The organism is Methylobacterium sp. yr668, assembly GCF_900116245.1.
In the GTDB taxonomy this organism is placed as follows: domain Bacteria; phylum Pseudomonadota; class Alphaproteobacteria; order Rhizobiales; family Beijerinckiaceae; genus Methylobacterium.
In genome coordinates, this window is sequence record NZ_FOZY01000018.1 from 57,672 (window position 1) to 111,854 (window position 54,183).

59 protein-coding genes and 1 pseudogene (2 of these 60 running past the window's edge) are annotated in these 54,183 nt (G+C 71.3%); 32 read left to right on the plus strand and 28 right to left on the minus strand.

Going from position 1 to position 54,183, the window contains the following annotated elements:
* Together BM419_RS20830 and BM419_RS20835 are read right to left on the minus strand one after the other, a co-directional pair.
* Window positions 1–283: the 5' end (the start) of an aldehyde dehydrogenase gene (locus BM419_RS20830; protein WP_056524199.1), read on the minus strand. It extends 1,241 nt beyond the left edge of the window; 283 of the gene's 1,524 nt are visible here — the first part of the coding sequence; the start codon lies at window positions 281–283; its stop codon lies beyond the left edge, outside the window.
* 95 nt (window positions 284–378) lie between these two features.
* Window positions 379–1,011 carry a GntR family transcriptional regulator gene (locus BM419_RS20835; protein WP_020096173.1) on the minus strand — a complete coding sequence of 211 codons (633 nt, stop codon included), beginning with the start codon at window positions 1,009–1,011 and terminating at the stop codon, window positions 379–381.
* A 126-nt stretch (window positions 1,012–1,137) separates the two neighbouring features.
* Here BM419_RS20835 and BM419_RS20840 point away from each other — a divergent pair, with 126 nt between their 5' ends.
* Both BM419_RS20840 and BM419_RS20845 read left to right on the plus strand, forming a co-directional pair.
* Window positions 1,138–1,923 (plus strand): alpha/beta fold hydrolase, encoded by a 786-nt coding sequence (locus BM419_RS20840; RefSeq protein ID WP_091927582.1) that lies wholly within the window; start codon window positions 1,138–1,140, stop codon window positions 1,921–1,923.
* A 96-nt stretch (window positions 1,924–2,019) separates the two neighbouring features.
* Window positions 2,020–2,259 (plus strand): Lrp/AsnC ligand binding domain-containing protein, encoded by a 240-nt coding sequence (locus BM419_RS20845; protein ID WP_012329666.1) that lies wholly within the window; start codon window positions 2,020–2,022, stop codon window positions 2,257–2,259.
* A 60-nt stretch (window positions 2,260–2,319) separates the two neighbouring features.
* On the opposite strand, the gene BM419_RS20850 is transcribed toward BM419_RS20845, so the two are convergent.
* Window positions 2,320–2,928 carry a helix-turn-helix domain-containing protein gene (locus tag BM419_RS20850; RefSeq protein WP_020096176.1) on the minus strand — a complete coding sequence of 203 codons (609 nt, stop codon included), beginning with the start codon at window positions 2,926–2,928 and terminating at the stop codon, window positions 2,320–2,322.
* Between the two features lie 257 nt (window positions 2,929–3,185).
* On the opposite strand from BM419_RS20850, the gene BM419_RS20855 reads away from it, so the two are divergent.
* The 5 genes from BM419_RS20855 (at window position 3,186) to BM419_RS20875 (ending at window position 7,333) form a co-directional block, all read left to right on the plus strand.
* Window positions 3,186–4,460: an MFS transporter gene (locus BM419_RS20855; RefSeq protein WP_165923165.1), complete on the plus strand. Its 1,275-nt coding sequence runs from the start codon at window positions 3,186–3,188 to the stop codon at window positions 4,458–4,460.
* 93 nt (window positions 4,461–4,553) lie between these two features.
* Window positions 4,554–4,943: a Rid family detoxifying hydrolase gene (locus tag BM419_RS20860; protein ID WP_042670561.1), complete on the plus strand. Its 390-nt coding sequence runs from the start codon at window positions 4,554–4,556 to the stop codon at window positions 4,941–4,943.
* A 20-nt stretch (window positions 4,944–4,963) separates the two neighbouring features.
* Entirely contained in the window at window positions 4,964–5,533 is a 570-nt protein-coding gene (locus BM419_RS20865) for an MOSC domain-containing protein (protein WP_026605417.1), read from the plus strand.
* Between the two features lie 14 nt (window positions 5,534–5,547).
* Window positions 5,548–6,495, plus strand: coding sequence for a PDR/VanB family oxidoreductase (locus tag BM419_RS20870; protein ID WP_091927584.1), 948 nt, complete (start codon window positions 5,548–5,550; stop codon window positions 6,493–6,495).
* Window positions 6,496–6,724: 229 nt separating this feature from the next.
* A complete protein-coding gene (locus tag BM419_RS20875; RefSeq protein ID WP_091927585.1) occupies window positions 6,725–7,333 on the plus strand; it encodes a helix-hairpin-helix domain-containing protein in 609 nt (202 codons plus the stop codon).
* Between the two features lie 69 nt (window positions 7,334–7,402).
* Here the strand turns inward: BM419_RS20875 and BM419_RS20880 are convergent, their stop codons facing one another.
* Both BM419_RS20880 and BM419_RS20885 read right to left on the minus strand, forming a co-directional pair.
* Entirely contained in the window at window positions 7,403–7,816 is a 414-nt protein-coding gene (locus tag BM419_RS20880; protein ID WP_091927586.1) for a thioesterase family protein, read from the minus strand.
* A 200-nt stretch (window positions 7,817–8,016) separates the two neighbouring features.
* Window positions 8,017–8,796, minus strand: coding sequence for an alpha/beta fold hydrolase (locus tag BM419_RS20885; RefSeq protein WP_091927587.1), 780 nt, complete (start codon window positions 8,794–8,796; stop codon window positions 8,017–8,019).
* A 271-nt stretch (window positions 8,797–9,067) separates the two neighbouring features.
* On the opposite strand from BM419_RS20885, the gene BM419_RS20890 reads away from it, so the two are divergent.
* From BM419_RS20890 to BM419_RS20900, 3 genes are all read left to right on the plus strand, one after another.
* Entirely contained in the window at window positions 9,068–10,216 is a 1,149-nt protein-coding gene (locus tag BM419_RS20890) for an NHL repeat-containing protein (protein ID WP_091927588.1), read from the plus strand.
* Window positions 10,217–10,365: 149 nt separating this feature from the next.
* Window positions 10,366–11,394, plus strand: a complete 1,029-nt coding sequence (locus BM419_RS20895) for an amidohydrolase family protein (RefSeq protein ID WP_091927605.1) — start codon at window positions 10,366–10,368, stop codon at window positions 11,392–11,394.
* A gap of 168 nt (window positions 11,395–11,562) precedes the next feature.
* Window positions 11,563–12,018: a hypothetical protein gene (locus tag BM419_RS20900; protein WP_139257095.1), complete on the plus strand. Its 456-nt coding sequence runs from the start codon at window positions 11,563–11,565 to the stop codon at window positions 12,016–12,018.
* A 126-nt stretch (window positions 12,019–12,144) separates the two neighbouring features.
* Here the strand turns inward: BM419_RS20900 and repB are convergent, their stop codons facing one another.
* The 5 genes from repB to BM419_RS20925 form a co-directional block, all read right to left on the minus strand.
* Window positions 12,145–13,221, minus strand: a complete 1,077-nt coding sequence (gene repB, locus BM419_RS20905; RefSeq protein ID WP_091927590.1) for a plasmid partitioning protein RepB — start codon at window positions 13,219–13,221, stop codon at window positions 12,145–12,147.
* A 4-nt stretch (window positions 13,222–13,225) separates the two neighbouring features.
* Complete coding sequence (gene repA, locus BM419_RS20910; protein ID WP_020096188.1) at window positions 13,226–14,401, minus strand: plasmid partitioning protein RepA; 1,176 nt, start codon at window positions 14,399–14,401, stop codon at window positions 13,226–13,228.
* A gap of 121 nt (window positions 14,402–14,522) precedes the next feature.
* Window positions 14,523–15,860 carry a plasmid replication protein RepC gene (repC, locus tag BM419_RS20915; RefSeq protein WP_091927591.1) on the minus strand — a complete coding sequence of 446 codons (1,338 nt, stop codon included), beginning with the start codon at window positions 15,858–15,860 and terminating at the stop codon, window positions 14,523–14,525.
* A gap of 191 nt (window positions 15,861–16,051) precedes the next feature.
* The gene (locus tag BM419_RS20920) at window positions 16,052–17,143 is read right to left on the minus strand and encodes a replication protein RepA (RefSeq protein ID WP_091927592.1); all 1,092 of its coding nucleotides are present in this window, start codon (window positions 17,141–17,143) and stop codon (window positions 16,052–16,054) included.
* Window positions 17,144–18,568: 1,425 nt separating this feature from the next.
* Window positions 18,569–18,967, minus strand: coding sequence for a RidA family protein (locus BM419_RS20925; RefSeq protein WP_091927593.1), 399 nt, complete (start codon window positions 18,965–18,967; stop codon window positions 18,569–18,571).
* 141 nt (window positions 18,968–19,108) lie between these two features.
* Between BM419_RS20925 and BM419_RS20930 the strand changes: the two genes are divergently transcribed.
* Entirely contained in the window at window positions 19,109–19,696 is a 588-nt protein-coding gene (locus tag BM419_RS20930; protein WP_056524163.1) for a TetR/AcrR family transcriptional regulator, read from the plus strand.
* A 348-nt stretch (window positions 19,697–20,044) separates the two neighbouring features.
* On the opposite strand, the gene BM419_RS20935 is transcribed toward BM419_RS20930, so the two are convergent.
* Window positions 20,045–20,350, minus strand: coding sequence for a hypothetical protein (locus BM419_RS20935; RefSeq protein WP_091927594.1), 306 nt, complete (start codon window positions 20,348–20,350; stop codon window positions 20,045–20,047).
* Window positions 20,351–20,552: 202 nt separating this feature from the next.
* Entirely contained in the window at window positions 20,553–22,034 is a 1,482-nt protein-coding gene (locus BM419_RS20940; protein ID WP_348273196.1) for a carbohydrate porin, read from the minus strand.
* A gap of 170 nt (window positions 22,035–22,204) precedes the next feature.
* On the opposite strand from BM419_RS20940, the gene BM419_RS20945 reads away from it, so the two are divergent.
* The 4 genes from BM419_RS20945 to BM419_RS20960 all read left to right on the plus strand — a co-directional run bounded on the left by BM419_RS20945 (window position 22,205) and on the right by BM419_RS20960 (window position 23,416).
* On the plus strand, window positions 22,205–22,525 hold the full coding sequence (locus tag BM419_RS20945; RefSeq protein WP_026605361.1) for a PsiF family protein: 321 nt from the start codon (window positions 22,205–22,207) through the stop codon (window positions 22,523–22,525).
* Window positions 22,526–22,766: 241 nt separating this feature from the next.
* Window positions 22,767–22,991, plus strand: coding sequence for a hypothetical protein (locus BM419_RS20950; RefSeq protein ID WP_091927596.1), 225 nt, complete (start codon window positions 22,767–22,769; stop codon window positions 22,989–22,991).
* Window positions 22,992–23,004: 13 nt separating this feature from the next.
* A complete protein-coding gene (locus tag BM419_RS20955) occupies window positions 23,005–23,214 on the plus strand; it encodes a hypothetical protein (protein ID WP_020095938.1) in 210 nt (69 codons plus the stop codon).
* Window positions 23,198–23,416: a hypothetical protein gene (locus tag BM419_RS20960; protein WP_020095937.1), complete on the plus strand. Its 219-nt coding sequence runs from the start codon at window positions 23,198–23,200 to the stop codon at window positions 23,414–23,416. The genes BM419_RS20955 and BM419_RS20960 overlap by 17 nt, the downstream gene beginning before the upstream one ends.
* A gap of 56 nt (window positions 23,417–23,472) precedes the next feature.
* On the opposite strand, the gene BM419_RS20965 is transcribed toward BM419_RS20960, so the two are convergent.
* Complete coding sequence (locus BM419_RS20965; RefSeq protein ID WP_139257096.1) at window positions 23,473–23,895, minus strand: hypothetical protein; 423 nt, start codon at window positions 23,893–23,895, stop codon at window positions 23,473–23,475.
* A 582-nt stretch (window positions 23,896–24,477) separates the two neighbouring features.
* Between BM419_RS20965 and BM419_RS20970 the strand changes: the two genes are divergently transcribed.
* From BM419_RS20970 to BM419_RS20980, 3 genes are all read left to right on the plus strand, one after another.
* On the plus strand, window positions 24,478–25,524 hold the full coding sequence (locus BM419_RS20970; RefSeq protein WP_091927598.1) for an ABC transporter ATP-binding protein: 1,047 nt from the start codon (window positions 24,478–24,480) through the stop codon (window positions 25,522–25,524).
* Between the two features lie 81 nt (window positions 25,525–25,605).
* Entirely contained in the window at window positions 25,606–26,631 is a 1,026-nt protein-coding gene (locus BM419_RS20975; protein ID WP_091927599.1) for an extracellular solute-binding protein, read from the plus strand.
* A gap of 16 nt (window positions 26,632–26,647) precedes the next feature.
* On the plus strand, window positions 26,648–28,309 hold the full coding sequence (locus BM419_RS20980) for an ABC transporter permease (RefSeq protein WP_091682162.1): 1,662 nt from the start codon (window positions 26,648–26,650) through the stop codon (window positions 28,307–28,309).
* Between the two features lie 118 nt (window positions 28,310–28,427).
* Here BM419_RS20980 and BM419_RS20985 read toward each other — a convergent pair whose 3' ends face one another.
* Window positions 28,428–29,213 (minus strand): SDR family NAD(P)-dependent oxidoreductase, encoded by a 786-nt coding sequence (locus tag BM419_RS20985; protein WP_020095932.1) that lies wholly within the window; start codon window positions 29,211–29,213, stop codon window positions 28,428–28,430.
* A 114-nt stretch (window positions 29,214–29,327) separates the two neighbouring features.
* Between BM419_RS20985 and BM419_RS20990 the strand changes: the two genes are divergently transcribed.
* Entirely contained in the window at window positions 29,328–30,224 is an 897-nt protein-coding gene (locus BM419_RS20990) for a LysR family transcriptional regulator (RefSeq protein ID WP_091682163.1), read from the plus strand.
* A gap of 357 nt (window positions 30,225–30,581) precedes the next feature.
* The gene (locus tag BM419_RS20995) at window positions 30,582–30,854 is read left to right on the plus strand and encodes an usg protein (RefSeq protein ID WP_020095930.1); all 273 of its coding nucleotides are present in this window, start codon (window positions 30,582–30,584) and stop codon (window positions 30,852–30,854) included.
* 114 nt (window positions 30,855–30,968) lie between these two features.
* Here BM419_RS20995 and BM419_RS21000 read toward each other — a convergent pair whose 3' ends face one another.
* The 3 genes from BM419_RS21000 to BM419_RS21010 form a co-directional block, all read right to left on the minus strand.
* Window positions 30,969–32,537, minus strand: coding sequence for a GMC family oxidoreductase (locus tag BM419_RS21000; protein ID WP_091927600.1), 1,569 nt, complete (start codon window positions 32,535–32,537; stop codon window positions 30,969–30,971).
* 108 nt (window positions 32,538–32,645) lie between these two features.
* On the minus strand, window positions 32,646–33,182 hold the full coding sequence (locus BM419_RS21005) for a gluconate 2-dehydrogenase subunit 3 family protein (RefSeq protein WP_244527024.1): 537 nt from the start codon (window positions 33,180–33,182) through the stop codon (window positions 32,646–32,648).
* A gap of 68 nt (window positions 33,183–33,250) precedes the next feature.
* Entirely contained in the window at window positions 33,251–33,556 is a 306-nt protein-coding gene (locus BM419_RS21010; protein ID WP_348273197.1) for a hypothetical protein, read from the minus strand.
* 253 nt (window positions 33,557–33,809) lie between these two features.
* On the opposite strand from BM419_RS21010, the pseudogene BM419_RS32935 reads away from it, so the two are divergent.
* Both BM419_RS32935 and BM419_RS21020 read left to right on the plus strand, forming a co-directional pair.
* Window positions 33,810–34,049 (plus strand): annotated as a pseudogene (locus BM419_RS32935) (ribbon-helix-helix domain-containing protein); the annotation flags it as partial.
* A 279-nt stretch (window positions 34,050–34,328) separates the two neighbouring features.
* A complete protein-coding gene (locus BM419_RS21020) occupies window positions 34,329–35,174 on the plus strand; it encodes an aspartate dehydrogenase (protein WP_056524129.1) in 846 nt (281 codons plus the stop codon).
* A 151-nt stretch (window positions 35,175–35,325) separates the two neighbouring features.
* Here the strand turns inward: BM419_RS21020 and BM419_RS21025 are convergent, their stop codons facing one another.
* From BM419_RS21025 to BM419_RS21035, 3 genes are all read right to left on the minus strand, one after another.
* Window positions 35,326–36,675, minus strand: a complete 1,350-nt coding sequence (locus tag BM419_RS21025; RefSeq protein WP_056524126.1) for a dicarboxylate/amino acid:cation symporter — start codon at window positions 36,673–36,675, stop codon at window positions 35,326–35,328.
* Between the two features lie 82 nt (window positions 36,676–36,757).
* On the minus strand, window positions 36,758–38,209 hold the full coding sequence (aspA, locus tag BM419_RS21030) for an aspartate ammonia-lyase (RefSeq protein ID WP_020095924.1): 1,452 nt from the start codon (window positions 38,207–38,209) through the stop codon (window positions 36,758–36,760).
* A gap of 227 nt (window positions 38,210–38,436) precedes the next feature.
* Window positions 38,437–39,336, minus strand: coding sequence for a LysR family transcriptional regulator (locus tag BM419_RS21035; RefSeq protein ID WP_020095923.1), 900 nt, complete (start codon window positions 39,334–39,336; stop codon window positions 38,437–38,439).
* An 853-nt stretch (window positions 39,337–40,189) separates the two neighbouring features.
* Here BM419_RS21035 and BM419_RS21040 point away from each other — a divergent pair.
* From BM419_RS21040 to BM419_RS21050, 3 genes are all read left to right on the plus strand, one after another.
* On the plus strand, window positions 40,190–40,516 hold the full coding sequence (locus tag BM419_RS21040) for a hypothetical protein (RefSeq protein ID WP_139257097.1): 327 nt from the start codon (window positions 40,190–40,192) through the stop codon (window positions 40,514–40,516).
* Window positions 40,517–40,733: 217 nt separating this feature from the next.
* Complete coding sequence (locus BM419_RS21045) at window positions 40,734–42,305, plus strand: ABC transporter substrate-binding protein (protein ID WP_056524301.1); 1,572 nt, start codon at window positions 40,734–40,736, stop codon at window positions 42,303–42,305.
* A 221-nt stretch (window positions 42,306–42,526) separates the two neighbouring features.
* Window positions 42,527–43,708, plus strand: a complete 1,182-nt coding sequence (locus tag BM419_RS21050; RefSeq protein ID WP_056524120.1) for a serine hydrolase domain-containing protein — start codon at window positions 42,527–42,529, stop codon at window positions 43,706–43,708.
* Between the two features lie 57 nt (window positions 43,709–43,765).
* Here the strand turns inward: BM419_RS21050 and BM419_RS21055 are convergent, their stop codons facing one another.
* From BM419_RS21055 to BM419_RS21065, 3 genes are all read right to left on the minus strand, one after another.
* On the minus strand, window positions 43,766–45,730 hold the full coding sequence (locus BM419_RS21055) for an alpha/beta hydrolase domain-containing protein (RefSeq protein ID WP_056524117.1): 1,965 nt from the start codon (window positions 45,728–45,730) through the stop codon (window positions 43,766–43,768).
* A gap of 167 nt (window positions 45,731–45,897) precedes the next feature.
* Complete coding sequence (locus BM419_RS21060; RefSeq protein WP_244540819.1) at window positions 45,898–46,320, minus strand: hypothetical protein; 423 nt, start codon at window positions 46,318–46,320, stop codon at window positions 45,898–45,900.
* Between the two features lie 187 nt (window positions 46,321–46,507).
* Entirely contained in the window at window positions 46,508–46,762 is a 255-nt protein-coding gene (locus tag BM419_RS21065) for a hypothetical protein (RefSeq protein ID WP_026605357.1), read from the minus strand.
* Between the two features lie 333 nt (window positions 46,763–47,095).
* Here BM419_RS21065 and BM419_RS32500 point away from each other — a divergent pair, with 333 nt between their 5' ends.
* From BM419_RS32500 to BM419_RS21085, 6 genes are all read left to right on the plus strand, one after another.
* Window positions 47,096–47,272, plus strand: a complete 177-nt coding sequence (locus BM419_RS32500) for a hypothetical protein (RefSeq protein ID WP_158684253.1) — start codon at window positions 47,096–47,098, stop codon at window positions 47,270–47,272.
* A 10-nt stretch (window positions 47,273–47,282) separates the two neighbouring features.
* Window positions 47,283–47,420, plus strand: a complete 138-nt coding sequence (locus BM419_RS32505) for a hypothetical protein (protein ID WP_157861912.1) — start codon at window positions 47,283–47,285, stop codon at window positions 47,418–47,420.
* A 536-nt stretch (window positions 47,421–47,956) separates the two neighbouring features.
* Window positions 47,957–48,088 (plus strand): hypothetical protein, encoded by a 132-nt coding sequence (locus tag BM419_RS33270; RefSeq protein WP_020095914.1) that lies wholly within the window; start codon window positions 47,957–47,959, stop codon window positions 48,086–48,088.
* 37 nt (window positions 48,089–48,125) lie between these two features.
* Entirely contained in the window at window positions 48,126–48,524 is a 399-nt protein-coding gene (locus BM419_RS21075; protein ID WP_091927601.1) for a DoxX family protein, read from the plus strand.
* 333 nt (window positions 48,525–48,857) lie between these two features.
* Window positions 48,858–49,118: a hypothetical protein gene (locus BM419_RS21080; protein ID WP_056524291.1), complete on the plus strand. Its 261-nt coding sequence runs from the start codon at window positions 48,858–48,860 to the stop codon at window positions 49,116–49,118.
* A gap of 213 nt (window positions 49,119–49,331) precedes the next feature.
* Entirely contained in the window at window positions 49,332–49,544 is a 213-nt protein-coding gene (locus BM419_RS21085; RefSeq protein ID WP_056524108.1) for a hypothetical protein, read from the plus strand.
* Between the two features lie 71 nt (window positions 49,545–49,615).
* On the opposite strand, the gene BM419_RS21090 is transcribed toward BM419_RS21085, so the two are convergent.
* The 5 genes from BM419_RS21090 to BM419_RS21105 form a co-directional block, all read right to left on the minus strand.
* The gene (locus tag BM419_RS21090; protein ID WP_020095910.1) at window positions 49,616–50,020 is read right to left on the minus strand and encodes a response regulator; all 405 of its coding nucleotides are present in this window, start codon (window positions 50,018–50,020) and stop codon (window positions 49,616–49,618) included.
* Between the two features lie 313 nt (window positions 50,021–50,333).
* On the minus strand, window positions 50,334–50,510 hold the full coding sequence (locus tag BM419_RS32510) for a hypothetical protein (protein ID WP_020095909.1): 177 nt from the start codon (window positions 50,508–50,510) through the stop codon (window positions 50,334–50,336).
* A 158-nt stretch (window positions 50,511–50,668) separates the two neighbouring features.
* Window positions 50,669–51,799: a replication initiation protein RepC gene (repC, locus tag BM419_RS21095; RefSeq protein WP_091927602.1), complete on the minus strand. Its 1,131-nt coding sequence runs from the start codon at window positions 51,797–51,799 to the stop codon at window positions 50,669–50,671.
* Window positions 51,800–51,980: 181 nt separating this feature from the next.
* The gene (locus BM419_RS21100; protein ID WP_020095907.1) at window positions 51,981–52,205 is read right to left on the minus strand and encodes a hypothetical protein; all 225 of its coding nucleotides are present in this window, start codon (window positions 52,203–52,205) and stop codon (window positions 51,981–51,983) included.
* Between the two features lie 734 nt (window positions 52,206–52,939).
* The gene (locus BM419_RS21105) at window positions 52,940–53,629 is read right to left on the minus strand and encodes a sigma-70 family RNA polymerase sigma factor (protein WP_244492314.1); all 690 of its coding nucleotides are present in this window, start codon (window positions 53,627–53,629) and stop codon (window positions 52,940–52,942) included.
* Between the two features lie 333 nt (window positions 53,630–53,962).
* On the opposite strand from BM419_RS21105, the gene BM419_RS21110 reads away from it, so the two are divergent.
* Window positions 53,963–54,183, plus strand: partial view of a hypothetical protein gene (locus tag BM419_RS21110; RefSeq protein ID WP_244492311.1) — the 5' portion only. The gene runs 139 nt beyond the window's last position; 221 of the gene's 360 nt are visible here — the first part of the coding sequence; the start codon lies at window positions 53,963–53,965; its stop codon lies off the right edge, out of view.

Sequence of the window (54,183 nt, forward strand, 5' to 3'; positions counted from 1 at the left end):
AGAGCGTGTCGAGGTTGGCCTCGAACGCGTCGGCGAGCCGGTTCACCAGCCGGGCGCGCGCCCGGATGTCCATCCCGCCCCATTCCCGGCCCTCGAAGGCCGCCCGGGCCGCGCGCATCGCCCGGTCGACGTCGGCCGGCCCCGAATTGGGGATCCGCGCGATCACCGCGCCGGTGGCGGGATTGCGCACGTCGATCAGCGTCCCGTCGCCGGCCTCGACCTCGCGCCCGTCGATGAAGTTGCCCCGTGTCTCGACGGTCGGTTCCGGCGCGTGCAGGGTCATGGCGTCTCTCCCGTGTCGGGTCCGTAGTCGGGCCGGGTCGGGCCCGGTGTCGTGTTCGACCGCGTCCCTCGGCTCCGCGCCGGGCGCGGGCTCGTTCAGAGGACGATCGCGCTGCGTTCCAGGGCGGTCAGGATGCGGCGCTCGGCCTGGGCGACGTGCGCGCGCACGAGGCGGCGCGCCCCGCGCCCGTCGCGCCGCTGCACGGCGTCGATGATGGCGGCGTGCTCGTCCACCAGCTGCGCCGGGTCGCGCCCGCGGATGCCGTCGAGGCTGACCCGGACCAGCCGGTCCGCCTGCTCGACGAGGTCGCGCACGGTCGCGGCCATGCGGCGGTTCCCCGACGCCTCGGCGAGGGCGATGTGGAAGGCGCGGTTCTCCGCGATGAAGTCGGCGCCGTCCGCGACGGCGCGGAACGCGTCGAGGGACGCCAGGACGGAAGCGGGCGCGCCGGCCGCGGCCTCGGCCGCGCAGGCCGGCTCCAGAGCGAGGCGCATGCGCAGCAGATCGCGCGCGTCCGCCACCGAAATCGCGTTGATCTGATATCCCTGACGCGCGTGAACCGTGACGAGCCGCTCGCGCTCCAGGCGCAGCAGCGCCTCCCGGACCGGCTGCCGGCTCACGGCGTAGCGCTGGGCCAGTTCCTGCTCGCGCACCTCCGCGCCGGGGCGCAGGACGCAGGCCAGGATGTCGGCGCGGATCGCCGCGTAGATGTTGTCTCGGAGCAGCACGCACGGCCTCGTTCGATCGACACATGCTGCCATTTGTGAAATATCACGTCAACCGGATTGCGAGCGAACGCGTCGGATGCGACAGCGTCGTGGAGCCGCCGGCAGAGGCGGCGGGGGAGGTTTCGGATGCAGGCGATGTTCGCGGATGGCCAGGTCGCGGTGACCGCTTCCGGCGAGGGCCCGCCCCTCGTCCTGCTGCACTCGCTGCTCGCCGACCGGACGAGCTTCGACCGGGTCACCCCGGCGCTCGGCCGCGACTTCCGGCTCCTCGTCCCCGACCTGCCCGGGTTCGGCGCCTCCGCGCCCGCGCCGGGCGGCCTCGAGGCCGTCGCCGACCGGGTCGGCGCGGCATTGCGCGCGGCGACCGGGGGCCGGCCGGCGGCCGGGCTGGGCAACGGCTACGGCGGCTTCGTGCTGCTGCTCTGCGCCCTGCGCCACCCCGACCTCTTCGACCGGCTCGTCTTCGCCGATTGCGGCGCCTGCTTCCCGGAGCCCGGCCGGGCCGCGTTCCGCGGCATGGCCGGCGCGGCGGCCGAGAAGGGGCTCGCGGCGCTCGCCGACACGGCCATGCGCCGGCTGTTCGCGCCCGCGTTCCAGGCTGCGCACCCGGACCTGATGGCCGAGCGCCGGGCCGCCTTCCTGCGCACGGACGTCGACGTGTTCCGGGCGGCCTGCGCGGCCCTGGCCGGCCTCGACCTGCGCGCGCGCCTCTCCGAGATCCGCGCGCCTGCGCTGGTGCTCGTCGGGGAGGAGGACGAGGCGACCCCGCCGGCCATGGCGCGCGAGCTCGCGGCCGGGCTGCCGGACGCGCGGTTCGTGACGCTGCCGGACTGCGCCCACGTCCCGCAGCTCCAGGCCCCCGAGCTGTTCGCTCGCGAGGTCCTGGCGTTTCTCCGGCCGGGTGCCGCCTGAGCGGACGCGCGGAACGGTGCTAGGTTCGGCCGCTCCGGCGGGGTCGGCGGCCCCGATCCGCGCGGCCGCGGCGGCGCGCCATCCAGCGAGACGGACATGAAGACATTTTTCGTGCAGATCAAATGCGAGATCGGCAAGACTTACGCCGTGTCCGACGCGCTCGTCGCGATGGAGATCGCGTCCGAGATCTACTCCACGGCCGGACGGTTCGACATCATGGCCAAGTTCCACGTGGACAACGGCGTCGATATCGGGCTGTTCGTGAACGACTTCCTCCTGCGCCTCGACGGCGTGAAGGATTCCGAGACGATCATCGCCTTCAAGGCCTTCCACTGACGCGCCCGACCGGGACCGGCGGCCGGCCCCGCGCGCCGCGGACGTCCGGGGCGGCCCGGCTCAGCGGACGCGCGACGGGTCGATCACCAGGAAGTACTCGCACGCCTCCGTGCCGACGTTGGTGAAGGCGTGCCCGGCATCGGCCTCGAAATACAGGCTGTCGCCGGTCTCCATGATGACCGCGCGCTCGCCGATCACCGCCCGCAGGCGGCCGCGCAGGACGTAGATGTACTCGGACACGCCGCGGCGATGGGCGGTGAACTCGCCGGTGCTGGCGCCGGGCGGCAGCGTGTTGAGCACCCAGTCGATGCCGCGCCCGGGCAGGACCGGCGAGATGCAGCGCCGCAGGTAGCCGGACGCCTCGTCGCGCAGGATCGGCTGGCGGCTCGCCGGGATGACCAGGATTTCGCGCTCCGTCGCGGGCGCCATCAGCCGCGAGAAGGTGACGCCGAGCGCCTCCGCGAGGCGGGACAGCACCACCGTCGACGGCACGGCCTCGGAGCGCTCGATCTTGGAGATCATCGAGCGGCTGACGCCCGAGCGCGCCGCCAGCGTCTCCAGCGACAGGCCCTGCTCCCTGCGCCGCCGCCGGATCTCCTCGGCGATGTGGATCTGCGGGGACGTCTCCGTCGCTGCCGGGTCCGCCCCGATGATCGTCCTCGCCGTCATGCCCCGTCTTCCGCGCCCGCGTCCGGGCCGCGCGACCGGGGCGCGGCACCGAGAGAGTCGCCCCCGCCTAGCGCAGGGGCTGCCGAAATGCACCTTGCGCCGCACCTTGCGCCGAAGCGCACTCCGGAACGCGCGTCGCCCGGCTGGCACGCCGCTTGCCTCCACAAGAATGGATTTTTATCCATCACAGTGGAGGATGTGCCGTGGCCGATACCGCGTTGCCCCTTGAGGCGTCCCCCGTTCTCGATGCCGGCCCGGTGCCGGTCGCCGACCGGCGCCAGATCGTCTGGTCGAGCGTCATCGGCACGACGGTCGAATGGTACGACTTCCTGATCTACGGGACGGCCACGGCGCTCGTGTTCAACAAGCTGTTCTTCCCGAGCTTCGACCCGCTGGTCGGCACCATCGCGGCGTTCGGCTCCTACGCGGTGGGCTTCCTGGCGCGCCCCCTCGGCGGCATCATCTTCGGGCATTTCGGCGACAAGATCGGCCGCAAGGCGATGCTGTCCCTGACCATCATCATCATGGGCCTCGGCACGTTCCTGATCGGGTGCCTGCCGACCTACGCGCAGATCGGCATCTGGGCCCCGATCCTGCTCGTGGCGCTGCGCCTGGTCCAGGGCATCGGGATCGGCGGCGAGTGGGGCGGCGCGGTCCTGATGGTGGTGGAGAGCGTCCCGGCGGAGCGGCGCGGCTTCTTCGGCAGCATCGTCCAGCTCGGCTACCCCCTCGGCGTCATCGCGTCGATCGGGGCCTTCGCGCTGTGCGGCTTCCTGCCGGAGGCGGACTTCCTCGCCTGGGGCTGGCGGATCCCGTTCCTGGCCAGCGCGCTGCTGGTCGGCCTCGGGCTGTTCATCCGCCTGCGCCTGCACGAGACCCCCGCGTTCCAGCGGGTGAAGCGGCGGTCCGCGGTGGCGCGCCTGCCGGTCATGGAGATCCTCACCGAGCACCCGCGCACCTTCCTGAAAGCGGTAGGCCTCAAGGTCTCCGAGATCGCCTACGTCAGCGTCGTGACCGTGTTCTCGATCTCCTACGTGACCGGCCAGCTCGGGCTGTCGCGCAGCATCATCCTGAACGGCATCCTGGTGGCGGCGGTGATCGAGCTCTTCACCCTGCCGGCCTTCGGCTGGCTGTCGGACCGCTACGGCCGCCGGACCCTGTTCGTCGCCGCCTGCCTGTTCTCGATCGCCTTCGCGTTCCCGCTGTTCACCCTGCTCGACACGCGCGACCCGACGATCATCACCCTGACCGTCGCGGTGGCCCTGAGCTTCGGCCAGGGGATCATGTTCGGCACCGGCGCCGCCTGGATGTCCGAGCTCTTCGACGCGCGCCTGCGCTACAGCGGCGCCTCGCTGGGCTTCCAGGTGGGCGCGGCCCTCAGCGGCGGCTTCACCCCGCTGATCGCCGCGGCCCTGCTGGGCTGGAGTTCCGGCGCGACCTGGCCGATCTCCGTCTACCTGATCGCCCTCGCCTGCATCACCCTGACGGCGACGCTCCTCGCCCCGGAGACGGCGCGCAAGCCGATCGACTGACCGGATGAGCCGCCGCCCCGGACGCGCGCGGCGGCTTCCCATACAGTGGATTATCGTCCACTATCTGAAACATACCGACGCGAGATCCACTGCATGACGAAGCACACCATCCGCACCGAGAAGGCCGCGCCGGCGGTCGGGCCCTACGCACAGGGGATCCGGGCCGGCGGCCTGGTCTTCGCCTCCGGACAGCTGCCGATCGATCCCGCCACCGGCGCGTTCCCGGACGGGATCGAGGCGCAGACCCGGCGGTCCCTTGCCAACCTCGCCGCCGTGCTCGAGGCGGGCGGCGCCAGCCTCGCGAGCGTCGTGAAGACGACCGTGTTCCTCAAGGACATGGCGGAGTTCGCCGCGATGAACGCGGTCTACGCCGAGCACTTCCCGGGCGAGGCCCCGGCCCGCTCCACGGTCGAGGTCGCGCGCCTGCCGCGCGACGCCCGGGTCGAGATCGAGGCGATCGCGCTCGCCACGGAGGCCGCATGACAACCGAGGCGACCAGCACGATGACCGGCGAGACCGCACCCCGCATGGTCGAGGCCTTCGCGCACGCGGCCGGATCGGCCGCCGTCCGGGTTCCGGGCGGCGCCGCCGGCTGGGTCGGCAGCCTGACCCACATCCACATCGCCCCCGCGGCGAGCTACGAGATGGAGGAGGTGTCCGAGGCCGTGTGCGTGGCCGGCCGCGGGATCGAGGGCGACCGCTACTTCCTCGGCACCGGCACCTACTCGCCCAAGCCCGACGTGCGCGAGGTCACGCTGATCGAGCAGGAGGCCCTCGACGCCCTCAACCGCAACGACCCGCCGCTGCAGGAGGGGCCGCTGCGCCTCCTGCCGGGGGACCATCGGCGCAACCTCACGGTGCGCGGCGTGCCGCTCAACCACTTGGTCGGCCGGCGCTTCCGGGTCGGCGCGGTGATCCTGCGGGGCGGGCGCCTCAACTTCCCCTGCCGCTATCTCGAGGAGCTGCTCGGAATGCCGGTCTACCTGCCGCTCTACAACCGCTCGGGCCTGAACTGCGGGATCGAGAGCGGCGGCGTGATCCGGCCCGGCGACGCGATCGCGCTGCTGGACTGACGGAGCTGCGCGCGATGACGGCCCGCCTGATCATGAAGCTGCGCGTCGCCGACGCGGTCGCGACGACGCCGGAGGTGCTGCACCTCGGTCTGGTCCATCCCGCGCGCCCGGAACTCCCCGCCTGGACGGCCGGCGCCCACGTCGACCTGCGCCTGCCGGACGGGCGGGTGCGACAGTACTCGCTGTGCGGCGACCCGGCCGACCGGGGCCGCTACGAGATCGCGATCAAGCGGGAGGCGGCCGGCCGGGGCGGCTCGGCCTGGGCGCACGAGACGCTCGCGCCCGGGGCGTTCGCCCACGTCTCGGCGCCCCGCAACAACTTCCCCCTCGACCCCGAGGCGCGCCGCCACCTGCTCGTGGCCGGCGGGATCGGGGTGACGCCCCTGCTCGCCATGGCGCGCGCGCTCGCCGCGTCGGGAGCGGAGTTCGCGTTCCACCTCTGCGCCCCCTCCCCCGAGGCGGCGCCGCTGCTGGCAGCGGTGCGGGCGGTCTGCGGGCCGCGCCTCCGGTGCTGGTTCGGGTCCGAGGGGCGGCGCTTCGACCCCGACGCCCTCGGCCCGGCCGAGACCGGGACCCACGCCTACGCCTGCGGGCCGCGGCGCCTCATGGACGCGGTCCAGGAGGGCCTGGTCGCGCGGGGCTGGCCCGCCGAGCGGGTGCACAGCGAGCATTTCGAGCCGCTGCGCGACGAGGGCTTCGTACCGGAGCCGTTCGAGGCGCGCATCGCCTCCACCGGGCAGGTGCTCCACGTGCCCGCCGACCGGTCGCTGCTCGACGTGCTGCGCGGCGCGGGGCTCGACCTGCCCTCCTCCTGCGAGCTCGGCGTCTGCGGCGCCTGCGAGTGCGGCTATCGCGACGGCGCGGTCCTCCACCGCGACGCGGTCCTGCCGCTCGCCAAGCGCCGGAGCCGCATGATGCCCTGCGTCTCGCGTGCGCGGGACGCCGTGACGCTCGAACTCTGACGGCCGGACCCGCGCTGCGGCGTTATCAGACGTGCGGCCCCGCGCGGGCGACGACGCCGGCCGCCTCGCCGCGCGGCCCGCGCGACCGTGAGCTGCGCCAGCGCGCCGCACGATTCGGATCAGCGAACCTCACGCGGCGGATGGCGATGCCGCTCGGGCTGGGTTAGCCCGCCTCGACAGTGCCATCGCCGTGGGGCAGTGCCCCGCCCGCCAAGAGGAGGTTGTGAGAATGAGCCGATCCACGCTGTCCATCAGCGCCGGTCTGGCGGCGGCCGCAGTCGTCCTGGCGGGCCTCTGGATCTCCTACGGGCCCCGGCCTCACGCGAGCCGCGACAAGCAGGCGTCCACGGCGATTCCCGTGTCCAAGCAGGACCGATCCGGGATCGACCCGCAGGGCGAGGCCATCCGGTCCGTCTATCCGGGGCCGAACGCCGGATCCGCCCAGCGCGTCGCCCCGGCACCGCGGAACGCGACAGCCGCCCCCCCGTCGTCCCTGGCGGCAACCCCGCCCGCATCGCCGCCCGCATCGCCAGATGGCCCCGCGGCGAGCGGGGTGGCGAAGCCGGCGGCGCCGCCGCAGCAGGCCGAGGGCGCGCCGGGCTCCGGCCAGCCGCCGGCCTCTCTGGGCCAGGGCGTCGACCTCAACACGGCGTCCGTCGAGGAGCTGAACGCCCTCGGGGCCGGCATGATCGGGCGCCGGATCGTCGCGTTCCGGCCCTACGGCTCCCCGGAGGATCTCGTGACCCGGCGTGTCCTGAAGAAGGCCGATTACGAGGCGATCAGGGCTGCCGTCGCGGTGCGGCAGACCGAGTCCGCTGGCGCGGGCCGCCCGGATTGAGGGTCGAGGCCCGTCGGCACCGAGCCGGGCTCGCCGGTCCCACGGGTGCCAGGGGCCACGGCCCGGACGCTACGCGCGCTTCGACGGGGCGGGCTGTTTGGCGGCGAGACGTTTGCCGAGCCGCTCGATGTCGACGATCATCCGCTCGTGCGTCCCGGCCCCGATCTGCTCCGACTCGTCCCAGGCCGCGACGCGGAACTGGATCTGGCGTCCGGCGACGCCGACCACCTCGGCCTCCGCCCGGACGCGGTGCCCGACCGGGGTCGCCGCCATGTGGGTCACGTCCACCTTGGTCCCGACGGCGCTCTCGCCGGGATCGAGGTACTGGCGGACGGCGTTCAGCGCCGCGTTCTCCATGATCAGGACCATCATCGGCGTGGCGAAGACCGGCGGAAGGATGTTGTCCTTGAACTGGCTGGCCAGATGTGACGGCCCGACCAGCATGGCGAAGCTCCCCTTCGCCCCCAACGGGATGTCCTGCATGCGCGCGCTCCAGATCCGTTTCGGCCCGATGACCGATAGGTAGGGCCGAGGGACCGCGTCCGGACATCCCGGGACCTTCGCCGCACGCAGCCCAGCCCCCTCCCCGCCGCCCGGCCAGGCACGGGAACCCCGGCACGAGAACCCCGGACCGGGAACCCCCGGAAGGGAGGGACGAGCGCTCGCAAGCGAGTCGCGTCCGGTCAGCGCCGACGGCGGGGCTGGCCGGCCGCCTCGAGGATGAGGTCCGCGATATCCGGAGCGCGCGAGATCAGGGACAGGTGGCTCGCCCGGAGCTCGACGGTCCGCGCGTTCATGCGCTTGGCCATGAACCGTTCGAGGTCCGGGTCGATGGTCCGATCCTCGGTCGACACCGCGTAGAAGCTCGGCTTCGAGCGCCAGGCGGCCTGGGTGGTCCGTCCCGTCAGCAGGGCCTTGCGGAACGGCTGCTGGACCGCGAACAGCACCCGCGCCTTCTCCACCGGCAGGTCGCCCGCGAAATCCCGCAGGAACGCCGCCTCGCTCAGGCGCCCCTCGTCGCCGTCGAACACGATGCCGGCCGAGGCGGGCGGGGTCGGGTAGGCCTTCGCCAGCGCCGCGTAATCCTCGTTCGCGTCCGGCGCCCGCGCCGCCACGTAGACCAGCGCCGAGACCTTCGGGTCGATCCCGGCCTCGGTCACGATCATGCCGGAGAACGAGTGGCCGACGAGGACGGTCGGTCCCTCCTGGCGGGCCAGCACGCGCTGCGCCGAGGCCACCGCTTCCGCGAGGGTGGTCAGCGGGTTCTGCACGGAGGTGACGGAGAGGCCGGCCGCCTGCAGGTGCGGGATCACCTCCGACCAGCACGACCCGTCGGCGAACAGCCCGTGGACCAGCACGACGTTGCGCGCCCGCGGCAGGTCCTGGGCGGTGGCCGGTCCGGGCAGCAGCGCGGCGGCCGCGCCGGCGGCAAGGGTGCGGGTCAGCGTTCTGCGCGTCATCATGGGGGCGCCTCCATCCGGACTCGTCGATGTGGGACGTACCGCCCCTGTTCGCCGTCGGCGCGGGAAGGATACAGCCTCGGGCCGCCCAGGGCGCATCTCGGCGCGCATCTCGGTGCGACCCGGCGGCGGCCGGGACCGCGCGCGGACGGGAACATCCGCGCGCAAGCGTCGCGGGATGTTACCCGGATATGCTGCGCGATGCTGGACGAGGGCGGCCTTTCAGCCTCTCATGGCGGCACGAATTGAGTAAAAATCGGGAGAGGAAACCGAGATGCTGCAACGCGTGCTGCGTCGGCTGACGGCTGCGGCCTCGCTGACAGTGCTGACATTCGCCGTTCCGGCCTTCGCCGAGGAGCCGCTGCGCTTCGAGGTCGATCCGGCCTGGCCGCAGCGCCTGCCGAACGACTGGATCATGGGTCAGGCGGCGGGCGTCGCGGTCGACGCGCAGGACAATGTCTGGGTGATCCAGCGGCCGCGCACCCTCACCGACGACGAGAAGGCCGCGAGCCTCGATCCGCCCCGCACCCGCTGCTGCAAGCCGGCGCCCCCGGTGCTCGTCTTCGACCAGGCCGGGCGCCTGGTGAAGTCCTGGGGCGGCCCGGGCGAGGGCTATCAGTGGCCCCAGAACGAGCACGGCATCCACATCGACCACAAGGGCTTCGTCTGGCTCGCCGGCAACGGCGACACTGACGGCCAGATCCTGAAGTTCACCCCGGACGGCAAGTTCGTGCTGCAGATCGGCAAACAGGGGCCGCAGACCGACAGCCGGGACACGAGCCGCCTCGGCAAGCCGGCCGGCATGATGGTCGATCCGGAGACGAACGAGCTCTACGTGGCCGACGGCTACTACAACCACCGCGTCATCGTGTTCGACGCGGAGACCGGCGCGTTCAAGCGGATGTGGGGCGCCTACGGCAAGCCGCCGACCGACGACAAGCTCGGCCCCTACGATCCGGCGGCGGCCCCGTCCCAGCAATTCGCCAACCCGGTGCACTGCGTGCAGGTCGCCCGCGACGGCCTCGTCTACGTGTGTGACCGGACCAACGACCGGATCCAGGTGTTCCGGAAGGACGGCACCTTCGTGAAGGAGATGTTCGTCGAGAAGAACACCCGGGCCAACGGCTCGGTCTGGGAACTCGCCCTGTGGCCGGACGAGCGCCAGACCTACCTGCTCAACGCCGACGGGGCCAACAACGAGGTCCGCACCCTGAGCCGCGACACCGGCGAGATCCTCGGCCGCTTCGGCCGCAACGGCCGGATGGCCGGCGACTTCCACTGGGTCCACAACCTCGCCATCGACTCCAAGGGCAACGTCTTCACCACCGAGGTCGACACCGGGAAGCGGGCGCAGAAGTTCCTGTTCCGGGGCGACATGGTGCTGCGCAAGCGCGCCGCCCTGCCGGAGGGCGGCGCGCGATGATCGCGGCGGCCGATCCGGCCACGCCGGTCGCCGGCGCGGGCTGCGCGTGCTGCCTGCCCCGGCGCGGCTTCCTAGGCCGCCTCGCGGGGCTGGGGGCGGCGGCGCTGACGGCCGGCGCCGCGCGGGCCGAGCCGTCGCGCTACACGGGTCTGGTGATCGATTGCCACGGGCACTACACCACCGAGCCGGCCGCCATGCTGGACTGGCGCAAGCGCCAGATCGGCGCGCTCAACGACCCGGGCCAGTCCCCCAAGCCGTCGGACCTGCAAGTCAGCGACGACGCGGTGCGCGCCAGCGTGAGCGGGCGGCAGCTCAAGCTCCAGTCCGAGCGCGGCATCTCCCTGGCGCTGTTCTCGCCGCGGGCCGGCGGGATGGGCCACCATATCGGCACGGCCCGCACCAGCCTCGACTGGTCGATCGTGTCGAACGACATGATCCACCGTGTGACGAGCCTGATGCCGCAGAACTTCGTCGGCGTCTGCCAGCTGCCGCAATCGCCGGGTGTCTCGCCCAAGAACTGCACGGCCGAGCTCGAGCGCTGCGTCGAGGAGCTCGGCTTCGTCGGCTGCAACGTCAACCCGGACCCGTCCGGGGGCTACTGGACCGATCCGCCGCTCTCCGACCGGTTCTGGTACCCGCTCTGGGAGAAGATGGTCGAGCTCGACGTGCCCGGCATGGTGCATGTCAGCGCCTCGGCCAATCCCAACTTCCACGCGACCGGGGCGCACTACATCAACGGCGACACCACCGCCTTCATGCAGTTCGTGACCTCGGACCTGTTCAAGGACTTCCCGACGCTGCGCCTGATCATCCCGCACGGCGGCGGTGCCGTGCCCTATCACTGGGGGCGCTACCGGGGGCTGGCCCAGGACATGAAGCGGCCGCCGCTGTCCGAGCTGATGCGCAACGTCTTCTTCGACACCTGCGTCTACCATCAGCCCGGCATCGACCTGCTGCTCAAGGTCGTCCCGCGCGAGAACGTGCTGTTCGCCTCCGAGATGGTCGGCGCGGTGAACGGGGTCGATCCCGAGACCGGCCACGCCTACGACGACACCAAGCGCTACGTCGAGGCCGCGGCGATCCCGGACGCGGACCGGGCCAAGATCTACGCCGGGAACGCGCTGCGCGTGTATCCGCGCCTCGCGGCGCGGCTCCGGTCGGTCGGCGTGACGCCGTAGGGCCGCCGAGGCCCCCGGAGGAGTCGCAGAGGCGGGGCGGACCCGATCGCGGATCCGCCGGCGCGCGCCTGCCGGTGACCGGGCGAATGTGTCTCAGATCGACGGCGCCGCCGCGCGAACGATGTTGGTCCCAGGGCCGGACCGGCGGGTGAAGCGGGGATGTCGTTCATGAGGGTCACGATCTGCGCCGTCGCGCTCTGCCTTGTCGCGGGCCTGGGCCACGCTCAGGAGGCCGGACAGACGGTCGCCGGCGAGGGCGACTGGGTGCTCAGGAAATCGGCGGCCCCGTCGAGCGGCGACGTCGCCTGCGTTCTGGCGCCGAAGGCGCGGTCGCGCATCCAGATCGTCGGCGACCGCATCGAGATCACCGGCCTACCGAAGAATTCCATCTTCAATTATCAGTATCGGATCGACGACGGACCTGTTTCAAACGCGATGTTTCCCACAACGCAGATGCAGGACGCCGGAGTGATCACGCTGAATGGGGACGTATTGAAAGATATTCTGGCCGGTCGACGCTTCAGCATCCGCCTGCTGGACCGATGGCACGAGGCCATGACGGAGGAGATCAGCCTCTCCGGGCTGCGCGGCCTGATCGACAAGCGGGCCGAGGCCTGCAGGTAGCCGGCGCCTCACGCAGCGCGCCGGAGCCCCCTCCCCCGTGCGGGCGGATCGCGCGCGGCGGATCTCGGGAACCGGCGGCCTCGCGACCGGTCCGCCCCGGCGGCGCGAGGCCCGCGCGGCGCGACCTCAGAGCCCGGATCGCTCCGGGCCGCGCGCCTGTTCGCGCTCGTAGGCCGCGAACAGCTCGGGGAGGCGCGCGACGAGGAAGTCGCCGAAGGCGGGATGGAGCGTCTCGTCGATGATCAGGCCCACGGTCGTCGGGGTCCGCTCGACGCGCGCCAAGTGGCGCCCGTCCTCCGCCAGCCCCACCTCCGGCCCCGCGCGGACCACCGGCGGCGCCGGGGCTGGGACCGGCGCCACGGCCGCGTACACGCGCACGAACCGCTGGTCGGAGGACAGGGTCGCGAAGGCGTCCGCGGCGACGATCTCATCGACCCGCGCCCGCATCTCCGGGCTGGCGAGGCGATCCGCGAGGCTCATCCACCGGCGGCGTCCCGCCTTCGGGGCGGGACCGATGGCGGCTATCACGGAATCGGGCAGGGCGCGCCGCGCCGCGATCAGGCGCGACAGCTCGGTCTTGTCGACGAGCAGGGCGGCCATGATCACGTCGCGCCCGTGCCCGAGCCGCTCCAGCGTCAGGGCGAAGGCGGCCCGCTCGATGAAGCTGAGATCGGCCCGCGCGTTGTTCTCCTGACCCTGGGCGACGACGAGTTCGGCATCCGTGAGCGTCCGCACCAGCGCGCGGACCGGCCGCCCGAGCGCGGCGGCGGCCCGCAGCCGCCGGTGGCCGAACGCGACCTGATAGCGCCCGCTGACGGTGGGATGGGGCCGCACCAGGATCGGGGTCTGCTGCCCCTGCGCCCGGATAACGGCTACGAAGGCGTCCTCGCCGGGGCCGTCGATCACCGGCAGCCGGTCGGGGGCCGGCGACGGGTCGACGAGGCCCGGATCGAGATCGACCGCGACGCTGCCGGACCTGAGCTGGTCCTCCGCGGCGCGCGCCGAGACGACCTCGGAGGTCAGGCGCTCCAGGGACCGGCTCATCGCGCCGACCGCGCCGCGGCCGGTGAAGCTGGGAACGGCCGGGGCGGGGCCCCGCTCCGATCGCCCGGCCGCCGCGTCGTCGCGGGGCGAGTTGACCGCGGTCAACTCGGTCTGGTCGGCCGGATCGAGCAGGCCGGCGAGGAGGTTCTTGCGGGCCATCGGATCAGCGTCCCCATGCCGTGCGGATCAGCGCCTCGATCTCGCCGTTGACCGCGTCCAGGCTCTCCATCGCGCGGTCGTAGGTCGCGCGCGTGAACTGGTCGCGACTGACCTCGAACAGGGTCTGCTTGGTGATGCCGGCATCCGAGACCGCCGTGCTCTTCAGCATCGCGTTGGTGAGCACGCGCTCCCCGAACAGGGTCCGCATGAACGCGACCATCTGGGTCTGCGGACCGTCGGTCGGCTCGTAGCGCGTGACGAGGTAGCGCATCCAGTCGTAGTTCATGTCGCCGCCGGCCTTGGCGACGACCCCGAGCATCTCGGAGGTCATCAGCAGGAACTGGCACATCGACATCACGTCGAGCATCTGCGGATGCACGGTGACGAGCACGCTGGTCGCCGCGCACAGGGCCGAGAGCGTCAGGTAGCCGAGTTGCGGCGGGCAATCGACCACGACCACGTCGTAGCGGTCGGCGACCGGCGCCAGGGCCTGGGCGAAGCGCGTGAAGAACAGCGAATCGCCGTCGCTGCTCCGCTGGAGGAGGGCGCGCGGTGTCTCGTGCTCGAACTCCATCAGCTCGAGATTGCCCGGCACGAGGTCGAGGCCCGGAAAGTAGGTCTTCTGGATGACGTCGGTCAGGGGACGGCGCGCCGCGTCGTACCGGATCGCGGCGTAGAGGGTCTCGTTGTCCCGCACGTCGAATTCGGGCTGGATCCCGTGCAGGGCCGACAGGCTCGCCTGCGGGTCGAGATCGACGGCGAGGACGCGGTAGCCCTGCAGCGCCATGTGCTGCGCGAGATGGGCCGCCGTGGTGGTCTTGCCCGAGCCGCCCTTGAAGTTCACCACCGCGATGATCTGGAGATGCTCCTCGGCCCGCCGCTCCTTCCGGTACCGCCGGCCGGTCTTGGCCCCCTCGTCCAGCATGCCGCGCAGCGCCTGGATGTCGGCGCTCGAGTAGGATCGCCGCCCGGACGGCCCGATCTCGGGGGCGGGCCCCTTGCCGTCGAGCGAGAGTCGCCGCAGGTAGCCGTCGTCGACCCCGATCAGCTTGGCGGCCTCGCCGGACGAGAATCGCCGCAGCTGCTTGCGCGCCTCGGGCGGGAAAAGCCGCTGCCGGTGCGACTGCAGTTTGGCCGACAGCGCCTGCGCGTCGCCGGCGATCAGATCGTGCATCGCCATGGAGGTTGACCCCGAAGAGGGTAGGGCGGCGAGCGCCGCGGGGCTGGCCACGGTTCCGAACTCCTGTCACGGTTTTCGCGGCCGCAAACGCCGCCGCACCGTGACAAGATCACAGTCAACCTTAACAGAATGTTGACGCTCGCGCCGCCCCGCCTCCGAGCGGGCGAGCGTGTTGACCGCGGTCAACTCCCGCGACGCGGAGGGGACCGCTTGGGCCGTCGGCTGACGCTCGACGGCGCTGGCGCCACAGGGCGAAGAGCATCGGCCAGGCCGAGAACCGGCCGGAGCGGGCCTTCCGCGTCAGGTCGCGCAGATAGGCGCCGGGCGCGCCGATCGACTCGGCGCGCTGGAGGATCGCCGACAGCGCCACCAGCGCGTGGTCCCGCCCCATCGCGGCCAGGGCCGCCTCCCAGACGTCCGGGCCGATTCCCAACGCCGGACGAACGACCTCCGCCGCGCCGGCCAGATCGGACCAGCTCCGGATACCGTCGCGGGCGTAGAGCACGACGTCGGGACAGGCCTCGAGCACCATCGGCAGAGGCAGGGGCGAGGGGAGGGAAGAGGGGACCGGCGCGGGGAAGGGACGCGGCTGGTCGGGCGCGGGAGCGACGTCGGATCGCGCGGCTCCGGCCGGGCCTCGCCGGGGGCACCGTTCAGATTCGTCAGCAGGATCTGGATCTGAATTCTGATGGTGGCGCTCACCGTGAGACGCAGTGCCGACCATTTCCGGCGCATTCACCAAACTTGGCAGCCACTTGTCCACCTCCCGGCGCAGCGCCCGCAGCGGTTCGGCGGCGGCGTGCAGGTGGGGCTCGCCGGCGGTCCGACCCGGCATGCCGCCGCAGGCCGCGAACCGGTCCGCGAGCGCCGCCCAGGGCCCGGGCCATCCGGATTCGGCGGCCAGGGCGAGGATCTTCGACAGGTCGCGGCGGTGCAGGGCGATCTCCTCGCGCAGGAGCAGGCGCCGGCGCGCGGCCGCCCGCACCGCCCGGGCGAGCGCGGCGAATTCCCCCGCGCGCGCCACGAGCGGCGTCAGGTCGAACCCGAAGGCGCGCGCGATCGCGCCGGCACCGTCGCGGCGCGCGTAGCGCTTGCCGTTCGGGCTGTCCCGCCGGATCACCAGGCCGGCCGCGACGAGCTGGGCCAGCGCGCGCCGCAGCGTCGCCGGGGACGGGCCGTGCGACCGCAGCGACAATTCGCGGTTCGACGGGAAGACCACGAGCGGCGAGCCGGGCGACAGCGCCGTTTCGGGATGGAACGTGAGCAGCGCGCTCAGCACCGCGAGGGCGCGGTCCGAGACGGCGAGGTGATCCTTCGCCTCGGTTACGTCGCGGAAGATGCGCCATTTGTGCCCGACCGCGTCGTCGGGGCAGGCCTTGGCCGCCGCCTGCGCGGCCATCATGCCGAGCGAGAGCGGTCGCCGCCCAAAGGGCGTCGTGGGTTCGTGTCCGGGATGCATGGTCCTCGCCCGCGATGAGGCAAGAGAGCAGCGCCCGCCGAGGCGATGGCCGCGTCGCGTGGTTGACAGCGATGTCCGGGAGTGATTCTCTGAGGTTGTCCAGACGACAGAGAGGGCTTCCGGGGCGAACGTCTCGGGGGCCTTTTCTTTTGCCGGGTTGCTCCGTCTAGAGGAGTGGGGGTGGCCCGCCGTCAGCCGCGCGCGGCACTGGCCGGCGTCAGCAGGTCCGCCGCGCTCTCGCGGGGGCCCGTCTGATCCGGGACCCGCGCGGCCTTGCGCGCCCGCGGCGCGGCACGGGCGCGACGGGTCGGCCCCCCCGCGACGGCGACGAAGGCGCGCCGCAGCTCCGCCGGATCCGAGTGCCGCAGCACCAGACCCTCGGCCGTCATCGCGACGTTGGCTTCCGGGTACGCGTCGAGGGTGCGCTTGATCGATTCCGAGAAGGCCTGCTTGAAGCGGGAGGCGAATTCCGAGGAGCCGAACTGCGCCATCAGATCGCGCCAGGTCAGCAGTTCGCTCTCCCCGCGCGACAGCAGCGGCAGCCGGTAGCAGAGGTACACGAGGATATCGATCGCCATGGCGTTGTGGGCGACCTGGCGCAGCCTGGCGGTCGGCACCGGGATCGAGTGCCGCGTGAAGCGGTCGTAGGCGTTCTGGCTGAGCATCAGCGCTTCCGGCCAGCGCATGGCGCTGTGTCCCCCGGCGGCCCAGACCTCGAGGTCGTCATCCTTGAACGCGCCCCCCTCGATCAGGCTCTCGCGCTTGAAGACGTGGCCGCCCTCGTCGCCGTTCAGGACCATCGTGAAGATGGGGAAGCTCAGCCGGACGAGTTGGTCCTTGGTCGGCCCGATCGAGCCCCGCTCGCCGCCCGTGACCGGCAAACCGACGGCCTTCAACCACTCGGTGATCCGCCCCATCTCCATCCAGCGGTCGCCGGCGCTCCGGCGCGGATCGCGGGCCTCCGTGGCCAGCCACATGGAGAGGAGGCGCGCCTTGGGTCCGAACGGGACGCCCACCTCGATCTGGCGCCCGTTGGGCAGGACGAACCGGGCCGGCTCGACGGTCAGCGAGAAGCGACCGTCGCGCCGGTTCCACGGCTCCATCGTGTTCTTGGGCCGGCGCAGCGGCAGGCCGGCGATGCAGAAGCCCTTGTGGAGGAACGACACATCCATGCGGCCGTCGAGCGCGGGGCCGAGCCCGGTCGTCGGCCGGTCGGCTCCGGCCTCGGGGCGCAGCAGGCTCTGCTCCCACAGGCTCAACTGGCGGGTCTCTGCCGCGTTCATGCCGGTCTCGCTCTCCTCGTGCCGAGCACAGGGCAATTTGGAGGCTATCAGTTGCGAGTCGCCGACCGGGCGCAATCATCGGGTTTCCAAATCTCAGCGCGCCGACCGGGATTCTTTACAAAACTCAGCGTCGGCGACCCACGGCCGCCCAGCGGTCGAGCCGCGACGGCGTCCCGGCACGGCTGCGACCGCCGTTGGCGCCGGTCGCGGCGGCGCGAGTGCGAAAAATCAGCGCTCGCCGACCGTCCGCTGGCAAAAGTCAGCGTGGCGCACGCCGTCGGTGACGGGTGAGGGCGCTTGGCGACCTTCCAAACCGCGGCAGGCGCGTCCACCTGCGCTGATTTTTGTAAGTCCCGCGCCGTCGGACACCGCTGGGGCCGCGCTGAGTTTTCTCAGGAGCGGACAGGGGGCGCTGATTTTTGTAAGCGGTCGCGTCGGAAGGCCCGGCATCAGCGCATTGGGTGGCCACTGACCGGCGACGCGTCTCGGGCGCGCTCGGACGCCACTGGACAGAGAGCGAGGCGGCCAATCAGCCGCACGAAGGGTGGCGACCCGGCCTGCTCGGGACCTCGCCGACGCGCTTCCAGCGGCGGACCGTAACCCGCGCGCCCGTGAGGCGGCGTGAACCGATCGGCAGGGACGACCCAGATGCGAGCCGCGCACCGCAGGATCAGGATGGTGGTGCGGCGACGCGTCGGCCAGTGGCGTCGCTGACCGGCAAGGTCCCGTGGTCCGGAGACGGTCGGGCATCCGGTCGCGGCCCGCGACGACGCGGTCGGTGACCGCCCGACACATCGGAGCGCTACGGAGCGGGACCGGGAGGGGAGGGTGCCTTCGGGTTGCTCGCGCGACGGGCGTCGGCACCGGGCCGGTCATGGACGCCCCGTGCGCCCCTGCGCGGGCCGCGCGTCCCGTTCACCCATCGCCTACGAAGTTCCAGGACGTGCCGCGTCGCGGGCGGCAAGTTGTCGCTCGAGGACAGGACGCGCGCATCCGAGGTGAACCGAATCTTCCTGTCGTTGTTTACGCTCGCCACCGAGGAGTGTTGACGACGTGACACCCCGATACGGTGTGTGACGCGGCGATCCGGGCCGTCTTGCCTTCCCGGAGCGCGGTCGCGCGCCGCGATCTCTGTCGACGACCGAGGATCCGATTTGTCAGGAGGAGATCCATGAAGGGATTCACGAAAATCGTGTCGTACGCGGCGGCCGCGGCGGCGGTCTGCATGCTCGTGGTTGTGGTGGTCCAATCGGCGGGGCTCCTCGCCGGATGATGGGCCCCACGCGGTGATCCAAGTTCAAAGTTCGTACAGGGTCAGGAGCGATCGTCTAAATCCGTCTCATCGACGATGATGCCCGTATCGGGACCGTGGAGGAACAAGCGGCCTGGTGATTCTTCCCGGCATCGTCCGAGCCGAACACCGACTCAGACCGGGGTCGGAAGACGGGCGATGACCTTGATCTCGAAGTCGAAGCCCGCGAGCCAGGTCACGCCGACGGCAGTCCAGTTCGGATAGGGCGGTTCGCCGATCATTACGTCGCGTACCGCCATCACTGTGTCGAACTGCGTTTCAGGGTCGGTGTGGAAGGTTGTCACGTCCACCACGTCGTCGAAACTGCAGCCGGCCGCCGCGAGAACGGCGTTCAGCCTGTCGAAGGCACTGCGAACCTGCGCGCCGAAATCTGGTTCAGGCGAGCCATCCTCGCGGCTGCCGACTTGGCCGGAGACGAAAAGCAGGTCGCCGGACCGGATCGCGGCCGAGTAGCGGTGCTTGTCGTAGAGGGCTTGCCGTCCGGGCGGAAAGACTGCATCGCGCTTCGGCATATCGCGTGTCCTCTGCGAAGGGTGCCGACGGCTTCCATCGACCTCGCGGCACCATCCACATACGCCGCGTATGTAGAAATATCGTGACATACGCGGCGTATGTCAACACATGCGGGCATACGCGAAGGATCGAGGCATCCTGTGGCATCGGGACGGCGCGCGCTGAAGATGGAGGAAACCCGCGCGCGGCTGATCCGCGCGGCGCGTGCAGCCTTTGCCGAGAAGGGCTACGCAGCGGCGTCGATGGATGAGCTGACGGAAGCGGCCGGCCTGACGCGTGGCGCGCTCTATCACAACTTCGGCGACAAGAAGGGCCTGCTTCAGGCCGTCATCGCCCAGCTCGACGCCGAGATGGTCGCTAAGGCGCGGGTCGCGCGCGAGAGGGCGCCAACGCCCTGGCTCGGCTTCCTCGACGAGGGCGTCGCCTACATCGAGTTGGCCCTCGAGCCGGAGATCCAGCGCATCGTGCTCCTCGACGGACCGGCAGTGCTGGGCGATCCGTCGCGGTGGCCGGGCCAGACCGCCTGCCTGCGCACGACGACCGAGACGATCCAGGCCCTCGTGGAGGCCGGGACGGTCAAGCCTGTCGATGCCGAGGCCGCGGCGCGCCTGATCAACGGCGCGGCGCTCAACGCCGCGCTCTGGGTCGCCGCGTCCGACGATCCGCCGGCCGTCCTCGCCAGGGCCACCGAGGCCTTCCGGTGCTTGGCGAACGGCCTCCTCAAGTAGGCCGCCCCACCGGTCTGGACGCGTCATCCGCGGGCGCGCGCGACGCGTTCGTCGGGGGACACCTTGCAGGGTGGCCAGCGCACGAACAGCGAGAGAGGAGACGAGAACGACGTCTGCTCCGGACCTATGTCGCTCGAAAGCCGACCAGCCGGAAGCCATCCGTCTGAGACGTTCAGGCGGGCGTCGCGCGATGGCGGATGCTGGCCGAGAGCGGAATGGCCGCCGTGGAGCGCGACCGCTGCGAATGCGGACGGCCTCCCACCGACCCGACCCTGCCGTCAGAGCGTATCGGCGCGTGTCCCGGAAGCGGATCTCCAGCGTGCAGAGACCGGACGATGCGCGCCCTGCTCAGTGCGCCGGCGATCGGTCCGATGCGTCCGACGAGCGCTTCTTCCTCTTGCGCTTGCTCGCTTTCAAGACCACGTCCGCGTTGTCCTCGGCGATGCGCTCAGCCAGCGCGAAGTCGTGAAGCTCCGCGGTCGCGCCCTCGGTAGCGGTCCGCCCTTCTGTCACGGCGTAGAACGCGGCGCGGACGATCTCCTTCTTGCTCGCCTCCGGATGCCGCTCACGGATGGCGGAACGGATCGCCTTCGGCTTCATGCCCGGCGCGGCGATCCTCCTCAGCGTGTCCGCGATCTCCCGGATCGATGCCATACCGCTACCTTCACCTGACCCCTTCTGCCGGCTCACAAACCCGTCAGCCGACGGGGCGTTCCGATGCCGCGGCCACACAGGCGGCTTCCCGCGCGCGACGTCCCGCACCCGCGGACGTGAGCTCGCGCCGAACCGCCGCGCTCCTCCCGAGACCGCAACGCGCTCGGCGCGCGCGGGGGCACGCAAGCGGGCCGCGTTCACCTCAGTAGCGGGTGATGGCACGCAGGCCGAACACCGCGGCGCCGCGCACCCGCTTGCCGTCAGGATCGCGCGGATTGGCGATCCCGCCACCCGGATGGGCGATGTACTGCACCGTCGGCTGCAGGGCGATGCCGGGCGCGAGCACGGCCTGATAGGTCGCCTCGAGCAAGATCTCGGCGCTCCGGCGCGGTGCGGGTGTCGTGCTCTGGAGCGCGGCGATCGCATCGAGCCGGCGTGCCGCCGGGGAGATGCGGGTGATGCCGACGGCGAGGCCCAGCGTGTCGTCCGACCGTCCGGGGATCAGGCCGCGATAGGCGATGCCGCCGTCGATGTAGAGGTCCACGAGATTGCGGTCCCCCGGCGAGACGGACGCACGCAGGAAGACGCTGGCGCCGTCGTTGGGATCGTCCGGCTCCTGGTAAATCGTCTGGTCGATGAGCCCGTAGAGGCCCGAATTGCCCGAAACCCTCCGATCGAGGCCACTCACCGGATCCGGCGTGAGGGCATCGACGCGGCCGAAGCGGTGCCAGCCGCCCAGCGTGACGGTGCCCGGCCGGCCTTCGGAACCCGGACGGGTGTTGTAGGCGTAGGCGACCTCGGCGATGACGAGCGGGGGGTCGGAGACGGGGAAGCGGATACCGTTCGGATTGCGGCGCTGCGGGTCTACGCCCGAGCGGGGACGGCCGCCGCCGGGTGTGCCGTCGATCACGCTCGCCTGGAACGAGAGATCGGGCGTCGGGACGTACTTCAGGCGGACGGTCGGCGCCGAGAGCGGATAGGCCGGCCCTCCGTCCACCATGTTCGCGGCGAAGATCTCCGGCCAGCCGAAGGTACCGTTGGTGAACAGGATGCTGGTCTGGCTCACCATGTACTCGGTGTCGGCGGAGAGCTGGCCGATACGGACGGACAGCCTGTCGTCGAACAGGCTCTGCTCCAGCCACAGCTCCGAGAGCCGCGAAGCCGGCAGGGCCTCGATCTCGCTGATCGTCATGAGGTTGCCGACGCGGCTGCGGGAGGCTCCGCTGCCCTGGATCTGGTAGACAGTGGCGTGGGCCGTCGCCCCCTTCCACCCCGCGAGCGTGTCGAGATCGACATCGACGTCGAGATCGAGCAGCGTCAGGCCCGTGGAGCCCCGCCGCAGGCCGCCGCGCAGGTTGCGGAAGGTCTCGGCCACACTGATCAGGCCGAAGGTGATCCCGCGGCTCTCCAGGAAGGCGCGGAACCCGCCGGGATCGCCGGCGGTCCCGAGGAGGGGCTGGAACGAGGTCGTGACCTCCGCCGCGCGACCGGCCGAGAACACGGGCTGAGCGACCGAGGTCTGCGGATCGCCGCCTGCGCCCGAGGGTGAACCGATGGCGAGGCCTTCCGCGGCGACCCGCGCGGCCGTCGCCAGCGGATCCGCGGCCGGTTCGGCCAAGGCACGGCCGACCGGCGCGATGAGAACGAGCGTGATGCCAGCGAGGGCGCAGATGACAGAGCGCACCAGGACCTCTGGAGACATCGGGCTCGGCGAACGAAGGCATAGCCTCGTGACCATTCGACGACGGCGGTGGCGAGACATCGCCGCGAATTGATGGGACAGACGTGGCGCTGGCACTGGCTCGTACAACCGCAGGTCGCTAGGGTTCTCCGCATCACCGGAGGTCCTCCACCGTGCGTACGCTCGCTCTCGCCTCGGCCCTCGTCTTCGCCTGCACGGTGTCCGTCCGAGCGCAGGCCCCCGCACCCTCGGCGGCTCAGACCGCGCAGCGGGATCGGATGAAATCCTGCAACGTGGATGCTGGGACGCAACGGCTGTCGGGCGCCGCCCGCAAGAGCTTCATGGCAGATTGCCTCGCGGGAAAGAGCGCCGCGCCGGCCAAGGAGCTGACGCCGCAGCAGATGAAGATGAAGAGCTGCAATGCGGATGCCTCGGCCAAGAGCCTCAAGGGCGCCGAGCGCAAGGCGTTCATGAGCACGTGCCTCAGAGGTTAGTCGCCTGCGCCCATACCGCGTCCCTGTTCGGCTTCTGACCAATGTCAGGGCTGCGTGAAACGGATGCCGTTCGAGATACCGACCGATCTCGGGCGTCCTGAACGTCACTCGGGCTTCCACGAAGCGGTCGACGTCCCCCTCACTCTCCCCCCGCTCCGTCGCGGAACGGTTTTGCCAGCCTCGCCGTAACTGACCCATCGAGCCGCGACGGCGCGGGTCAGATGGCCGAGGCGGTCCCAGCATGAAGCGCGCTCCCTTCCGCATCCTGATCCGCATCGAGGGCGATCGGCGCGTCCTGCGCGCGACCTCGGAGCGCGAGGCGGCGATCAAGGCCGAATCCGTTCTCCGGCGCTATGACGTCCTGCCCGGCGGCGCCGGCCTCATCATCGAAGCGTCGGACACCCGGGCGAGCGCGCGCATCGCGGCCTATCTGGCCGACGTCGCGCTCGAGATGGAAATCGCGTGATCGGCCTCCGAGGATGACGGTCTCGGACAGCGCGGTCCCCTACGTGCTGGGCGCTGCGGCGGTGCGCTCGGTCGAGGTCATCGACGGCGGCGGCACACTGGCGATCCGATTGCGGTCGCCCGACGACAGTGAGTTCTGCGTCCTGCTGCCGATCGGTGTCGTGGGCGACCTCCTCTTTCAACTCGCGGATGTGATGAGCGTCAGCCTTGACCCACGCCCATGACCGAGAGGATGCCCACCTGGGCGAAGGGGATGACCCGGTGCTCGACGCGGTCGCCGTGCTTCGGTGCCGCGGGTACACGGTCGAGCCGGATGACGACTGCGCGCGCTGGCGGATCGACGGTGCTGACTGGATCACGCTCAGCGACCTGTTCGCGCGGGCTCTGCGGCTCGGCTTGAGAGACGGGCCGGGACGCGCGCAGTAATCCCCGGCCAGACCGGGAGCCTGTCCGCTGAGGGATCGACCGGCGGGATCAAACACCTAGTTGATCAGGCAGAAGCCGGCTTCCGCCCTGTCGACGCCGCCGACGCGCCTCCCGGTCTCGCAACTCGGGGCGACGGCGCGCACCGCTTGGACACGCGGCGTTTCGGGCGGCGGGCGGAGGAGGGTGGGCTGTGGCCGAAGCTCCGGCTCGCGCGCTTCGGCCGGCGTGTTCGCCACCGCTGCCGCGGCCGCCGCAGGAACGGCCGCAGCGATGGGGGCCGGCGCGATCGCGATGGTGGGACGGTAGCCGGCACGGCCGCTCGGGGCCGTGTCGGTCGCGGCGACAGACGGAGGCAACGCGGGTCGCTGCGCCGTCGACGACCGCCCGAAGAACAGACGCCCGCGCCCGCGCGCCTCGACGGTGTCGATGCTACCCACAAGTGTAGAGAACGCCACACCTGCCACCAGCCACGCGCGCATGATGTCCCCCACCGCACGCGAGGAGTATGGCAGCGAACCAATTCAATAGTGCTGCCATGACCTTTCAAATTCGATTGATTTGATGAATGCAGAGCGCGGACATGTCGCGACAGCGCGGAAGTTCCGCGCGCCTGACCTGTCGGCCCCCCTCAGCAAGAGCGGCTCCCGGCGCGCCGATGACCGATTGCGCCGTGCACCGTCCGCCGTGTCGCGTGCTGAGCCGACCGATACGGTGTGGCCGCGCAGCCGGGAGGACACGCCCCCGCGGCAAGTCTTGCGGGCAGGACTTCCGGGCACGACCCACCGGCAAGCCTTCTTACGCCCGCCGGACCCGCGGCGCCGGAGACCGGAGCCGAGACAGCCGGGCGTCAGGTACCGGGGCGGCCCAACCAACGACACCCTGGAGCCGCACCGCCCGGCGGGCCGCGCCGTGCCGGAGGGCCGGATGAGAACGGTGACTCCACCCGTTCTCGATCGAGGGCCCGTCGCCCGCCGGATCTCCTGCCCGTGTTTCGACGCAAGACTTCTCCGACCGACGCGTCGCCCGGCGCCGGTTCAGGTCCCGCCGCGGGGCAACTCACGGTGTCGGGCGTGAGCCGACGCTACGGCCGGACGCTGGCGCTGGACAACGTGTCGCTGACGCTCGGTCCGGGCGAGATCCTGGCGGTGCTCGGCGCCTCCGGCTGCGGGAAGAGCACGCTGCTGCGGCTCATCGCCGGCCTGGACGCGCCGGACGCGGGCGAGATCGCCTTCGGCGATCGCCGCGTCGCCGGGCGCGGCCGCAACGCGCCGCCCGCGAGCCGCGGCGTGGGCCTGATGTTCCAGGACTACGCGCTGTTTCCCCACCTCACCGTGCTGGCCAATGTCCGCTTCGGCCTCGCCCATCTCCGCGGCGCGGACGCGCGGGACATCGCCCGCGAGCGCCTCGATCAGGTCGGGCTGGCACACCGCGCCGACAGCTATCCGGGCACGCTGTCGGGCGGAGAGGCGCAGCGGGTGGCGCTCGCCAGGGCGCTGGCCCCGCGTCCGCGGGTGCTGCTCCTCGACGAGCCGTTCTCGAACCTCGATGCCGGCACCCGCGAGCGTGTCCGCGCCGACACCCTGGCGGTCCTGCGGCGGGACGGCATCGGCGCGATCCTCGTCACGCACGACGCGGCCGAGGCGGTCGCCTGCGCGGACCGCATCGTCCTGATGCACCGGGGTCGGATCGTCCAGAGCGGCAGCGCCGAGGCGCTGTACGCCGCGCCGGCGACGCCGTTCGCCGCCCGGGCGCTCGGCGAGATCATCGAGATTCCGGGCCGCGCCGTCGACGGCCACGTCGCGACACCCCTCGGCACGCTGCCCCGGCCCGACGCCGTGCCGGAGGGCGCGGTCAAGGTCTGCCTGCGCCCGGAGGCGATCCGCCTCGGGCCGGCGGGTGCCGGGGTGCCGGCCAGGATCCTGGGCCGGGCCTTCGCGGGGCCGCGCCTGCGCCTGGACATCGCGGTCGCGGGCCTCGGCGCGCCGCTGCGCCTCGACCTCCCGCCGGAGGCCGTCCCGGGCGAGCAGGTCGGCATCGAGCTGCTGCCCGGGCGCGCCCACGTCTTCCCGCTGCCGGACGGAGTCCAAGTGTTGTCAGATTGTAATTAGAATACATCTAAATAAATCCGCCTTGCAGGTCGCATTCTTACTGTATAGCACCGGCTCGTCGCTCGACGAACGGGGTTTATCATGTTGGACGTCTGCAGAACCGGAGCCTGGGCGAGCCTGTGCCTGTCTCTCTGCTTCGGCGGACCGGCCTACGCGGCCGAGGTCAACCTCTACACCACCCGCGAGCCGGGCCTGATCCGGCCGCTGCTCGACGCCTACACGGCGCAGAGCGGCGTCACCGTGAACACGGTCTTCGTGGAGAAGGGGCTGGCCGAGCGGGTCGCCGCGGAGGGCGCGCGCTCGTCCGCCGACGTCCTCATGACGGTCGATATCGGCAACCTGATCGAACTCGTCGACCGCGACCTGACCCAGCCGGTGCGCTCGCCCGTGCTCGAAGCGGCCGTGCCGGCGCCCCTGCGCGGCGCCGACGGGCGCTGGTTCGCCCTCTCGATGCGCGCGCGCGTGCTCTACGCCGACACGGGCCTGAACGATCTCGCGGCCGCGACCTACGAATCGCTCGCCGACCCGCGCTGGAAGGGCAAGGTGTGCCTGCGCTCGGGCCAGCATCCCTACAACACCGCCCTGATCGCCGCCTTCCTCTTCCGCCACGGCGCGGAGAAGACGGAGGCGTGGCTGCGGGGCGTGAAGGACAACCTCGCCCGCAAGGCGACGGGCGGCGACCGGGACGTGGCCCGCGACATCGCGGCCGACCTCTGCGAGGTGGGCCTCGGCAATTCCTACTATGTCGGACTGATGCGCTCGGGTCGCGGCGGGGCGGACCAGCAGAAATGGGGCGCGGCCATCAAGGTCGTGCTGCCGACCTTCGAGGGCGGGGGCACGCACGTGAACGTGTCGGGGGCGGTCGTCGCCAAGAACGCGCCGAACCGCGACCAGGCGGTCAAGCTCCTCGAGTACCTCGTCTCCGACGCCGCGCAGGCGCTCTACGCCAAGGTCGACTACGAGTATCCGGTGAAGGCCGGCGCCCCGATCGAGCCGCTGCTCGCGGAACTCGGTCCGCTGAGCGTCGATCCGACGCCGCTCGTCGAGATCGCCCGCAACCGCAAGGCGGCGAGCCTGCTCGTCGACAAGGTCGGCTTCGACAACTGAGTTCGAGCCGGGCCGGATGTCGGTGACCCGCTCTCTGGGCTGGGCGGGGGCGGTCGCCCTGGCGGCGCTGCTGCTCGCGCCCGTGATCTCCCTGGGCTTCACGGCGTCCGAGGGCGGCGGCGAGCTGTGGCCGCACCTCGCCGCCTACGTGCTGCCGCAGGCGATCCGCGACACCGCCCTGCTGCTCGCGGGCGTCGGCCTCCTGGTGATCGGGCTCGGGACCGCGACGGCGTGGCTGGTCGCGGCGTTCGACTTCCCCGGTCGGCGCCTCCTCGAGGCCGCCCTGCTGCTGCCGCTGGCGATGCCGACCTACGTGGTCGCCTACGCCTATCTCGACCTGCTGCACCCGCTCGGGCCGTTCCAGGTCGGGCTGCGGGGCCTGCTCGGCCTGTCGAGCCCGCGCGATCTCGCCCTGCCGGACCTGCGCTCGCTGCCGGGCTGCAGCCTGCTGCTCGGCTTCGTGCTCTACCCTTACGTCTATCTGCCGACCCGCGCGCTGTTCCTGATGCAGGCCGGCTCGCTGCTGGAAGCCGCGCGCACGCTCGGGGCCGGACCGTGGCGCAGCTTCCTGCGGATCGCCCTCCCGCTCGCGCGGCCGGCGATCGCCCTCGGCACCGGCCTCGCCCTGATGGAGGCGCTGAACGATGTCGGCGCGGCCGAGTTCCTGGGGGTGCGCACGCTGACGGTGCAGGTCTACGCCACCTGGGTGAACCGCTCGGACCTGCCCGGCGCCGCGCAGATCGCGCTGGTGATGCTGGCCGCGGTGGTCGCGGTCGTCGGCCTCGAACGGCTCGCGCGGGCCGGCCGCGGCTATGCCGGGGGCGCCCGCCGCCACACGGCCGGCGCGCGCCGCCGGCTGGACGGCTGGCGGGCCGGGGCGGCCCTGGCCCTGGGCACGGCCCCCGTCGCGATCGGATTCTTGGTGCCGGCGGGCTCTCTCGGCCTCGAGGCGTGGCGCCGGATCGACGCGAGCGGCTTGCCCGACGCGCTCGCCGCCCAGGCCCTCAACACGGTCTACTACGCGGGCCTCGCCACGGCGGTGACGGTGCTGGCGGGCCTGGCGGTGGCGGCCGTTCCCTCCCTGCTGAGCGCCCGGGCCGGGCGCCTGCTCATCGGCGCGGCCGGGATCGGCTACGCCATGCCCGGGACCGTGCTGGCGGTCGGGCTCCTGGGTCCTCTGGCGCTGGTCGAGGCCGGGTTGTTCGAGGCCGGCCTGACGACCGCACGGGTGGGGCTCGGGACCGGCGCCGCCCTCGTCATCGCCTACGCCCTGCGCTTCCTGACCGTCACGGTGGGCGCCAGCGAGGCCGGCTTCGCGCGGATCCCGCGCACCATCCCCGACGCCGCGCGGGTGCTCGGGCGGGGTCGGCTCGCCACGCTGGTCACCGTGCAGCTGCCGCTGGCCTGGCCCGCGGTGCTGAGCGGCGGCCTCCTCGCCTTCGTCGACATCGCCAAGGAGCTGCCGGTGACGCTGCTCCTGCGTCCCCTCAACGTCGAGACGTTGAGCACGCATCTCTACGGCGAGGCGGCGCGCGGCACGTACGAGGACGGCGCCGTCGCCGCCGTGCTCATCGTGATGATCGGTCTCCTCCCGGTGACGCTCCTGCTCAGGCTCGACCGGAACGCGATCGGGCCGGGACGGTTGGCCGGGGAAGAGCCGCGGACCGGCCGGGGATAGGTCGGGGAGAGGCCGGGGAGAGGTCGGGGATCGATCGCCCGCCCTTCGCGCCGCCCGCTCCGCGCGCCGGTATCCGGCCCGTGCCGCGCGCCCGTCTCCGCGTCGCGGGCCTCGGCGGTCAGGCGACGGTCGGCACGATCCCGCCCTCGACCCGGAGCGCGGCGCCGTTGGTCGCGGCGGCGAGGGGACTCGCCAGGTAGGCGATCATGGCGGCGACCTCATCCGGCTCGATCAGGCGCTGGATCAGCGACAGCGGCCGATGGAGCCGGAAGAACTCCGCCTCCATCGCCTCGGGCGACAGGTCGGGATCGGAGGCGACACTCTTCAGGAAATCGCCGATCCCGTCGGAGCGCGTGGGCCCGGGCAGCACCGTGTTCACGGTGACGCCGCTGCCCTTGGTGAGCTGGGCGAGTCCGCGGGCGATCGTCAGCTGGGCCGATTTGGTCACGGCGTAGTGGATCATGTCGGGCGGCGGCACGATCCCGGACTCGCTCGAGACGAACAGGACGCGCCCCCAGCCGCGCGCCTGCATCCCCGGGAGATAGGCCTGCGCAAGCCGGGCCCCCGACACGACGTTGACCGCGAACAGGCGGTGCCAGTCGTCGTCGGCGATGTCCGGGAAGGCCTTGGCCTCGTAGATCCCGAGATTGTTGACGAGGATGTCGACCGCGGGGGCCGCGCGCACGAGCGCGGCAGCGCCCTCGGCCGTGGCGGGATCGGCCAGGATCGCGCGCGCGCGGCCCGCGGCGGCGACCGCGGCCGCGGCCGCGTCGAGCTTGGCCTGCTGGCGCCCCGCGATGATGACCTCCGCGCCCTCCGCGGCCAGCCGTTTGGCCACGGCGAGACCGATCCCGGCGGTCGAGCCGGTGACCAGGGCGCTTCGTCCCGTGAGCTGAAGATCCATGACGGTTCGTCCTCGTTGCCGTGTCGGTCCCGAGGAGATGGACGGCCGCCAGATTGCTGAGTAGCAGGCATCGCGGCACGATGATCGTGACTTCGGTGCACGAGTGGCGGCGCGATGGACAACCGGCTCGGGGACATGGAGGCGTTCCTCCAGGCGACGCGGTGCGGCAGCTTCGCGGCGGCCGCCAAGGCCCTGCGGCAAACCCCCTCCGCCGTGAGCCGGGCCGTCGCCCGCCTTGAGGCGCGCCTCGGGGTCGCGCTGCTCCGGCGCACGACCCGATCCCTGACCCTGACCCCGGAAGGCGAGGCCTATCGCGAGCGGGCCGCCGAGCTGATGGCGGAACTCGACGCGATGGAGCGGGGCCTCACCCAGACCGCCGCCGAGCCGAGCGGGCGGCTCCGGGTGAACGCCTCGGTCCCGTACGGGACCCACGTCGTCCTGCCGGTCCTGCCGCGCTTTCTCGCGCAGCACCCGCGGATGAGCCTGGATCTCGCCCTGACCGACGAGGTGATCGACCTGCCCGCCACGCAGGCGGACGTCGCGATCCGGATCGGCCCACTCCGCGACACCCGCCTGCGGGCCCGACGCCTCGGGCGCAGCCGGATGATCGTGGTCGCCGCCCCCGCCTATCTCGCGCGGGAAGGTGTCCCGGAGCATCCCGACGACCTCGCGGCGCACAAGTGCCTCAACTTCAGCTTCCGCCGCTCCCTCGATACCTGGCCGTTCCGCGTCGGAGCCGATCTCAACCAGCGGCCGATCCAGGGGAATTTCTACGGCAATTCCGGCGAGGTGGTGCGCCTGATGGCGCTCGGCGGCGCCGGGATCGCCCGCCTCGCCCGGTTCCATGTGGCGGCCGATCTCGCGGCCGGTCGGCTCGTGCCGGTGCTGGAGGCGTTCAACCCCGGCGATGCCGAGGACGTCCACGTCCTCTATGTCGGCCACGCGCGCTTGGCGCTGCGCATCCGAAGCTTCGTCGATTTCCTCGCCGCCCACGCGACGGTGGAGGAATGACATCGGCGCGGCAGACGCTTCACGAGCGATGCCTCGACTGCAGTAATATTGAGTTTCATTGCTAGAAGACGCGCAATATTTGAGACGCTTGGGTCCTGAACAGGATCAGATCCGGCGACGGAGAGGCCGGCTCGCGGTCCGGGCGCTGGAACCGAGTGTCGCCGAGCCCGTCCTGCGCGGCCCGACCTCGGTGCAGCGCGCGCCTGCGCGCGACCCCGAACCGCTCTGGCAGCCATCGGCCGCTCTGAGTGCTAACCGACTGAGATCGCGGGCGATTCGGCGTTTGTTAACAGCTCAGCCGGCAACTTTCTTGCTTCGTCGTGGGTCACTGTCACGATGCGCGCAGGAGGGGCCGCCATGAGCGTTTCGACCGCCTTCCGTCGTCAGCTGGAAGGCTACAGCCTGACGACAGCCGAGATCCTGTATCACCTGCCCGACCATCCCCACCTGCTCCAGACCTTCATCTGGCAGCAGCACGATCTCTTCCCCGTCTTCCCGGAGCTGAAGCGCTTCCTGGCCTTCTGGCAGGGCGCCCTCGATGGGCCGCTGCATTCGGTGAAGGTGGCCCACAGCCGCCTGATCAGGCCCGCGGAATTGCGGGCCGTCGGCAGCGAGTTTCACCTCCACTGACGCCGGGGGCGGGAGCCGAGCTTTCCGCGGACCCGCGCGGGAAGCGCGATCGCGATGGTCGCGGAGATCGCGGAGATCGCCTGCGCCGGCCGGATGCGGGTGCCGGGTCCGCGCTCAGATCTCGCCGCGACTCATCCGCTTGGCGATGTGGTCCGCCTGCCGCAGGGCCAGCGCGACGATGGTGAGGGTCGGATTCTCCGCGGCGCCGGTCGTGAACTGGGAGCCGTCCGAGACGAACAGGTTCTCGACATCGTGGGCTTGGCCGAAGCGGTTGACGACGCCGTCCCGGGGCTTCGCGCTCATGCGGTTCGTGCCGAGGTTGTGCGTCGACGGATAGGGCGGGGTGCGGATGGTGCGGACCGCGCCGACGGCCTCGTAGAGGGCGCTGCCCTGCCTGTAGGCGTGCTCGCGCATCGCCTCGTCGTTGGGATGGTCGGCGAAATGGACCGACGCGACCGGCATCCCGTAGGCATCCGTGTCGTCCGACAGGGTGATGCGGTTGTCGGAACAGGGCATGTCCTCGCCCACGATCCAGAGGCCCGCCATGTTCCGGTACTTGTCGAGGGCGCCGGTGAAGTCGCGGCCCCACGTCTGCGGGTCGAGGAACGCCGCCATGAAGGGCAGGCCCAGGGAGAGCGTCTCGAGCTCGTAGCCGCCGACGAAGCCGCGGCTCGGATCGTGCCGGGCCTCGTCGCGCACGATGCCGGCCATCGTGGTGCCGCGGTACATGTGGACCGGCTTCTCGAAGATGGCGTAGACCGAACCGGTCGTGTGGCGCATGTAGTTGCGCCCGACCTGCCCCGACGCGTTGGCCAGACCGTCAGGGAACTTCGCCGAGTGCGAATTGAGGAGGAGTCTCGGGCTCTCGATGGAGTTGCCGGCCACGGCGACGGCCCGCGCTCTCTGCCGGTGCTCGACGCCGTCCTTGTCGGCGTAGACCACGCCGGTGACCTTGCCGCCGGGATCGTGCTCGATCCGCAGCACCTGGCAGCCCGAACGGACCTCGAGCCGGCCCGTGGCCTCGCCCTTCGGGATCTCCGCGATGAGCGTCGACCACTTCGCGCCCGACTTGCACCCCTGGAAGCAGAAGCCGAGCTGCATGCACGCGGCGCGGTCGTCGCGCGGCTCGGAGTTGATGGCCATCCGGCCGGTATGCACCTCCGTGTAGCCGATCTTGCGGGCGCCGGCCTCGAGCACCTTGAAGTTGTTGTTGCCCGGCAGGCCCGGGATGCCGTTGGTGCGCGTGACGCCCATCCGGTTCTCGGCCATGGCGTACCAGGGGTCCATCTCCGGGAGGTCGACGGGCCAGTCGAGGAGGTTGGCCCCCTTCACGGCGCCGTAATGCGTGCGCGTCCTGAACTCGTGCTCCTGGAAGCGCAGCGACGCGCCCGCCCAGTGCACGGTCGAGCCGCCGACGGCCTTCACGATCCAGGCCGGCAGGTTGGGGAACGTCTTGGCGATCGGCCACGGCCCGGTGGCGTGCCGCTTGTCCTTCCAGGCGAGCTGGGCGAACGAATCCCACTCGTCGTTGACGAAGTCGAAGGTCTCGTGCCGGTCGCCCGCCTCGAGGATGACGGTGTCGATGCCCTTGAGCGCGAGCTGGGTCCCGAGGGTCCCGCCGCCGGCGCCCGAGCCGACGATGACGAAGACGGAGCCGTCGCTGAGGTCGTAGGGAGCTGACATGGTTTCCTCCTGCCGCGGATGGGCCCCGTCCCGTCTTCGCGCGGGATGGTCGAACCGAGCGGTGAATGCGTGTCGCGCGCGGCCGCCGGCGCGGGCGCCGGGCCGCCGTCAGAGCCAGTCGATGTCGTCGAAGCCGCGCTCCAGGTAGCCGCCCTTGTCGAAGGAGGCGCCCTCGTAGCCGAAGATCGGCCACAGCTCCTTCTGGTTGTAGAGACCGACGATGAGGTTGGCCCGCACCTTCTGGAAGAACGGGGTCGGCTCGATGGTCTCGAGGAGGGCTGCCCGGTCCGTATCCTGCGGAACCTTGGCGTAGGGCAGGCGGTGCCTCTCGACGGCCGCCCGGTTGAGCGCGGCCATCCCGTCCTCGAGGAGCGTCAGTTCTCCTGGAGCGGTCCGCGCCGCGTCGTCGAGGATCTGCACCGCGGCGGCGTAGTACCTGTCGGCGACGCGGTCGTGCGGGTAGCAGTCGCGCGACATCTGCACGAGCGAGGCGAAGGTCTCGGGCTTCGTCGCCTTCGGCATCTGCGCCCAGGCCCGCCCGGTCACGCTGCCGTCCGGCATGACCGCGACCGCGAGCAGCGTCGAGCCCGCGGCGCCCAGGAAGCCGCGGCGGGACAGGTGTGCGCCCGTCTCCTGCATCCTCATCCCGTCCTCCCCTGTCCGTGTCGGTCGTGCCGGTGCCGCGGCGGCCGATGGCGGGCCGTCGCGGGTCATCAGGCGAAGCGCCAACCGCGGGCGAGCACCTCGATCTTGTGCTCGTCCGGGTCGTCGATGAAGCAGGAGCGCGCCGTGCCCCGGGCGGCCCCCACGCCCAGGCCGCAGGCGCCGTCGTGGCCCGTGTTGACCGTCAGCGCCGACGCGAGACCGGACGCGGCATGCGCGAGATCGATCGGGGTGAAGGTTTCGAAGCCGGGCCGGTCGGCGGTGTCGAGGCGGAAGGTGGTCCGGTAGAAACGCGCGGAGCGCGCCGCGTCCCGGACCCGGATCATCGCGGGGATCCGCTCGGGCATGTCGGACATGTCGCGCATGATCCCCCTGTCGAGGCCCGAGGCCGAAGGCCCCGAGGGGTCCCGCCGAGCGGAAACTTAGAGCCGCTCCAGCGTGCGGTGGTAGTATCATGCTACTGCGGAGCGGGCCCGCGACGATCCGCGGAGCGCGTTATGCCAGAGCCCGGAAGGCGGTGGAAACGGGCGCGCGCTGCATTATTGTTCCTCATCCCGGGGAAGCGCGGGCGGTCGCCGCGGGTGAGCGGCGCGGATCGCAGGGGTGGACATGTGCAATCTGTACTCGGGGATGCCGTCCGCCGACTACGAGGGCGAGACCCGCTCCATCCGGCTCGGCGGACACTCGACCTCGATCAGGATCGAGGTGATGTTCTGGAACGTGCTCGAGGACATCGCCGCCGCTCAGGGCATGACCCTTCCCCGCCTCGTGACGCTTCTCTACGACGAAGTGCTCGCTCTCCACGGTGAGGCACGCAATTTCGCCTCGCTCCTGCGGTGCGCGTGCCTGAGGCACCTCGAGATGAAGGCGGACCGCCTCGCCTCGGCGCAGCGGCGCGCCGTGGAACAGCGCGGCAGGGTCGCGGGGGACGTCGATGGCGCCCTGGACCGGATCGACGACCGTGACGTCGGCGTCGGACACGTCGCGCGGACCGCGCGCGCCCTGCGCGGCGACGCGGTCCGGCCGCGCGATGCCCGCGGCGAGGGCTGAGGCGCGTCCCCCCCGGCATGGCCGATGCAGAGGGCTGGCGCGGTCGGCCGCTCCGGCCCCGATGAACGGATACCCGACATGCCGCTGCAGGAAGCCCCGAGGTCGCCCATCCGCGGCGGTCGCATCGCGATCGCCGGCCTCGGCACCGTCGGGCTGGCCGTGGCGCGCGCGCTCGATGCGGGCGCCATATCGGGGCTGAGGCTGACCGCCGTCGCGGTTCGCGATGCCGCCAGAGCCCGGGCCGCCCTCGCGGCGCTCGCGGAGCCGCCGGAGGTCGTCACCGCGTTCGACGCCCTGGAGCCGCGGGCCGACATCGTGCTGGAATGCGCGCCGTCCCAGCATCTCCCGGCGATCGTGCGGCCCTTCGTGGCGGCGGGGAAGACCGCGATCGTGCTGAGCTGCGGCGCGCTCCTCGATCACGAGGACCTCGTGGCGACGGCCCGCGCCCACGGCGGTCAGATCGTCGTCCCGACCGGCGCGCTGCTCGGCCTCGACGCCGTGACGGCCGCCGCGGAGGGCACCATCCGCACGGTGCGGATGATCACCCGCAAGCCCGTGCGCGGCCTCGTCGGCGCGCCCTACCTCGCGGAGAACGGCATCGAGATCGGCGGCATCACCGAGCCGATGCGCATCTTTGCCGGCAGCCCCCGCGAGGCGGCCCGCGGCTTCCCGGCGAATCTCAACGTCGCGGTCGCGCTCTCGCTGGCCGGCATCGGTCCCGACCGGACCGAGCTCGAGATCTGGGCCGACCCCGGCCTGGAGCGCAACACGCACCGCATCGAGGTGGAGGCCGACGCCGCGCGCTTCGCGATGACGATCGAGAACGTCCCGACCGACGAGAACCCCCGCACGGGCCGCATCACGGCCCTGTCGGTCGTCGCCTACCTGCGCAAGCTCACAGCCCCGCTCCGGGTCGGAACCTGACAGACCGGACCCGGCCGGCACGGCCCCTGCCGCCGCGCCCCCCCGCCCGGAGCGGTGCCCGGGCGCGGTCGCCTCTCAGAGCCCGGAGCGGTCCGTGACAGCGGCGAGCGGCGCGATCCCGTCCGCCATCGAGCGGGCCACGGCGGCCCCGTCAAGCGCGGGCGGCGCCGGCCGCGGGCCGCGCGGCGAGGTCGAGGCGCGGCCCCGCGGGCTCCGCGCTCACCTCCCGGACGCCGCCCGCGATCTCACCCCGCCACTTGGCGACCGCCGCGGTGGCGAGCCCGTTACCGAGGACGTTCGTGACGGTGCGCCCCATGTCGAGGATCTGGTCGATGCCCATGATCAGCAGGATGCCGGCGGCCGGGAGACCGAACATCGGCACGGTGGCGGCCACCACGACCAACGAGGCCCGCGGCACGCCGGCGATGCCCTTGCTCGTCACCATCATGACGAGCAGCATCGTCAGCTGCTCGCCGAAGCCCATGTGAATCCCGAACGCCTGGGCGATGAACAGGGCGGCCATGGCCTGGTACATCATCGAGCCGTCGAGGTTGAACGAGTACCCGAGCGGCAGCACGAACCCCGTCACGCGCGGGCGCACCCCGAAGCGCTCCAGCACCTCGACGGTGCGCGGGAAGGCGGCCTCGCTGCTCGCCGTCGAGAAGGCGAGGATCATCGGGGCGCGCAGCAGGCGCAGCAGCTCCACCACGCGCCGGCCCAGCACGGCCCAGCCGGCACCGATCAGCAGCAGCCAGAGCAGGGACAGGCCCGCGTAGAAGCTGGCGATGAACTTGCCGTAATCGAGAAGGACGCCGAGCCCTTGGACGGTGACGACCGCCGCGATGGCCGCGAAGACGGCGATCGGCGCGAGCCGCATCACCGTGTCGGTGACCCTGAACATCACGCGGGCGAGGCCGTCGAGAAGCTGCACCATCGGCTCGCTGTAGCGCCGGTCGATCGTGCTGAGACCGAAGCCGAAGAAGATCGAGAAGACCAGGATCTGCAGCACCTCGTTGCCGGCCATGGCCGAGACGATGCTGGTCGGGAAGACGTGGACCAGGAAGTCGCGCAGGTTCAGCGAGGCGGCCTTCAGGCCGGTCTGCGCCCCCGCGTCGGGCAGCGGCAGGCCCAGGCCCGCGCCCGGCTGGAACAGGTTCGCGGTCAGGAGCCCGAGGGTGAGCGAGACGACCGAGGCGGTGACGAACCAGCCCATGGCCAGCGCGGCGACCCGGCCGACCGAGCGGGCGTCGCCGAAGCTCGCGATGCCGGCCACGATGGTGGCGAACACGAGCGGCGCGATGATCATCTTGATCAGACGCAGGAAGATGTCGGTCGCGAGGGTGAAGTGCGCCGCGAACGCCTTGGCCTCGTCGGGTCCGGCCGCCAGTCCGTGCAGGACGGCGCCGACGAGGATGCCGAGTGCCAGCCCGAGCCCAGTATAGAGCGTGAGCCGGCCCGAGCGCGATGTCGTGGAATCCGGGTCCGTATCGGCGTGCGTCATCCGTTGTCCTCCCATGGGATCGTGTTGTTCGGCGTGCAGGATCCGACCGCTGGCGTCGCGGGCGCGGATCCCGGATTCTGGATCAGGCCCCGGCGACGGCCCGGGCGATGACCGGATCGGGGGCTTGCGGGCGGGTCAGCCGCTCGGGCCGGAGGACCGCGTCGAGCTGCGCGCGGGCCATCAGCCCCTTCTCGAGCACGAGGTCGTAGACGCCGCGACCGGTCGCGTGCGCCTCCATGGCGACGGCCGTCGCGTTGCGGTAGCCGATATAGGGGTTGAGCGCGGTCACGATCCCGATCGAGTGCTCGACGCTGGCGCGCAGCCGTTCGCGGTTGGCGGTAATGCCCCGCACGCAGTGGAGATCGAGCGTGCGGCAGGCGGCTTCGAGATGCGCGAAGCTGCGGAACAGGCTGTAGGCGATCACGGGCTCGAAGGCGTTGAGCTGCAGCTGGCCGGCCTCGGCCGCGAAGCTGATCGTCACGTCGTTGCCGATCACCTCGAACGCCACTTGGTTCACCACCTCGGGGATCACCGGATTGACCTTGCCGGGCATGATCGAGGAGCCGGCCTGCCGGGCCGGCAGGTTGATCTCGCCGAAGCCCGCGCGCGGACCGCTGGAGAGCAGGCGCAGGTCGTTGCAGGTCTTGGACAGCTTCACGGCCACCCGCTTGAGGACGCCGGACACCTGCACGAAGGCGCCGCAATCCTGGGTTGCCTCGACCAGATCCTCGGCCGTGACGAGCGGGATGCCGGTGATCTCGGACAGCCGCGCGCGGACCGCGGCCGCGTAGAGGGGATGCGCGGTGATGCCGGTCCCGATCGCGGTGGCGCCCATGTTGATCTCGCGGATCAGCAGCTCGGCCTCGCCCAGCCGGGCCTCGTCCTCGCCGAGCATGCGCGCGTAGGTGCCGAATTCCTGGCCGAGCGTCATGGGCACCGCGTCCTGCAGCTGGGTGCGGCCCATCTTGAGCACGTCCGAGAACTCGGCGGCCTTGGCCTCGAAGCTGCCGCGCAGCGACGCCATCGCGGCGACGAGCCGACGGATCGCGCCGATGCCGGCGATCTTGAGGGCCGTCGGGTACACGTCGTTGGTGCTCTGGCCCATGTTGACGTGCTCGTTCGGGTGCAGCTGCCCGTAGGCGCCGCGGGCGTGGCCGAGCAGTTCGAGCGCGCGGTTGGCCACGACCTCGTTGGCGTTCATGTTGGTCGAGGTCCCGGCCCCGCCCTGGATGAGATCGACCACGAACTGATCGTGCAGGCCGCCGGCCCGGATCTCCTCGCAGGCCGCCACGATCGCGTCGCAGCGCGCCGCGTCGAGCAGGCCGAGTTCCCGGTTGGCGAGCGCCGCCGCCTGCTTGATCGCCGCGAGCGCCCGGATCAGGTCCGGGCAGGTGGCCAGCGTGGTGCCGGTGATCGGGAAGTTCTCGACCGCGCGCAGGGTATGGATGCCCCAGTAGGCCGCCTGCGGAACCTCGCGGTCGCCCAGGAGGTCGTGCTCGGTGCGGGTCGGGGCGGCGGAAGCGATCTCGGACACGGCTCTCTCCTCGCGCGCGGAAGCGATCCGGCGCGCCGTAGGGCAGGACGGTTGGGCGGACGATTGCGCGTGAGCGACCGGCCCGCGTGAGGGGGCGTCGACGCTCTCGACGGTGCGCGATGAAGGGTCGCCGCCAGTCGCCCCGCCCTCACGGGCGGCCGCGCCTGACCGGCCGGCGTCTGATAGTCCCGGTGCCGGCGGGCCGCCAATGCTAGTTGCGACCAGAACTATTCCGAACCGGAATAGTTCTTCGAATCCGCGGCGGCGGCCGACCAGACGGCCTCCAGGAACGGCCGGGCCCGCTCCGCGCTGCGGTACAGCCGGATCTCCATCGACATCTCGGGGCTGACGATGGCGAGCGCGCCCGCCGCGATCTCGCCGGCCACGAGGCTCCTCGGCAGCCACGCGACCCCGTGTCCCGCGAGCGCCATCGACCGCAGGGCCTCGGCCATCGAGTTCTCGTTCGTGTGGACCGGATAGGTCGCGGGCGCGCCCTCCCGGGCCTGGGCGATGGCGGCGAGCCGGCCCAGGAAGGAGCCGCGGGAATATTGCAGGAGCGGCAGGCGGCCTTCCCGGTCGCGGGGGAGATCCGCCGGCGCCGCCACGGCCACGAGGCTGTCCTGGCCGACGACGAGGCAGGGAAAGCGATCGGGCCCGAGCGGGATCGGGATGCCAGGATGGTGATAGGTCAGCATGAGGTCGTAGCCGCCCTCGACCAGGGCCTGGAGGCAGATGTTGAAGTTCTCCGGCAGCACGCGGCTGCTCATCGCGCCGAGCTCGCCCCGGAGCGTGCCGAGCCAGCGCGGCAGGAAGGAGAGGCAGAGCGAATGCAGGGCCGTGATGGCGACGACGGGCAGGCTCGACCGCTCGCTGCGGTTGCGGAAATCGGCGCGGCTGAGGGTGAGGAGGCGCACCACCTCCTCGGCGGTCTCGAGGAAGTGGCGCCCGTCCGCCGTGAGGGTGATCGGGTAGGTGCTGCGGTCGAGCAAGGCCGTGCCGAGCCAGACCTCCAGGGAGCGGATGCGGCGGCTGAACGCCGATTGCGTGACGTGCCGCGCCTCGGCCGAGCGTGAGAAGCTACGGGTCTCGGCGAGGCTGAGGAAGTCCTCGATCCACTTCAGTTCCATCGCCGGCCGGGCCACGTCCAGGGGTCACGGCCTTGAAACGCCGAAAGGGCGGGCCCGGCAAGCGGGGCGGGCGCGTCCGCGCCGACGCGATCCGGCGCCCGATCCTGGGCGATCGTGGCCGATCCTGCCGAGAACCGCGCGCCGACGGCGCGGCCCGGAGCGGCTCAGCGGTCCGCCAGGCGCCCCTCGGAGAAGCGAGGCGGCACGATCGTGGGCTGCGCGATAAGTCTCAACGCGACGATGGCCGTCACGACGGCGTCGGAGGAGCGGCGCGGGGCGCTCCCCCGGCAGGCGGGCTCAGGCGAAGTGCGTCGGCAGACTCAGGGCCTGCGCGTAAGTCACCAGCGCGATCGCGCCGCCGATGAGGGTCGCGGCTACGGTGATGCGGTTCGTCCAGGTCATCGTCGTCTCCATCGGGCTCGCGACTGTCGTCGCGGTGTGATCCCGATGTAGGCTCAAGCTTTCAGGCCCGGCGTGTTCCGGAGCACCCGCGTCGGCGGCGTTGCCGGAGCGACGGGATCGCCGTGGCCGCCGGCTAGGACCGCGGCCGGCTCGGGGAGCGCCCGACCGAACGGCCCCTCCGGCGGCCCGCGGCGATCGTGCAGGCGTGCGGCACATCGAACGACACGGCGCAGCGATGTGACCGCGGGGCCTCAGCCGCGGGCGCGGCGGCCCGCGACAGGGTGCTACGTCCTTCGGTCGAGCCCCGAGCACCACAAATGATGGCGACGGAAACGCCCGCGCGGGCTCTGCGCCTGGACAGGACTGGTCCGAGTCTGGGTCAGCCTCGGCGGCCGGCCGCAAGATCAGCATGAGCCGGCTGGCCGCGATCCGAGAGCGTCGCAGGACACACATGCAGGAAACACCCCGCAGAGTCGTGATCCGAACGGATCCCGATTTCGAACAGGCCGTGATCGGCGGATTCAAGCTGGTCGAAGACGCCTACGCGCGCGGGATCATCTCTTGGATGCGCCGGTGCGCGTTGCTGGACCTGTTGGCGAGCGGCGAGTCCGAGCTGTACGAGAGGCGCACCTATGTGACGCCGCATTCGGACCCGGATGCGATCCAGATCGGCGTCTACTTGGAACCGACTTCGGCCTTTCTGATCGAACTCGGTCTGCTGACGCCGGAGATGACCGCGCCCGAACAGGCCGATTCCGGGGCCGACCGCGAGCGCTAGGGCCCGAGGCGCCGGGACGGAGGCTCCGGCCCGGCGGATGCGGGGTCGTGCAGGGGGCTCGCGGCGCGAGTTGCCCCGCCTCTGTGCCCCGGGCAGCGGCCGCGCGCGCCGGGGCGCGGCCCCGCGTTTGCCTCGCTGCCTCTCCGAGGGCACCATGCGACGCGACGAGGGTGACGGGCGCACGGTCTCCGATGGCATCCAGCACGAGCGCTCGCCGATGAGGCGCCGCGAGGTCCTCGCCGCCCTGGCCGCCGCCGCGGTCGCGCGGCCCGCCGTCGCGCAGCCCGCCAAGGTCCTGCGCTTCATCCCGGAAAGCGACGTCGCGGTGATCGACCCGATCTGGACGACGGCGACCGTGACGCGCAACCACGGCTACCTCGTCTTCGACACCCTCTACGGCCAGACCGCGGGCTACGAGTTCCAGCCGCAGATGGTCGAGGGCCACGCCGTCGAGGCGGATGGCCGCCTCTGGCGCCTGACCCTGCGCGAGGGCCTGCGCTTCCACGACGGCGCGCCGGTGCTGGCGCGCGACGCGGTGGCGAGCGTGCGCCGCTTCGCCGCCCGCGACGCCTTCGGCCGGGCGCTGATCGACGCCACCGACGAACTCGCGGCGACCTCCGACCGCGTCGTGCAGTTCCGCCTCAAGCGGCCGTTCCCGCTGCTGCCCGCGGCTCTGGGCAAGACCGGTACCTCGATGCCCTGCATCATGCCGGAGCGCCTGGCGAAGACCGACCCGAACACGCAGGTCACCGAGATGGTCGGCTCGGGCCCGTTCCGCTTCAAGGCGGACGAGCGCGTCCCGGGGGCGCTCACCGTCTACGAGCGCTTCGACGGCTACGTGCCCCGCCCGGACGGCGCGGCGAGCTTCACCGCCGGACCGAAGCGGGCCCATTTCGAGCGGATCGAGTGGCGGATCGTGCCCGACGCCTCCACCGCCGCGAGCGCGCTGGCGGCCGGCGAGGTCGACTGGTGGCAGAACCCGACGCCGGATCTGCAGGCGCTGCTCAGGAGCAGATCGGGGATCCGGCTGGAGGTGCTCGATCCGGCCGGCGGCATCGGCTGCCTGCGCTTCAACCACCTGCATCCGCCCTTCGACAATCCCGCGATCCGCCGGGCGCTGCTCGGCGCCATCGACCAGACCGAGTTCATGAGCGCGGTCGCGGGCGACGAGCGCGCCCTGTGGAAGGACCATGTCGGCGTCTTCAGCCCCGAGGCGCCGATGGCGACGCGCGCGGGCACCGACGGGCTGGTCGGCCCCCGCGACTACGCCGCGGTCAGGCGCGCCCTGGCGGAGGCCGGCTACCGGGGCGAGCGCGTGGTCATGCTCGACCCGACCGATTACCCGGCCACCCATCCCCTGGCCCTCGTCGCGGCCGAAGCCTTCCAGAAATGCGGGCTCGCCGTGGACCTCGTCGCGATGGACTGGGGGACCCTGGTGCAGCGCCGGGCGAGCCGCCAGCCCCCGGACAAGGGCGGCTGGAGCACCTTCGTCACCTACCTGAACGGCACCAACAACTTCGATCCCGCCGGCCAGCTCGGCATCCGCGGCAACGGCGATCAGGCCTGGTTCGGATGGCCCCGCGCGCCCCGTCTCGAGGAGCTGCGCGCCGCGTGGTTCACCGCGCCCGATTCTGCGGCGCAGAAGGCGATCTGCGCCGAGATCCAGCGACAGTTCTTCATCGACGTGCCGTACCTGCCGCTCGGCGCCTATTACGAGGCGACGGCCTATCGGGGCCTGACGGGCGTGCGTAACGGCTTCCCGCAATTCTACGACGTCAGGCCGGCCTAGAGCGCTCTCCACCGAAGTGGATACCGGTTCGGCGCAAGAGAGCGCGTCGAAACAGAGGCTTAGAGCCGCGCCCGGTCCGTACGTGGCGCGCCATCCTTCGCCGGGCCAAACCGTCGCCCCGGCGCGCGGCGCCCCGAGGACACCGGAGCCGATGCGCGTCGCCGTCCGGCCTTTCGCGGCCGCGGCGATGCGGGCGTGGTGGCGCGCGCTACATCGGTGCCATGCGGACTGCGCCAGCCTTCTCCTCCCGCCACCTCGACCGCCTCGGCGACCGCCTGACGGCCGATGTCGACAGCGGCGCGATCGCCGGGGCCGACATGCTCGTCGGCGGCGCGGACGGGGCGATCTGGCGACGCACCGTCGGCTACCGCGACCGCGTCGCGCGCGCGCCCCTCGGGCCCGACGCGCTCTGGCGCATCTACTCCATGACCAAGGTCGTCGTCTCCGCCGCTACCATGGTGCTCGCCGAGCGCGGCGCCCTGCGCCTCGATCAGCCCGTGGCGGCGTTCATTCCCGCCTTCGAGCACCTGTCGGTGCTCGATCCGGACGGCGGCCTCAGGCCCGCCAGGGCCGGGCCGACCGTTCAGGATCTCCTGCGCCACACCGCCGGGATCGCCTACGGCTATCTCGGCGACGGGCCGGCGCGGCGCGCCTACGCGGCCGACGGCCTGCTCGCCGAGGATCTCGACAACGCGGCGTTCGCCGACCGGATCGCCCGCCTGCCGCTGGAGCACGAGCCCGGCACGGTGTGGCACTACTCGCACGCCACCGACGTGCTCGGCCGCGTCCTGGAGATCTCGGGCGGCGCGGATCTGCAGCGGGTCCTCGACGCGACCGTGCTCGAGCCGCTCGGCATGGCCGACACGCTGTTCCAGACATCGGCCGCGATGGGATCACGCGTCGCGCAGCCGCTGCCGCAAGCACCGGGGCAGCGCCCTGTCTTTCACGATCCGGCGCAGCCGCGGCGCGGCCAGAGGGGCAATGGCGGCCTCGTATCGAGCACGGCGGACTGCGCCCGCTTCCTGCGCATGCTTCTCGCCGGCGGCAGTCTCGACGGCGCGCGCGTCCTGGCGCCGGCCAGCGTGCGGCTCATGACCTCGGATCATCTCGGGGCGGCGATCGCGAAGGCCGCCTACTATCCGCCGGGGCCGGGCTACGGCTTCGGGCTGGGCGTGGCGGTCCGCCTCGCGGCGGGCGAGGCGCCGTTCCCCGGCAATGTCGGCGACTGGTTCTGGAGCGGCGTCGGAGGCACATACTTCTGGGTTGACCCTGTAGAGGGGTTCTTCGCGCTCCTGATGATGCAGACCTCCTCGGCCGACCAGCGCCAGCACTACCGCACGCTGACCCGCACCATGGTCTACGCCGCCCTGGAAGACCGTCGACTGTCCGAGACGTCTCCCTGAGGGACAAGGTCCGCCCGACGCATGTCTACGCCGGCGGCACGACCGAATCCGGAGCGGTCATGGCGCGGACTCCTGCCGCGCCGCCTGGACAAGGCGGTCGCCGTCCTCGCGCAGGAGCAGGCGATCCCGAACCAGCGCGTCCACGGACTTGGTCACGGCAGCCAGGTAGGCATTCGGATCCGGGTAGCGCTCCTCCAGCGAGGGCCGCGGATCCCCGTTGGCCTCCCGCTCCGCCCGGGTCCGGGCGAACGGAAGCTGGCTCCCCTCCCGGTCGCAGAGGGCCCCCGCCGGGAAGGGATCGGCGTAGAGATTCCAGCCCGTGAAGGTCGCGCGCGGTGCGGCGACGGCCGGCAGGCGAATGCCTGCCACGTCGTTGCCATCCGCGTCGACGCGGGGCACGAGCGGCCGGTACTGCGGCCCGCTCTCGGGCTTGGGATCGACGTAGGTGCTGAAGCGGGCGATCGTGTTCGGGGCGGTCGGGACCGGCACACCGACGATGAAGGGATAGCCGGCTTCGGCCGGCTCCACCAGCGTGCCGTCCGACAGGCGCGGGATCCGGCTGTCGGGCGGGGGCGTGCCGAGCGTCACCCAGTCCTCGAGTGCGACGAGAAGCGCCCGGAGGGCAGGCGCCGGATTGAGGGTGCTGCGCATGTTGGCGCAGGGGCCTCTGCTCGAGGTCAGTCCGGCGCGCCCGTAGTGGAAGCCGCTCGAGACCAAGTAGACGCGTGTCGTGTCGGGCAAGGCCAGGTCGGTGCGGCCCAGGGGATCCGTCGCCAGCAGCGAGGCACCCTTCTGCCAGTACTCGGTGCCGGTGTTCACCTCGATCAGCAACGGGTCGAAGCCGTCGTCGCGCAGCAGCGCGCCGGTCCGTCCCGTCACCGGGTCGTGCTGAGCCGCCGCGGAGAACGGGAAGGCATTCTCCGGATAGAGATGGTCCTCGTGCTGCGTGTTGGTGCGGGACGGTTGGCCGAAGCGCGCGTTCAGGAAGACGCCGCCGATCCCCGCGATGTGCGACAGCACGCCGTCGAAGACCCGGCGCCCGGCCTCGTCGCGATTGAAGCCCTGGGCGATGAAGTCGCGCAGGTACCGCCCGCTCTGGGAGATGCCGAGCGCGACCGCGTGCCGGATCGCTCCGCCCGCCGGGTTGGCGCCACCGGCGGCATCGCCGCGCAGGTAGGCGACCACGTCGCGCGTCGCGGCGAAGCCGATGCCGAGCACCTTCGGCTCGGTGGCGCGGTAGGTGAACTGGTAGATCGAGCCCGGCAGCGGCTTCGTTCCCTTGGGCAGGAGCTCGAGTTGCCGCGGCGTCGCGTAGTGCCACGCCTCCTCCGGAACCGGCCGAGGCGGGTCGGCCTCCCGGCGGCGCACGGTCAGCTGCGTGCCGGCCTTGTCCTGGCTGGCCGCCTTGAAGGTGAGATAGAAGGGCGCCTCTGGCGGCCCGCGCGTCGCGCTCACGAGTTCGTCGCGCACGATCTCCACGATCGGCTTGCCGTTCCTGGAGGCGACCGGCACGTCGATGGCCATGCCGCCCTGCTGGCGCAGCGCGTCCGCCTCCCAGCCCGACCAGACGATCGTGTCGCCGCGACGCAGGACGAGGCCGGTTCCGGCGTCGACGGCGTTGCGCGGATCGTTGACGGCCTGGGCCCCTTGGGCCGGCGCGTCCAGCACCCAGTTGAAGAGGAACTTGCGGCCGCGATTCAGCACCTCGAACAGCAGCGTACCGCTGCCGCGGGCGGGGTCCTTCGGGCGCAGGATGAACAGGTCGGTCCTGTATTCGACCATGCCGCGCGCGTTGCGCGGCGCCAGCGCGATGTCGACGATGCCGGCATTGGCCGGATCTGCCGGATCGAGCTCGCCGCGGGCGGCACCGATGACCCGCTCGTACGCGCCGGCAGGTCCGAATTCAGCGCCGTCGGCGAACGGCTCGACGGTGACGACCTCGATCTGAGTGATCCGCGCCTGTGCCGGCGTGACGCCGAGCGCGCAGCCGAGCGCGCCGGCAAGAATCCAACCGGTCCGCATGGTCCCCCCTCCCGCGCGGCTCGTTCTCCTGGCCGGCCGTGTCAGCAAACACAGATGGAACGGGCCGTCGAGCGCGCTGCCCGCGAAGGCATTGCGTTCCCGGACCGCCTGTCAGCCGGTCTCGGGAGGCCCCCGGGCGGGCAAGGCGAGCATCCGCGAGGGGCAGCCTAGCGAGGCGCGAAGATCGTCACGTTGCTGTTGATCTGGTAGGCGGCCGTCGGCTTCGTGTTGACCAACCGCAGATAGATCGGGCTCTCGCCGAGGATCGCGCCGAACGCCCGTGTTACCTTGAGCGGGAAGCAGCGTGCCAGCACAGCGGATGCCGCCTCCTCGTAGCGACGGTGCGCGTCCTGGTCGCCGACCAGTCGCCGCGCGGTGATGAGCGGCTTGCCCCGGATGGCACCCGTCTTGTCGAGGCCGAACCGGTAGGCAATCAGGGATCCCTCCGTGCCGGGCGGCACCGTCCAGCACGCCGCCATCGCCTCGCGGAACTCAGCCCAGTTGTTGACGGGCGCGACCTGAGATCGCGCCGGCAGATCTGACAGAACAGAGACGGCTGCTGCGAGCAGCGTGGCAAACGGTTTTGCCAAGGGCACCTCCGCGATGACCGCCGTATCTCCGAAGTATTCTGCTCGAACAGGGCCGCGATCTCGTTGCCGCGGCTTCAGGTCATCGCCGACAGGGGAGGATGTGCCGTCGACCCCGATGCCAGTGACCCGGGCCGATCCCGGGGCGTGCTCGACGTCGCGGACCCACCATCGACGCGCCCGGATTCGCTCACTGACGCGGTGCCGGCGCGGGATTCTGCGGCGACGCCCCCGGCTGTGCGGGTGCCTGCGGGATCGAGTTCTGAGGCGGAGGCGGCGGCTGCTGACCGGTGCTGGCCGGAGCCTGATCGTTCTGCAGGGTCTGGTTCGCCTGAGTCTGGATCTTGTCGGCCGTCTGCTGGCTGATGACTCCGTAGGAGACTGCAGCGGCGAGCGCGACGGCGATAACGGCTCCGATGATGGTCTTGGTCAGCTTGGGCGGCATCGTTGCGTCCTCCACGATCAAAGTCAGTCCGACGGCGGCTCCCGGTCAGATGACATAGGCGGCAACCGTGCCTGAGGTAGTTCCCCGGCCCGGATCAGCAGCCGCCCGGCCTCTGAGATCGGGGGGTCTGCCGGGACCGGAGCCGTTGGGCCGGAAGTGCGGCCGGTGCCCGGAGCTGGTGAGGGAAGGCGCGTCGCCGCGGCGATCAGGGCGGACTACCCGAGGGAGAAGGATCTCCAGCGCGCCGGCGCCGTCGGAACCCGACCCTGCCACCGGGTTGCAATCGGTTAAAGAACGGTTAAGCTTCTACGTAGGTAATACGGGGGAGCGGTCATGAAACCAATCTATCCGCAGCGTGAGGACGGTCTGCGTGTCCCGCAATCGACCGCGATCACAGTTTTCCCTCAGCACGAAGACGAGATCCTCCAGGAACAGATGCGGCGGCAGCACAATGCGCGTGCCCGCCACCGTTCGGCGCGCCGCCATCTCGCCGCGCGGGCCCATAGCTGAGGGCACGGCCATGCTCGAACCATTGCTCTTCATCGGCCTAATCATCGCCGCTGTGGCTGCCGCGACCCGGCTCGGGATCGCCGCCGCGGCACCGATGGCGCCGTCGCGCCTCGACGCGTGGGACGGACGCGCCGACGCGGACGCCTGAATCGGCAGCGTCCTCCCGGTAGCACCGTCGTCGCGCCCGCGGACGGGCGGGCTGGACCCCAGGCGTCGCCGAGCGCCGCGCCCGTCTTCCCGGGTTGTCGGGTCCCCGCCGCGGAGGCTTACGGGGGCGGCGCGTCGGAGACCGTGGCGGTGTCGCCTGAGACACCGATCGTCGCCTATGAGCTAGTCGATCCGTCGGCGATCCCTCCCGACGCGAAGGTCTTCGTCACCGCCGAGCGGGACGGCGGCAAACTGACGGCGCTCCGGGCCGGCGTGGGCGAGGACGGCCTCACCCCGGCATGTAGCCGACGATGTGGCCGGCGGCGGTCGGTCGCCGCGCGGCCATGGCGTCGCGGCGCATCCCGGAGGCGTGCCGGCGATCGCGCGTGGCGCTGTGGATCGCTCACCGAGAACGGCGTCTCAACTGATTTGGTGCAATCCAACGCAATAATCGAAGCAATAACGGCGCAATCCAGCTTGGCCATATGACCGTCCTGGGACAGCCGATCCACGGCTGCACGGATGAGGCAACCACCGATGGCCACCAAGATGATGACCAAGGGCATGACCGTCACCGACCACATCGTGGCTTGGTCGATGCTGACTGGCTTGGCGCTCGCCGTCCTCCAGCTCGCCCTGACCGCGGCGCTGCCGACGCACTTCGTCTGATCCGCCGAGAGTGATGCCTGCAGGGAGGGGTGTGGGGATGGCTCGGGTTCGGGATAGGCGGAGTGTCGGCAGCGTGGCGCTGCGAGGCCTGTTGACCGCGGTGTTCCTGGTGGCTGCCGTCATGAAGTTCGCCGCTGTGCCGTTCGAGGTCGAGGGCTTCGTCCGCTTCGGCTACCCGCTGTGGTTCATGGACGTGGTCGGCGCCCTGCAACTCCTCGGCGCGGTGCTCCTCTGGACGCCCGGTTGCGTCGCCCTCGGCGCCGGTCTTCTCGCCGTGCTCATGGCCGGCGCGGTCGGCAGCCATCTCCTCGCGGGCGACCCCGTTCTGATGCCGCTTCCCGCCCTCGTGCTTCTCCTCCTGCTGGGCGGCGTCGCTCACGCGCGCCGGTCCGAGCTTCTGCCGTCCGGCAGCGACACGGAGATGCGGCAGGCCTGACCGTTCCGACAGGGCGGATTCGGCCATTCACGTCCGCGCGGGGGCGAAGTGGGGGCGCAGTGGGGGCACAGTGGGGGCTCGTCGGTTCGAGCCTTGACCGGCGCGGCCGCGAGCGGAGTGACGGGCACGCGGCAGTCCAGACACCACGCCCGGCCGCCGGGGCTCGGTGCCAGCGACGCGGAAATCGTCCCCGGGCGCTGATCGATCTGCGGCGACGGTCACGCATGTCTGCCGTGCCGACACGGGTGTGGCGACCATCGCGAACCGCCGTTAAGCCCTCCGGCCCTACCGGCGACACGGTACATGCGCCGGGCCTGGCCCATCGGGACCCCCATGAGAAAGTTGCTCGCGTTCGCCGTGGCCATCGTCGTGTGCGCGGGTCCCGCGCTCGCCCTGGCCGATCAGCCGGCTCGGGATTGCGACCGGGACCCCGAGACGACGGGCGCGTTGCCCGGTGATCCCCGCAGTCTGTACCTGCCTGGCGAGCGACCGGTGAAGGCCGACCGAGACCCGCCAGAGGCCAGCTGGCAGGACGAGGCCCGAGAGACGTCCGAGCAGCGCAGGCGCGATCTCCTCGCCTGCGGCGTGGACTGAGGCGGGTGGCCGATCACCGCGACGGAAGGATCGGCGGCGTCAGCGTCAGCCTGGGACATCTTCGGTTCCCCGCCGGTGACGATCCCCTAACCGGGCCCAGGCACCGTGATGGCGGGCCGCGTTGCGTATCGGCTCACGGGTGGTGACACCGGACGCTCCCCCGCCCCGTGACGGGATCGGTGGCGCAGGACGGCCGAAGCTGGGGGGGCACGCATGAGGGACGAGCCGGACCAGACGCTCTCGGACGAGGAGCTGGACCGTCTGGCGCGCGAGCTGTTCGCCGAGGTCCGCGGCGAGTACTCGGAAGCGAAAGTGGAGCGGGCCCTGAAGACCGCCGGTGAGGTCGCCGGGGAAGTGCTTCCCGGGATACCGGACTGGCTGCTCGACGATAGCGACGACGCCAGCGCCGGCGACAGCGGGACCTGAACCTCGCCGTGATGCGGCCCGTCGTCGACGGCGCATCTCTCCCGCGCCGGCGCACGCTGGGCTGGCCACCGTCAATGCGGCACGGACCCTACGCCCCGCGCCGCCAGCACAGCCCCCAGCGCGCCGGCCAGCCCCTCCGGTGTGAACGGTTTGCGCAGGTAGCGAGCGCCCATCGGCATCTGCTCCTCGGCCGGCCAAGCCACACCCGACACGATCAGGATCGCCAGTTCGGGCCAGCGCGCCGCGACGGCTTTGGCCAGGGTGAAGCCACTCAAGGGCTCGCCTGCCAAGTCCACGTCCGCGACCATGGCCACAAGTTCGGGACGGGCCGCCAGATGAGCCTGGGCGGCTTCGACAGTGGCGGCCTCCGCGACTTCGTATCCCGCGTCGCGAAGGGCTGCAGCCGCATCCATGAGCTGCACGGGATTGTCCTCGACAATCAGAACAGCGCGTTGCGACGCGACGGCGTCTGCCATCCTGGATCTCCACACTTCGTCGCCGCAGTAACACAGTTGATCCCGATTGCGTCCCACACAAACCTGTTCGATGGGGACCGGGTTCGGGGCGATCACGCGCCGAACCCCTCTGCACCGAGAGCGCCGGGTGCCGCGGAACCTGCCCGGCCTCCTGGCGGAACGGCACTGCAGGCGCCCGACCAATCCGGTATCGCTCACCGACACGTCACCGCGGCGGTCTTCGGAGAAGCGAGGGCGCCTGCCCGGCCCCTCGATGACCGCAGCGTGCCTGGAGCCGGGAAGGGATCGGACTCTTCGCGTGGTGGTCGGCGCGCTAGACCCGGATCTCCTCGATGGCGAGTCCACCGGCCCGGAGATGGTCGGGGATGTCGGAATGATCGTAATACCCCGCCTCGTGGGCCATGGCGTCGAGGGCAGCGAGCGGGTCAGGCGCCGAGCCCGTCCAGAGGATGGCGCCCGTCACCTCGTGCCGGATCTGAAACACCTTCACCGCAAGCCTCCCATGTTCAATGGCCGCGCAAGCGTAGCGTGAGTTCCGGGATCCGGAGCCTACCTACATCGGTCAGGATCCGGGTGCCCGGATTCGCTGCCGCGGCGTGGCGCATCTGCAGGGCTCCGCGGTCCGGGGTGGGTGACGTTCGCCCGAGGTCACGTCATCTTCCTCCTGCGCATCGCCATGAGCTCGGCTTCGAGCCCGTAGCGACCTTCGGAACACAGGCGGACGAGCTGCCTGAAGTAGCCGCCTGGGTTCTTGATGCGGATCTCACCCCGGCGCACGTCGTCGTCGTGGAGCTGCGCGACGATCAGCACGAGCACCGAGGCCCGGAACGGACCGAGGGCTTCGCAAGCCTCGCTCCAGGCCGACGGATGCGCGCCGATTCCGCCCCGCATCAGCCGGCCGATCTCGATGACATCCGCTTCCGTTCTGAGGGTGACGCCGAATTCGGCAGCGACAGGGCAAGCAGCCGCGACGAGTGACGGTTCGGGCCTACGGGTCGGCTCAGGCTCCTTCTCGGGAGCCTTTGCACAAGGATCGGTAGGAGATCCGGTGTCTTGTTCTAAGTGACGGCCGGAATTGCCGGCAGAGGCGGCTTGATAGAACCGATCCTCCGCCATGACTTGCAGTTCTCCCCAGGCGTCGAGGACGACGTCAGGGCCCACGCCGGAAGCGCGTCTCCTCGGCGTGCTGCACTCCAGGGCCTCCTGCGCCGCGAGCAGATCGGCTGCATCCGTCGCCGGGAAGCGGGCGCGCAGGGCAGCGAGGGCCTCCGACACCGCGCGGCGACGAACGGTCAGGAGATCGAACGCGCGGCTTCGCTGAGCGTCCCTCGCGGTGGCTTCCATGATCGCGGTCGCCCATTCTCCCTTCCGGGCGACGATGGGAGTCAGGTCGAAACCGTACGCGTCGATGACGGCGCCGCCCGGCCCGCGGATGGCGAAACGCTTGCCGTTCGCGCTGTCCCGAGGTGTGATGACCTCCAGGGCCACGAGGTCGCGCAGGCCGTAGCGGAGCGCGCGCTCCGACAGCCCGGTCATCCCGCACAGGTGCTCGTTCGAGGGCCACACCACCAGGCGTTCCCAATCCTGCTCACCCCACACGGCGCAGAGCGCCGAGAGGATCGAACGCAGGGCAGGGCGCAGGTTCAGGGCCTTGGCCGCGTCCCGGCCCGCGGCCGAGAGCTCCCTGCGCGAGACCGTCCGCCCGTCTTCGAGCGCACGTCTCCGGCCGGCGAGCGCGGCGCGCGTGAGCGGCCGGCCACCGGAATGAACTGTCTCCACCTCGTCCGCCTCCTCTCAGGAGGCAAAGCGGGACCGTTCACCCCGAAGGGTGTTCTTGACGACGGCCTGGGGGAGGGGGCATAAAGGGGGTGCGAATCGCCTGTCGCGCCCCATCCCAGGGTATGTCAGGTCCAAAGGCCTCGAGGTTCCCGCCTCGGGGCCTTCTGCTTTGCCCGTTACATCATGCCGACTTCTCCTCGAAGGCAGACGCGAGCGCCCACTCGATCGCCTCGGTACGGCTCCTGAACCGACCGTTCTGGATCGCCTGGTCGATGACGGCCTTGACCGACGGCTTCAGCCACACGTTCTGCTGGGTCATGCCCTTCTGCTTCAGAGCCTCCCTGCGACGTGTCTGACGGCGCGTGTCCGCCGCCTTCAGCTCAGCCAGCCGTTCCTCTGCGGTCATCGGTCCCCGCCCGATTCTGCCAACGTGACTGTTCATGTGGACCGATTCTGCAAAGTGAGTCCAGCGGCGACCCGGATTCGTACGGGGATGGGTGAGTTTGTTAAGGGCGACCTGTTCCGCAGCGGCACCGGAGACCGCGCCGAGAGTCTCCGCGGTGAGGATGCCAGACGCGGCACTGCCCAATGGTCGGTGACGCCACGGCCGACCTTCGTGCGACACGGGCGGCGCGTGGAGGCGGAGCGTCCGTCGAGGTGCCCGGGGATGATCTCTGGCTCGGACCGGGACGAGCGGCCTGCTGCGGCGGCAGCGACCGGGACGGGCCCGAACCTTGCCGAAGCGCGGACTGAACCGCGGCGGTGTCCATCGACGATGGCGGCCGCGTGGTGCAGTCGCTGCTCGCGACACGCTCGTGCGACTTGAAGCGCGATGGGGGAGGGCGTCCCGCGGCGGTTTCGCGATCGCGATAGGGGCCGAGACGGCTTTGCCGGCCTGCGCCTGGCCTTTCCCCGGCCTTCGAGCGTGTCGATCGCCCGACCTCGTCTGTCTGCCCGGGCTATCCGTCCGACAAGGATGGTCGAGCCGTCGAGGTTCGACACCGGCCAGGACGGCGGGGGACCGTTCCCAGGTCGTCGCCCGTCAGGACTCGCCCCAGGGCGGAGCGCGGATGGGCACCTGTCTCAACCATGCAGGGGCCGTCGAGCGTGGAAAATCCGCTCTCGGTCAGGATGCCCGTCTCAGGCGAGATGCGCGACGAGCAAGGCCCGGGCGCGGCTCACCCGGCTCTTCACGGTCCCGGTCTGACAGCCCATCACCTCCGCGGCAGCCTCGTAGGTCAGGCCTTGGGCCCCCACGAGGAGCAGGGCCTCACGCTGCAGTTCCGGCAGCTTGCCGATATGGGACCAGACGATCTGCAGATCGGACCCGTGCTCCTGGGCTGCGGGCGCCGTGAGCTGCGCCGCGGCGGCACCGTTCACGTCCTCGATCTCGCGCTTTCGCTTGCGGCACTCGGTGTAGAACTGGTTGCGCAGGATGGTGCAGAGCCACGCCTTCAGGTTCGAACCTGGGATGAACAGGTCCTGGCGCGCCCAGGCTCGGAGCACAGTCTCCTGGACCAGATCGTCGGCGCGCGAGGCATCGCCGACGAGCGAGAGGGCGAAGGCGCGCAGGCCGGGCAGCGTTTCGGTCAGGCCCTCGCGAAACGCGGTGGCATCGTCCTGGCGCGGCCCCTCCAGCGCTGCATCGAGCCGCGCGACGAGGTCCAGCAGACGCGGCGGTGTCTGTGCCCGTGTCACGGCCTCGTAGGCGGCGCGCAGCTGCAGGCCGAGATGATCCCGCACACCGGTGGGCAGAATCGCGGGTTCCGGAGGGTCCTGTCGGCTCGGCCGATCGACTCCGCCGTCTTGAGCAACCAGCGTGTCCGTCAACTCACGTCCTCTCAAAGCGCTCGCCGCACGAACCGATCTCGGGCCGCCGTGAATCCCGCCTGACGAACCGGCGATCTGCAGCGGGCCATCCGGCGGGAGTGGCCCGACCACGCGCGTCATCGAGCGTCCACCCCTCCAGATAGGACCCGCCACCTGACTGTACAGTGAACATCTAACCCCGCAAGCGGCGGATCGTTCTCCGCGGCCTACGCGTTGGGGCACGCTTCCGTCCCTGGGGGGCGGACATGTTGAACCGAGAAGGAGCCGAAGATCATCGCGCGCGGAGGTGAACCCCGACGTGGTCTGAGGCCGAGCGAGGAACGACGGATCGAGGTGAACGAGTCACGTCGGCGAGAGGCGCGCGTTCGCCGGCAGACTGTGAGCTGCGTGCGCGGGGCGGCTGTTGCCGGCCAGGTGAGGATCTATTGGGCAACGTCGATGCCTCAGAATGTCGAATACTGGATCACGGACAGGCCGGACGGCCGCTTCGACGTTGTTGTCCAGCTCGAATCCGGCAAAATCTTTCGCCGCAGCGGGTGCATCTCGCGGACCGA

Excerpts from the sequence above, each read along its gene's own strand:
- BM419_RS20840 (WP_091927582.1), top strand. The coding sequence starts at position 1,138 with ATGCAGGCGATGTTCGCGGATGGCCAGGTCGCGGTGACCGCTTCCGGC.
- BM419_RS20845 (WP_012329666.1), top strand. The coding sequence starts at position 2,020 with ATGAAGACATTTTTCGTGCAGATCAAATGCGAGATCGGCAAGACTTAC.
- BM419_RS20850 (WP_020096176.1), bottom strand. The coding sequence starts at position 2,928 with ATGACGGCGAGGACGATCATCGGGGCGGACCCGGCAGCGACGGAGACG.
- BM419_RS20860 (WP_042670561.1), top strand. The coding sequence starts at position 4,554 with ATGACGAAGCACACCATCCGCACCGAGAAGGCCGCGCCGGCGGTCGGG.
- BM419_RS20865 (WP_026605417.1), top strand. The coding sequence starts at position 4,964 with ATGACCGGCGAGACCGCACCCCGCATGGTCGAGGCCTTCGCGCACGCG.
- BM419_RS20870 (WP_091927584.1), top strand. The coding sequence starts at position 5,548 with ATGACGGCCCGCCTGATCATGAAGCTGCGCGTCGCCGACGCGGTCGCG.
- BM419_RS20875 (WP_091927585.1), top strand. The coding sequence starts at position 6,725 with ATGAGCCGATCCACGCTGTCCATCAGCGCCGGTCTGGCGGCGGCCGCA.
- BM419_RS20880 (WP_091927586.1), bottom strand. The coding sequence starts at position 7,816 with ATGCAGGACATCCCGTTGGGGGCGAAGGGGAGCTTCGCCATGCTGGTC.
- BM419_RS20885 (WP_091927587.1), bottom strand. The coding sequence starts at position 8,796 with ATGATGACGCGCAGAACGCTGACCCGCACCCTTGCCGCCGGCGCGGCC.
- BM419_RS20890 (WP_091927588.1), top strand. The coding sequence starts at position 9,068 with ATGCTGCAACGCGTGCTGCGTCGGCTGACGGCTGCGGCCTCGCTGACA.
- BM419_RS20900 (WP_139257095.1), top strand. The coding sequence starts at position 11,563 with ATGAGGGTCACGATCTGCGCCGTCGCGCTCTGCCTTGTCGCGGGCCTG.
- repB (WP_091927590.1), bottom strand. The coding sequence starts at position 13,221 with ATGGCCCGCAAGAACCTCCTCGCCGGCCTGCTCGATCCGGCCGACCAG.
- repA (WP_020096188.1), bottom strand. The coding sequence starts at position 14,401 with ATGGCGATGCACGATCTGATCGCCGGCGACGCGCAGGCGCTGTCGGCC.
- repC (WP_091927591.1), bottom strand. The coding sequence starts at position 15,860 with ATGCATCCCGGACACGAACCCACGACGCCCTTTGGGCGGCGACCGCTC.
- BM419_RS20920 (WP_091927592.1), bottom strand. The coding sequence starts at position 17,143 with ATGAACGCGGCAGAGACCCGCCAGTTGAGCCTGTGGGAGCAGAGCCTG.
- BM419_RS20925 (WP_091927593.1), bottom strand. The coding sequence starts at position 18,967 with ATGCCGAAGCGCGATGCAGTCTTTCCGCCCGGACGGCAAGCCCTCTAC.
- BM419_RS20935 (WP_091927594.1), bottom strand. The coding sequence starts at position 20,350 with ATGGCATCGATCCGGGAGATCGCGGACACGCTGAGGAGGATCGCCGCG.
- BM419_RS20950 (WP_091927596.1), top strand. The coding sequence starts at position 22,767 with ATGAAGCGCGCTCCCTTCCGCATCCTGATCCGCATCGAGGGCGATCGG.
- BM419_RS20955 (WP_020095938.1), top strand. The coding sequence starts at position 23,005 with ATGACGGTCTCGGACAGCGCGGTCCCCTACGTGCTGGGCGCTGCGGCG.
- BM419_RS20965 (WP_139257096.1), bottom strand. The coding sequence starts at position 23,895 with ATGCGCGCGTGGCTGGTGGCAGGTGTGGCGTTCTCTACACTTGTGGGT.
- BM419_RS20975 (WP_091927599.1), top strand. The coding sequence starts at position 25,606 with ATGTTGGACGTCTGCAGAACCGGAGCCTGGGCGAGCCTGTGCCTGTCT.
- BM419_RS20980 (WP_091682162.1), top strand. The coding sequence starts at position 26,648 with ATGTCGGTGACCCGCTCTCTGGGCTGGGCGGGGGCGGTCGCCCTGGCG.
- BM419_RS20985 (WP_020095932.1), bottom strand. The coding sequence starts at position 29,213 with ATGGATCTTCAGCTCACGGGACGAAGCGCCCTGGTCACCGGCTCGACC.
- BM419_RS20990 (WP_091682163.1), top strand. The coding sequence starts at position 29,328 with ATGGACAACCGGCTCGGGGACATGGAGGCGTTCCTCCAGGCGACGCGG.
- BM419_RS20995 (WP_020095930.1), top strand. The coding sequence starts at position 30,582 with ATGAGCGTTTCGACCGCCTTCCGTCGTCAGCTGGAAGGCTACAGCCTG.
- BM419_RS21000 (WP_091927600.1), bottom strand. The coding sequence starts at position 32,537 with ATGTCAGCTCCCTACGACCTCAGCGACGGCTCCGTCTTCGTCATCGTC.
- BM419_RS21005 (WP_244527024.1), bottom strand. The coding sequence starts at position 33,182 with ATGAGGATGCAGGAGACGGGCGCACACCTGTCCCGCCGCGGCTTCCTG.
- BM419_RS21010 (WP_348273197.1), bottom strand. The coding sequence starts at position 33,556 with ATGTCCGACATGCCCGAGCGGATCCCCGCGATGATCCGGGTCCGGGAC.
- BM419_RS21020 (WP_056524129.1), top strand. The coding sequence starts at position 34,329 with ATGCCGCTGCAGGAAGCCCCGAGGTCGCCCATCCGCGGCGGTCGCATC.
- BM419_RS21025 (WP_056524126.1), bottom strand. The coding sequence starts at position 36,675 with ATGACGCACGCCGATACGGACCCGGATTCCACGACATCGCGCTCGGGC.
- BM419_RS21035 (WP_020095923.1), bottom strand. The coding sequence starts at position 39,336 with ATGGAACTGAAGTGGATCGAGGACTTCCTCAGCCTCGCCGAGACCCGT.
- BM419_RS21040 (WP_139257097.1), top strand. The coding sequence starts at position 40,190 with ATGCAGGAAACACCCCGCAGAGTCGTGATCCGAACGGATCCCGATTTC.
- BM419_RS21045 (WP_056524301.1), top strand. The coding sequence starts at position 40,734 with ATGAGGCGCCGCGAGGTCCTCGCCGCCCTGGCCGCCGCCGCGGTCGCG.
- BM419_RS21050 (WP_056524120.1), top strand. The coding sequence starts at position 42,527 with ATGCGGACTGCGCCAGCCTTCTCCTCCCGCCACCTCGACCGCCTCGGC.
- BM419_RS21055 (WP_056524117.1), bottom strand. The coding sequence starts at position 45,730 with ATGCGGACCGGTTGGATTCTTGCCGGCGCGCTCGGCTGCGCGCTCGGC.
- BM419_RS21065 (WP_026605357.1), bottom strand. The coding sequence starts at position 46,762 with ATGCCGCCCAAGCTGACCAAGACCATCATCGGAGCCGTTATCGCCGTC.
- BM419_RS32500 (WP_158684253.1), top strand. The coding sequence starts at position 47,096 with ATGAAACCAATCTATCCGCAGCGTGAGGACGGTCTGCGTGTCCCGCAA.
- BM419_RS32505 (WP_157861912.1), top strand. The coding sequence starts at position 47,283 with ATGCTCGAACCATTGCTCTTCATCGGCCTAATCATCGCCGCTGTGGCT.
- BM419_RS33270 (WP_020095914.1), top strand. The coding sequence starts at position 47,957 with ATGGCCACCAAGATGATGACCAAGGGCATGACCGTCACCGACCACATC.
- BM419_RS21075 (WP_091927601.1), top strand. The coding sequence starts at position 48,126 with ATGGCTCGGGTTCGGGATAGGCGGAGTGTCGGCAGCGTGGCGCTGCGA.
- BM419_RS21080 (WP_056524291.1), top strand. The coding sequence starts at position 48,858 with ATGAGAAAGTTGCTCGCGTTCGCCGTGGCCATCGTCGTGTGCGCGGGT.
- BM419_RS21085 (WP_056524108.1), top strand. The coding sequence starts at position 49,332 with ATGAGGGACGAGCCGGACCAGACGCTCTCGGACGAGGAGCTGGACCGT.
- BM419_RS21090 (WP_020095910.1), bottom strand. The coding sequence starts at position 50,020 with ATGGCAGACGCCGTCGCGTCGCAACGCGCTGTTCTGATTGTCGAGGAC.
- BM419_RS21100 (WP_020095907.1), bottom strand. The coding sequence starts at position 52,205 with ATGACCGCAGAGGAACGGCTGGCTGAGCTGAAGGCGGCGGACACGCGC.